57 protein-coding genes (2 of these 57 running past the window's edge) are annotated in these 57,671 nt (G+C 46.5%); 24 read left to right on the top strand and 33 right to left on the bottom strand.

The features are described from left to right. The 8 genes from H3H32_RS32450 to H3H32_RS32415 all read right to left on the bottom strand — a co-directional run. Positions 1-732: the 5' portion of a polyprenyl synthetase family protein gene (locus H3H32_RS32450; protein ID WP_182459870.1), read on the bottom strand. It extends 240 nt beyond the left edge of the window; 732 of the gene's 972 nt are visible here — the first part of the coding sequence; its start codon is at positions 730-732; its stop codon lies off the left edge, out of view. Between the two features lie 63 nt (positions 733-795). After that, positions 796-1,620, bottom strand: coding sequence for a hypothetical protein (locus H3H32_RS32445; protein WP_240543563.1), 825 nt, complete (start codon positions 1,618-1,620; stop codon positions 796-798). Between the two features lie 69 nt (positions 1,621-1,689). Continuing rightward, positions 1,690-2,124 carry a nucleoside deaminase gene (locus tag H3H32_RS32440; RefSeq protein ID WP_182459869.1) on the bottom strand — a complete coding sequence of 145 codons (435 nt, stop codon included), beginning with the start codon at positions 2,122-2,124 and terminating at the stop codon, positions 1,690-1,692. A 105-nt stretch (positions 2,125-2,229) separates the two neighbouring features. Continuing rightward, positions 2,230-2,910 carry an NUDIX hydrolase gene (locus tag H3H32_RS32435; protein WP_182459868.1) on the bottom strand — a complete coding sequence of 227 codons (681 nt, stop codon included), beginning with the start codon at positions 2,908-2,910 and terminating at the stop codon, positions 2,230-2,232. Between the two features lie 117 nt (positions 2,911-3,027). Beyond that, positions 3,028-3,687: a hypothetical protein gene (locus H3H32_RS32430; RefSeq protein WP_182459867.1), complete on the bottom strand. Its 660-nt coding sequence runs from the start codon at positions 3,685-3,687 to the stop codon at positions 3,028-3,030. Between the two features lie 171 nt (positions 3,688-3,858). Further along, positions 3,859-6,060: a S9 family peptidase gene (locus H3H32_RS32425; protein ID WP_182459866.1), complete on the bottom strand. Its 2,202-nt coding sequence runs from the start codon at positions 6,058-6,060 to the stop codon at positions 3,859-3,861. Continuing rightward, positions 6,057-6,584, bottom strand: a complete 528-nt coding sequence (locus H3H32_RS32420) for a DinB family protein (protein WP_182459865.1) — start codon at positions 6,582-6,584, stop codon at positions 6,057-6,059. The genes H3H32_RS32425 and H3H32_RS32420 overlap by 4 nt, the downstream gene beginning before the upstream one ends. A gap of 125 nt (positions 6,585-6,709) precedes the next feature. Then, positions 6,710-8,845 carry a S46 family peptidase gene (locus H3H32_RS32415; RefSeq protein WP_182459864.1) on the bottom strand — a complete coding sequence of 712 codons (2,136 nt, stop codon included), beginning with the start codon at positions 8,843-8,845 and terminating at the stop codon, positions 6,710-6,712. A gap of 509 nt (positions 8,846-9,354) precedes the next feature. Between H3H32_RS32415 and H3H32_RS32410 the strand changes: the two genes are divergently transcribed. Beyond that, positions 9,355-10,182 carry a hypothetical protein gene (locus tag H3H32_RS32410; protein WP_240543562.1) on the top strand — a complete coding sequence of 276 codons (828 nt, stop codon included), beginning with the start codon at positions 9,355-9,357 and terminating at the stop codon, positions 10,180-10,182. Between the two features lie 93 nt (positions 10,183-10,275). Here H3H32_RS32410 and H3H32_RS32405 read toward each other — a convergent pair whose 3' ends face one another. Next, positions 10,276-11,616 carry an NAD(P)/FAD-dependent oxidoreductase gene (locus tag H3H32_RS32405; protein ID WP_182459863.1) on the bottom strand — a complete coding sequence of 447 codons (1,341 nt, stop codon included), beginning with the start codon at positions 11,614-11,616 and terminating at the stop codon, positions 10,276-10,278. Between the two features lie 222 nt (positions 11,617-11,838). Here H3H32_RS32405 and H3H32_RS32400 point away from each other — a divergent pair, with 222 nt between their 5' ends. Together H3H32_RS32400 and H3H32_RS32395 are read left to right on the top strand one after the other, a co-directional pair. After that, positions 11,839-14,259, top strand: a complete 2,421-nt coding sequence (locus H3H32_RS32400) for a TonB-dependent receptor (RefSeq protein ID WP_182459862.1) — start codon at positions 11,839-11,841, stop codon at positions 14,257-14,259. Continuing rightward, entirely contained in the window at positions 14,259-15,209 is a 951-nt protein-coding gene (locus H3H32_RS32395; protein ID WP_182459861.1) for a DUF4249 domain-containing protein, read from the top strand. Before H3H32_RS32400 ends, H3H32_RS32395 begins: the two co-directional genes overlap by 1 nt. Positions 15,210-15,305: 96 nt before the next feature. Here H3H32_RS32395 and H3H32_RS32390 read toward each other — a convergent pair whose 3' ends face one another. Beyond that, a complete protein-coding gene (locus tag H3H32_RS32390) occupies positions 15,306-16,409 on the bottom strand; it encodes a chorismate mutase (protein ID WP_182459860.1) in 1,104 nt (367 codons plus the stop codon). 274 nt (positions 16,410-16,683) lie between these two features. Between H3H32_RS32390 and H3H32_RS32385 the strand changes: the two genes are divergently transcribed. After that, on the top strand, positions 16,684-17,907 hold the full coding sequence (locus H3H32_RS32385) for a proline dehydrogenase family protein (RefSeq protein WP_182464554.1): 1,224 nt from the start codon (positions 16,684-16,686) through the stop codon (positions 17,905-17,907). Between the two features lie 157 nt (positions 17,908-18,064). Further along, positions 18,065-18,853: a lipoprotein signal peptidase gene (locus H3H32_RS32380; RefSeq protein ID WP_182459859.1), complete on the top strand. Its 789-nt coding sequence runs from the start codon at positions 18,065-18,067 to the stop codon at positions 18,851-18,853. A gap of 69 nt (positions 18,854-18,922) precedes the next feature. On the opposite strand, the gene H3H32_RS32375 is transcribed toward H3H32_RS32380, so the two are convergent. After that, positions 18,923-19,807, bottom strand: coding sequence for an OmpA/MotB family protein (locus H3H32_RS32375; protein ID WP_182459858.1), 885 nt, complete (start codon positions 19,805-19,807; stop codon positions 18,923-18,925). 274 nt (positions 19,808-20,081) lie between these two features. Between H3H32_RS32375 and H3H32_RS32370 the strand changes: the two genes are divergently transcribed. From H3H32_RS32370 to H3H32_RS32360, 3 genes are all read left to right on the top strand, one after another. Then, positions 20,082-21,209, top strand: coding sequence for a lactonase family protein (locus H3H32_RS32370; protein ID WP_182459857.1), 1,128 nt, complete (start codon positions 20,082-20,084; stop codon positions 21,207-21,209). 18 nt (positions 21,210-21,227) lie between these two features. Next, complete coding sequence (locus tag H3H32_RS32365; RefSeq protein WP_182459856.1) at positions 21,228-21,824, top strand: 3-keto-disaccharide hydrolase; 597 nt, start codon at positions 21,228-21,230, stop codon at positions 21,822-21,824. Between the two features lie 84 nt (positions 21,825-21,908). Continuing rightward, positions 21,909-22,757: a 3-keto-disaccharide hydrolase gene (locus tag H3H32_RS32360; RefSeq protein WP_182459855.1), complete on the top strand. Its 849-nt coding sequence runs from the start codon at positions 21,909-21,911 to the stop codon at positions 22,755-22,757. A 99-nt stretch (positions 22,758-22,856) separates the two neighbouring features. Here H3H32_RS32360 and H3H32_RS32355 read toward each other — a convergent pair whose 3' ends face one another. Beyond that, positions 22,857-23,360 carry a VOC family protein gene (locus tag H3H32_RS32355; protein ID WP_182459854.1) on the bottom strand — a complete coding sequence of 168 codons (504 nt, stop codon included), beginning with the start codon at positions 23,358-23,360 and terminating at the stop codon, positions 22,857-22,859. Positions 23,361-23,462: 102 nt separating this feature from the next. Between H3H32_RS32355 and H3H32_RS32350 the strand changes: the two genes are divergently transcribed. Further along, positions 23,463-26,747, top strand: a complete 3,285-nt coding sequence (locus H3H32_RS32350) for a S41 family peptidase (protein WP_182459853.1) — start codon at positions 23,463-23,465, stop codon at positions 26,745-26,747. A 187-nt stretch (positions 26,748-26,934) separates the two neighbouring features. Here the strand turns inward: H3H32_RS32350 and H3H32_RS32345 are convergent, their stop codons facing one another. Then, the gene (locus tag H3H32_RS32345; RefSeq protein WP_182459852.1) at positions 26,935-27,438 is read right to left on the bottom strand and encodes a DUF6265 family protein; all 504 of its coding nucleotides are present in this window, start codon (positions 27,436-27,438) and stop codon (positions 26,935-26,937) included. 158 nt (positions 27,439-27,596) lie between these two features. On the opposite strand from H3H32_RS32345, the gene H3H32_RS32340 reads away from it, so the two are divergent. The 4 genes from H3H32_RS32340 to H3H32_RS32325 all read left to right on the top strand — a co-directional run bounded on the left by H3H32_RS32340 (position 27,597) and on the right by H3H32_RS32325 (position 30,516). Continuing rightward, positions 27,597-28,502: a DnaJ C-terminal domain-containing protein gene (locus tag H3H32_RS32340; protein WP_182459851.1), complete on the top strand. Its 906-nt coding sequence runs from the start codon at positions 27,597-27,599 to the stop codon at positions 28,500-28,502. Between the two features lie 12 nt (positions 28,503-28,514). After that, complete coding sequence (locus H3H32_RS32335; RefSeq protein ID WP_182459850.1) at positions 28,515-28,817, top strand: chaperone modulator CbpM; 303 nt, start codon at positions 28,515-28,517, stop codon at positions 28,815-28,817. 5 nt (positions 28,818-28,822) lie between these two features. After that, positions 28,823-29,317: a hypothetical protein gene (locus H3H32_RS32330; protein ID WP_240543561.1), complete on the top strand. Its 495-nt coding sequence runs from the start codon at positions 28,823-28,825 to the stop codon at positions 29,315-29,317. A gap of 134 nt (positions 29,318-29,451) precedes the next feature. After that, positions 29,452-30,516, top strand: coding sequence for a DmpA family aminopeptidase (locus H3H32_RS32325; RefSeq protein WP_374191860.1), 1,065 nt, complete (start codon positions 29,452-29,454; stop codon positions 30,514-30,516). Positions 30,517-30,540: 24 nt separating this feature from the next. On the opposite strand, the gene H3H32_RS32320 is transcribed toward H3H32_RS32325, so the two are convergent. Both H3H32_RS32320 and H3H32_RS32315 read right to left on the bottom strand, forming a co-directional pair. Then, on the bottom strand, positions 30,541-32,601 hold the full coding sequence (locus H3H32_RS32320; protein WP_182459848.1) for an OPT family oligopeptide transporter: 2,061 nt from the start codon (positions 32,599-32,601) through the stop codon (positions 30,541-30,543). A gap of 68 nt (positions 32,602-32,669) precedes the next feature. Further along, complete coding sequence (locus tag H3H32_RS32315) at positions 32,670-33,338, bottom strand: AlbA family DNA-binding domain-containing protein (RefSeq protein ID WP_182459847.1); 669 nt, start codon at positions 33,336-33,338, stop codon at positions 32,670-32,672. Between the two features lie 162 nt (positions 33,339-33,500). Between H3H32_RS32315 and H3H32_RS32310 the strand changes: the two genes are divergently transcribed. After that, complete coding sequence (locus H3H32_RS32310) at positions 33,501-33,965, top strand: sterol desaturase family protein (protein WP_182459846.1); 465 nt, start codon at positions 33,501-33,503, stop codon at positions 33,963-33,965. A gap of 164 nt (positions 33,966-34,129) precedes the next feature. On the opposite strand, the gene H3H32_RS32305 is transcribed toward H3H32_RS32310, so the two are convergent. After that, positions 34,130-34,351, bottom strand: a complete 222-nt coding sequence (locus H3H32_RS32305; protein ID WP_009284883.1) for a DUF2795 domain-containing protein — start codon at positions 34,349-34,351, stop codon at positions 34,130-34,132. A 244-nt stretch (positions 34,352-34,595) separates the two neighbouring features. Between H3H32_RS32305 and H3H32_RS32300 the strand changes: the two genes are divergently transcribed. Next, positions 34,596-35,321 carry a copper homeostasis protein CutC gene (locus tag H3H32_RS32300; RefSeq protein ID WP_182459845.1) on the top strand — a complete coding sequence of 242 codons (726 nt, stop codon included), beginning with the start codon at positions 34,596-34,598 and terminating at the stop codon, positions 35,319-35,321. A gap of 82 nt (positions 35,322-35,403) precedes the next feature. Here H3H32_RS32300 and purU read toward each other — a convergent pair whose 3' ends face one another. Then, positions 35,404-36,258, bottom strand: a complete 855-nt coding sequence (gene purU, locus H3H32_RS32295; RefSeq protein ID WP_182459844.1) for a formyltetrahydrofolate deformylase — start codon at positions 36,256-36,258, stop codon at positions 35,404-35,406. A gap of 80 nt (positions 36,259-36,338) precedes the next feature. On the opposite strand from purU, the gene H3H32_RS32290 reads away from it, so the two are divergent. The 3 genes from H3H32_RS32290 to mog all read left to right on the top strand — a co-directional run bounded on the left by H3H32_RS32290 (position 36,339) and on the right by mog (position 39,854). Next, entirely contained in the window at positions 36,339-37,346 is a 1,008-nt protein-coding gene (locus H3H32_RS32290) for an isoaspartyl peptidase/L-asparaginase family protein (protein ID WP_182459843.1), read from the top strand. 93 nt (positions 37,347-37,439) lie between these two features. Further along, positions 37,440-39,260, top strand: a complete 1,821-nt coding sequence (locus H3H32_RS32285; RefSeq protein ID WP_182459842.1) for a glycosyltransferase — start codon at positions 37,440-37,442, stop codon at positions 39,258-39,260. Between the two features lie 69 nt (positions 39,261-39,329). Beyond that, positions 39,330-39,854, top strand: coding sequence for a molybdopterin adenylyltransferase (gene mog / locus H3H32_RS32280; protein WP_182459841.1), 525 nt, complete (start codon positions 39,330-39,332; stop codon positions 39,852-39,854). A gap of 69 nt (positions 39,855-39,923) precedes the next feature. Here the strand turns inward: mog and H3H32_RS32275 are convergent, their stop codons facing one another. Then, positions 39,924-41,120, bottom strand: coding sequence for an anhydro-N-acetylmuramic acid kinase (locus H3H32_RS32275; RefSeq protein ID WP_182459840.1), 1,197 nt, complete (start codon positions 41,118-41,120; stop codon positions 39,924-39,926). Between the two features lie 124 nt (positions 41,121-41,244). Here H3H32_RS32275 and H3H32_RS32270 point away from each other — a divergent pair, with 124 nt between their 5' ends. From H3H32_RS32270 to H3H32_RS32260, 3 genes are all read left to right on the top strand, one after another. Next, complete coding sequence (locus H3H32_RS32270; RefSeq protein WP_182459839.1) at positions 41,245-42,141, top strand: fructosamine kinase family protein; 897 nt, start codon at positions 41,245-41,247, stop codon at positions 42,139-42,141. Positions 42,142-42,260: 119 nt separating this feature from the next. Next, a complete protein-coding gene (locus H3H32_RS32265; protein WP_182459838.1) occupies positions 42,261-43,664 on the top strand; it encodes a DEAD/DEAH box helicase in 1,404 nt (467 codons plus the stop codon). Positions 43,665-43,738: 74 nt separating this feature from the next. Next, positions 43,739-44,542, top strand: a complete 804-nt coding sequence (locus tag H3H32_RS32260; RefSeq protein WP_182459837.1) for a tetratricopeptide repeat protein — start codon at positions 43,739-43,741, stop codon at positions 44,540-44,542. 54 nt (positions 44,543-44,596) lie between these two features. Here H3H32_RS32260 and H3H32_RS32255 read toward each other — a convergent pair whose 3' ends face one another. Then, complete coding sequence (locus tag H3H32_RS32255) at positions 44,597-45,619, bottom strand: toxin-antitoxin system YwqK family antitoxin (protein ID WP_240543560.1); 1,023 nt, start codon at positions 45,617-45,619, stop codon at positions 44,597-44,599. Between the two features lie 116 nt (positions 45,620-45,735). Between H3H32_RS32255 and fcl the strand changes: the two genes are divergently transcribed. Beyond that, complete coding sequence (gene fcl / locus H3H32_RS32250; RefSeq protein WP_182459836.1) at positions 45,736-46,677, top strand: GDP-L-fucose synthase; 942 nt, start codon at positions 45,736-45,738, stop codon at positions 46,675-46,677. An 86-nt stretch (positions 46,678-46,763) separates the two neighbouring features. On the opposite strand, the gene H3H32_RS32245 is transcribed toward fcl, so the two are convergent. After that, entirely contained in the window at positions 46,764-47,396 is a 633-nt protein-coding gene (locus H3H32_RS32245; RefSeq protein ID WP_182459835.1) for an acetyltransferase, read from the bottom strand. Positions 47,397-47,508: 112 nt separating this feature from the next. Here H3H32_RS32245 and H3H32_RS32240 point away from each other — a divergent pair, with 112 nt between their 5' ends. Then, positions 47,509-48,345 carry a UDP-2,3-diacylglucosamine diphosphatase gene (locus H3H32_RS32240; protein ID WP_182459834.1) on the top strand — a complete coding sequence of 279 codons (837 nt, stop codon included), beginning with the start codon at positions 47,509-47,511 and terminating at the stop codon, positions 48,343-48,345. A 14-nt stretch (positions 48,346-48,359) separates the two neighbouring features. Beyond that, positions 48,360-49,508, top strand: coding sequence for a glycosyltransferase family protein (locus tag H3H32_RS32235; protein WP_182459833.1), 1,149 nt, complete (start codon positions 48,360-48,362; stop codon positions 49,506-49,508). On the opposite strand, the gene H3H32_RS32230 is transcribed toward H3H32_RS32235, so the two are convergent. The 13 genes from H3H32_RS32230 to H3H32_RS32170 all read right to left on the bottom strand — a co-directional run. After that, positions 49,503-50,327, bottom strand: coding sequence for an NAD(P)H-binding protein (locus H3H32_RS32230; protein ID WP_182459832.1), 825 nt, complete (start codon positions 50,325-50,327; stop codon positions 49,503-49,505). The two genes, H3H32_RS32235 and H3H32_RS32230, sit on opposite strands and share 6 nt — an antisense overlap. A gap of 5 nt (positions 50,328-50,332) precedes the next feature. Continuing rightward, positions 50,333-51,358, bottom strand: a complete 1,026-nt coding sequence (locus H3H32_RS32225) for an outer membrane beta-barrel protein (protein ID WP_182459831.1) — start codon at positions 51,356-51,358, stop codon at positions 50,333-50,335. Further along, positions 51,355-52,293: a hypothetical protein gene (locus tag H3H32_RS32220; protein WP_182459830.1), complete on the bottom strand. Its 939-nt coding sequence runs from the start codon at positions 52,291-52,293 to the stop codon at positions 51,355-51,357. The genes H3H32_RS32225 and H3H32_RS32220 overlap by 4 nt, the downstream gene beginning before the upstream one ends. After that, positions 52,262-52,882 (bottom strand): RNA polymerase sigma factor, encoded by a 621-nt coding sequence (locus tag H3H32_RS32215; RefSeq protein WP_182459829.1) that lies wholly within the window; start codon positions 52,880-52,882, stop codon positions 52,262-52,264. The genes H3H32_RS32220 and H3H32_RS32215 overlap by 32 nt, the downstream gene beginning before the upstream one ends. Positions 52,883-52,970: 88 nt before the next feature. After that, positions 52,971-53,348, bottom strand: a complete 378-nt coding sequence (locus tag H3H32_RS32210) for a DUF983 domain-containing protein (protein WP_182459828.1) — start codon at positions 53,346-53,348, stop codon at positions 52,971-52,973. Beyond that, on the bottom strand, positions 53,293-53,574 hold the full coding sequence (locus tag H3H32_RS32205; protein ID WP_182459827.1) for a CAMCR motif-containing small membrane protein: 282 nt from the start codon (positions 53,572-53,574) through the stop codon (positions 53,293-53,295). The genes H3H32_RS32210 and H3H32_RS32205 overlap by 56 nt, the downstream gene beginning before the upstream one ends. 13 nt (positions 53,575-53,587) lie before the next feature. Continuing rightward, positions 53,588-54,130: a DUF420 domain-containing protein gene (locus H3H32_RS32200; RefSeq protein ID WP_182459826.1), complete on the bottom strand. Its 543-nt coding sequence runs from the start codon at positions 54,128-54,130 to the stop codon at positions 53,588-53,590. 12 nt (positions 54,131-54,142) lie between these two features. Next, positions 54,143-54,853 carry an SCO family protein gene (locus H3H32_RS32195; protein ID WP_182459825.1) on the bottom strand — a complete coding sequence of 237 codons (711 nt, stop codon included), beginning with the start codon at positions 54,851-54,853 and terminating at the stop codon, positions 54,143-54,145. A gap of 3 nt (positions 54,854-54,856) precedes the next feature. Then, a complete protein-coding gene (locus tag H3H32_RS32190; RefSeq protein WP_182459824.1) occupies positions 54,857-55,192 on the bottom strand; it encodes a cytochrome C oxidase subunit IV family protein in 336 nt (111 codons plus the stop codon). A gap of 12 nt (positions 55,193-55,204) precedes the next feature. Continuing rightward, positions 55,205-56,002: a cytochrome c oxidase subunit 3 gene (locus tag H3H32_RS32185; RefSeq protein WP_182459823.1), complete on the bottom strand. Its 798-nt coding sequence runs from the start codon at positions 56,000-56,002 to the stop codon at positions 55,205-55,207. A gap of 15 nt (positions 56,003-56,017) precedes the next feature. Further along, positions 56,018-56,608, bottom strand: a complete 591-nt coding sequence (locus tag H3H32_RS32180) for a cytochrome c oxidase subunit 3 (RefSeq protein ID WP_182459822.1) — start codon at positions 56,606-56,608, stop codon at positions 56,018-56,020. A gap of 9 nt (positions 56,609-56,617) precedes the next feature. Continuing rightward, a complete protein-coding gene (gene cyoE, locus H3H32_RS32175) occupies positions 56,618-57,496 on the bottom strand; it encodes a heme o synthase (protein WP_182459821.1) in 879 nt (292 codons plus the stop codon). Position 57,497: 1 nt separating this feature from the next. Next, on the bottom strand, positions 57,498-57,671 hold the 3' portion of the coding sequence (locus H3H32_RS32170) for a COX15/CtaA family protein (RefSeq protein ID WP_182459820.1). 840 nt of this gene lie beyond the right edge of the window; only the last 174 of its 1,014 coding nucleotides appear in the window; its start codon lies beyond the right edge, outside the window; the stop codon is at positions 57,498-57,500.

The raw sequence follows: 57,671 nt of genomic DNA, 5'->3' as shown, positions 1-57,671 counted from the left end.
GGCTTGCTGAAGGGCTTCGATCAGTAGAAAGGTTTTTTTATTTGCAATAATGTCGCCACCAACCTGCTTCCCGAACTTGATAGGGTCGCCATAAACATCCAGCAAATCATCTTTTAACTGGAAACCAACGCCAATGTTCATCCCTCCTTCATACAAATGGCGAGTCGTTTCGGTATCAGCACCCGCAATCAATCCACCCAGTTCAAGTGCATAACCGAGCAACACCGACGTTTTCAGGCGAATCATGTCGACATATTCGGCCTCAGTAACATCCCAGCGAGTCTCGAAATTCATATCCATCTGCTGGCCTTCACACACTTCGGCGGCCGTTCGGCTAAAGCGTTCTAAAGCGGGCTTTAATTTATCCGCTTCTATCGACAACAATAACTGATACGCATTGACCAGCATGACATCTCCCGACAAAATAGCCGTGTTTCCGTCCCACTTTTCGTGCACAGTTGGATGTCCACGACGTAAAGGAGCCTGATCCATGATGTCGTCGTGCATGAGTGTGAAATTGTGAAAAACCTCTACGCCTAAGGCAGGGCGAACCGCTTTCTGCCAGTCGTCGGTAAAGAGGTAAGTCGACATGAGGGTTAGTAGAGGCCGCATGCGCTTACCACCAAGATTCATAATATACCGAATGGGATCGTAGAGTTCGGGAGGATCTTGCCCATACTGAATAGATTGGAGTTCTTGCTGAAGGGCATCGACAAAAATTGCTGGATTCATTCGGTTGAGAAAGGCATCACTGCCGGGTTTAGCCCCAAAAATACAGTAAAAGCCCCCAAAAGCCTAACGACCAATTTGCCGGCGATAACTCCGCTGACCGGGCGTGATAATAACGAAGATCAAACGACCTGATACGACGAAATACCCATCATTTTTACCCGTATTTCCCCGCTGTTCACCCGGTTGATTGAGCGTTGTTCCTAATTCAGCCCGCCTATCTGATAAGGCCGCAGCTAAGGGTTGCATACCACTACGATCCGGATAAACCGAACTGACGTCGTCCAGATAATCGCTTAAAACATGCGTGTAAGTACCCTCCAGATTAAATCTAAAGCGTTCATTAGCCAACAAAGGCACGCCAAATCCATACCGAATAATACCCGTCAACTGACTATACTTAACCCCCTCCGTCTGAAGTACGGACAAACCGTAGGATTGCCCCAGATAAACCGCCTTAGGGCGCATGTACGTCATACCAACACCCGCTATAGCATAAGGAATGGTGGCGCGGTATGGATCATTAATTGGCCAGAAATCCACTTGCACGCCTGCCCAAACATCGGGATTTAGGCTTCTGAACGACAGATTGTTGTAATAATTTCGGGTATATTTTTGATCGGCGTAGATGTAGTAAAATTGGGCCTCAGCTCTATATGACAGCTGTTGTGAAACCCGATAGGTTGCAGCCAGATTAAAAGCTACTCCTACCTGTAAATGGCTTATGTTCCCAAGTTCGCTTAAATCACCGGTATAGCGTGTAGTGCCTAAACCACTATTGAGCAACCAGGTTCCGGGCTTTTCACGCCAGATTTCTGATCGTTGAGCTTGTACGTCAAAAGCAAGAGAATAGCCTATTGCAAGCGCAATAAAAAGCACAGAAAATCGCACAAGTTCAGTTAGTTACGGTGATGCCTTATGTGACGTATCAAGCCTGCATAGGTAACATAAGGCATCCACTTATAACTCGCCGATATCCTCGTTCCAGAGTGTTGGTTTTTCGGCAATGAACTGATTCATCATGTCAACGCATTCGGGCAAATCGAGGTCAATCACTTCTACCCCATGCTGCTCCATGAATTCCCGTGCTCCTGGAAACGTCCGTGATTCTCCGACAATTACTTTCGGGATTTTAAACTGAACAATGGTACCCGCGCACATATAGCATGGCATCAGGGTGGAGTAAATAACGGTATCCCGAAACGAGCCAACACGGCCCGCATTATTCAGGCAGTCCATTTCGCCATGCAGAATTGGGTTGTCTTCCTGAACGCGCTTGTTGTGGCCAGAAGCTACTAGCTTACCATTTTTAATGAGTGTTGATCCAATAGGGATGCCGCCTTCGCTCAAGCTTTTTCGGGCCTGGTTAATGGCCTCCTGCATAAATTCGTCCATAATATTTTGGTTTATGGTATTTAGTTTACGGTATTCGGTTAAAGTTAGCAGGTCTCAAAAACGCGTCAGCCACCGTAAACCAAATACCATAAACCGTAAACCTGATTATAACAACTTCATTGTCTCATAGTCCTTAACATGCTGCAAATACAGGAAGTTAAGCAACAATCCATTCACATTAGTGATGAGTTTGTGCGATTCAGGGATGGTAGCCACTACACTCGTAATACGTTCATGCTCGGCTTCGCTACCCATATTTTTTAGGTGAAAAGCCATAATCTCGTCGCGACTCATTTCTTTCTCGATATAGAAAAAATGCATGCCTTCATCGCTGGTGCCGGTGCTGGGATACCAAACACGGGGGTTGAGTTTCGTCAATTCATCCGCCGTAACGGTCAGCCCGATTTCCTCGCCGATCTCACGCGCTGCCACATCGCCCGGATCATCACTGGCATCGACCATACCGGCCGGGTGTTCGAAGGTTTGAGAGCCATCGGCAATACGTCGTTGCTTCACCAATACTACAAATTTCTCGCGCGTATCTTTATCAATCAGGCAGACCAGCATGGATGCGGCATGGCCTTTCAGAAATAACGCGGGCGGAATTTTATCCCCTTCGGGCGTATCGGCATCCACTTCGAGCATGGCAAATAGCACTTCGCCATTATGCCTGCGCCGAATATAGGCGTCCTTGATAGCATTAATTTTCATACCGTTCGCTTCCATCTGGCTTTTCCAGTAGCGAAACTTATGGGCTTCTTCGAGCGATTCCTGTTGCTTACTCATGTTTGCAAATCACGTAAAAAAAAGTCTTCATATCGGCTTAAAAACCCATATGAAGACAAAATGATCGAATTATCGATGGAATGTATGTCCTGGTTACCTGTATAGGGCAAATCAGGTTTAGTTTAATTTCAGTCTGAATGTGCCATTCGTAATAACGATCTGGTCCACTTTCTCCTGCTTTTTATAGCCGTTTCCTTCGGGATCGATATCCGAATCGTAACCCGACGCTTTGGTAATAGCTTTATCCTGCACTTTATTCATTAGGCGTCCCATACCGCCAAAAACGGTGGCAGACGCTTTTTCTTTCCAGTAGCTACCTTCTAGGGTACTCGCAAAGGTGGCTTCCAGAAAACCATCTGAACCCATTTTAACCTGTATGGTCTCGTCGGCATTCTTTGATTTCCCGACGTGGTACTCCATACGAGGCTCTCTGGTTTCTTCGACGTATTTGATCACGGCAATACCTTTGTATTTGCCCATATCCTCATATTTCTTCTTGTTCTCCTTGGTGTCCGGTTTATCGGCATCGACAACCAGATAAGTACCTGGCTCAAGCACATCATTTTTATCAAAGCGACCTAACCAGATCCGGAGCGATTTGTCGGGCTTTACGGTATTGGCAGTTATCCACCAGAAGGTGCCAATCTTAATCCGACGCGGCTGCGTTGTAAACTCTTTTCCGTCGATCTGCGCTTTCAGCGTATTATCATTTGCGATTTGCGCGAAGCTGGCGGTTGTCAAAAAAAGCAAGCAAAAAAACAGGTAGCGACTAGTCATGGTTTGAGCAGGTTAATGATCGCCATAAACTTATTGAAATAAAGAATTGAGCCTCATTCTCCTTTAGTTTACGGTTCATTTAAAAAGTAGCGCGGGAGGAAACCCGCGCCTGGAGTTCTAATGTGAGACTCATCAGGCGCGGGTTTCCTCCCGCGCTACTTAACACTACATCTATTTCACCAACTGCGAACCGGGACCGATATATCGTTCGAAGAATTCATAAATGCGTAGTATCCGGTCAATTCGCTGACGAACATTACCCGTCCGGCTCAATTCATGTGTAGCACCCGGCATCCGTACATATTCAACGGGGCGACCCAATATTTTGAGGCTCTTATACATCATTTCGCTCTGAATAGGCCCCGTTCGAAGATCATTTTCGCCGTGCTTGATCAACAAGGGAGTTTTGATATTCTGCACGAACGTGTATGGGGAATTAGTCTCCAACACCTTGGCATCCGCCGACCAGGGGTAAGCGAAGTAGTTCGGAATGAGACGCCAGGCATTGCCTTCGCCCAGAAACGTGGTTAGGTCATATACACCCCGTTGCGCAAAAGCAGCCTTAAATCGGTTATCGTGGCCAACAATCCAGGCGGTGAGGTAACCTGCATACGAACCGCCCGTAATCACCTGCCGACTCGTATCAACCCAGGCCTCCTTAGCGGCATCGCTTTCGGCGGCTAGTACATCCTCAGCTGGACCAGTACCCCAATCTTTAATATTGGCTCGCTGGAAATTGATGCCATAGCCTCCCGACCCACGTGGGTTTGCATACACAATGCCATAGCCTTGTGCACACATGTACTGGAACTCGTGCCACATCGACTGCTCACCGGGACCCCACATAGCCGTTGGGCCACCGTGCATATTGAGCAATAGCGGGTATTTTTTATTGGCCTCGAAAACGGTAGGTTTCATGATCCAGTAATCCACCGTTTGGCCGAGCGAATTTTTATAGGTGCGCTTTTGTGGGAAACTTAGCTGCCGTTGCGCCACCCAATCGTTATGATTACTTAGTTTCGTTTGCGCTTTAGCCGTTTCGTCCGTCACATACAATTCCGATGGGTTCGCGACTTCAGTTCTGGCCAGAACAACCCGATTGCCTACGATATCAAATCCTGTAACACCCGTTTCAAAATCGGTTAGTTGGGTTACCTGACGAGTGGCCGGGTCAAGCCTATATAAGGGCGCACCGCCGTTCGAGGAAGCTGTAAAGTAGATAACCTCGCTCGTAGCGGCTTTTTTACCCTTTGCGGAGCCAGAGATAGTCGTCCAAACCAGATTTCCAGCGGCCCGATCGAAGGTGACAAGTTGAATACCCGACGCTGTTGCTCCGTTGAGTGCGGCTAAACCGATCTGCGAAAAATTAACTCCTTCGGACGGGCTAACCAGAAATGCCAATTGCTTACCATCGGCTGAGATTTCTGGTGCGCCATAGCTTTTGCCTTCTTCGCCCAAGACCAGCGTTTTTTTACCAGAACCATCTGCTGCAATAAAGAAGATAGCATTGTCCTGTTCCCGATCCGGATGCTTGAGTGAATCACGATCTGATACCGCTAACAAACCCTGTCCGTTAGGTAACCAGTTAGCCGCAACGTAAGAAGCATAACCCCGCGTTAATGGTTTGGGAGTTGCGCCTTCAACCACATCAATTACGTATAAATGCGAGAACGTAATATCTGGCTCGGTCGTGGCTTCACCCTGAAAATTGAGTCGGGTGATTACTTTGGCCTTTTTATCCTCAACATCTTTGTTCAGGTAAGCGCGAATTTCGGCCAGTGAACCATCTGGATTAGCCTTTACCTTCTTATCGACCTTAATAAAGTTGTTGTTAGTAAAACCCGGTTTTTCCAGCGACCACGACGGCCCGCCTTTTGCTGGATTTAGCAACGAATCGGTCAGCATCTGCGCCATAGTGACGCCACCCGTAAACGCAATTCGTTTCCCATCAGGGGACCAAATCGGGTTAGAAGCACCATAGGTACTGTTCGTCAACTGCCAGGCTTCGCCCCCATCCAGCGACATGATGAAGATCTGACTCTTTGCTTTTACTGTCCGGGCAAATGCGATCCACTTTCCATCCGGCGACCAGGTAGCCTGCCGGGCCGATTCGGGGCCGCGAGTCAAGGCTTTGGTATCACCGGGCTTCAGTCCTGTTAGGTAAATATGCGTTTTGTAGTCGTATTCTTCTTTCTGATCCGGGTTAGGCTCAATAGTTGTCAGCGTGTAAACGGCCCGTTGCCCATCGGGAGCCAATTCAATACCGCCAACCAGTTTAATTCGTGTGAGATCAGTAGCCGTTATTTTTGATTTTGTCTGGGCGCACACAACCTGCGCCGTCATGGCGATAAAGAGGAAAGTTTGTTTGATCATAGTTTGTTTAGAAGTGGTAAATAGCGTTCTCGGATAATATTGGCATGATGGCGGGCATGACCCACAATCACAAAGCCAAGGGCCAGTACCGAAATGGTCTGGTGGAAACAAATGCCGCTGCGTAACAGCATTTCATTGTCAAAGCTTTTGTAGAGTGCAATGGTCGACTGCCTGACGTCAGCATATTCGGCGTATAAATCGGGAATGGTTCGGCGCGTAGCGTAGGCATTTTTGGCAAACAGCTCCTCATCATAACCCGGCAAACTAGTCTGATCATTTCGAGCAAATCGCAAAGCCCGGTACGACATAATCCGCTCGGTATCAATCACGTGCTGCAAAATATCTTTTACCATCCATTTTTCGGGCGCATAGCGTAGATCGCCAAGTGCTTCGAGTTTGTAGACTGGCATCAGCGTTTCAAATGATGCATATTGGGTGAGGGCATCCATGATGAATACATTATCGGCGATATTGATATACCGGTCGAAAAACTGAGGCATCACTGGAATTTCAGATTTAGTCATTGGCTTGGGTGGGTGTATTGGTTGGTAATTAATTGGTTTATAGTATTCGGTTTATGGTGGCTGGTGCATGTATAGCTAGCTGACGCGTCAGCCACCATAAACCGAATACTATAAACTGAAAACCTTTATTTCTTCACCGAAACGGGCTTAGCGGGTGGCCCAACCAGTTCGTTTATCAGGCGATCAGCTTTGTAAATATATCGCATAGCAGCAATGATGCCACCTGTATGGACCGAAATCGTTCGGTTTAAGTCGGGCACGAAGATAAACTCACCAGGCAGGCTCTCCATATTACCGTCGAAAGCTAGCCCTACAGCCTCTCGATTCTTGTTGATCATTGGACTGCCGGAGTTACCGCCAATAATGTCGTTTGTAGAAATAAAGCACATGGGCTGCTTCAGTAATTCCATCGGTGGGTTTTTCCAGCGAGCCGGTAAATCCCAGGGCGCTTTATTGGCGAACGAATAATTACGATCATATAACCCAGCAAACGTGGTCAGAATGGGTGCTTTTGTACCGTTGTAGTTATATGATTGCACAACACCATCATTAATTCGGAGCGAAAATGTGGCATCGGGTGGCACTGCTGTACCATACACATCATAGAGCATACGCCCCAACTGGCCTCGTAAAACCTCCTGTCGCTGTGTAAGTTGGCGGGCTTGCCGAGCCGCAGCCAGATAACGCGGAAAGCCTATTTGAGCCAACTTCAGCATGGGATCATTTGACGAACTGGCCGCATTGGGCCGCGTAGATAATTCTTTTAGAAAAGCCGGATCGGTTAGCTTCGTATTTTTGATAAGATAAGCTGCCGCTTCTTTCGGGCTTCGTCTTTTGCCGTCAGGCCCGGTTAGTGCTGCTTTTACATAAGGGTCGTCGTTACCGAGAGCGGCCTGCGCTTCCGTAAGGTGAGCTACCAGATAAGCCTCCTCCAATCCCATATCGGTTACCTCTGGCGAAACCATCAACGAACGAGCTCGCTCGGCGTCCTGTGGTCGTGAAGCTAACAATTCACTAAACTGCGTGGCCACGTTGGCAAACGTCATCAGTTCACCCATTGTCCGCTCGCTGGGGGCGAGGTAATTCGCGTCTTTAAAAATAGCCCGTAGCTGGGCGGTGCTGGCTGCAATTTCATCCCAGGTACTCAATTGGCTGGCAGGAAGATTCTTGGCTTTGGCAGCCGCCTTGAATTGATTTTCAAAAACGGCTTTACGCGCCATCAAACTGGCGTCCCGCAGCCCCTCCAATTGTCCACCGTACGCTTTCAGACTATTTTCGTAGCTAAAGATTTCGTTCAGGATACTGTCGTTTTTAGCGGTTGCATTATAGGCTTGCAACGCAGCAGATCGATTTTTGAGCAACTGAATCGTCGCAGGAGTCTGTAAATCACGATCAAACTCAAGTTCCGCCACGGTCTTAAGGCGTTCCGTGTGGCCAGGATTGCCAATCACGAAAATGGGTTCTCCATCCCGAACGCCATTCGGATTAAACTTAAAAAAATGGGTCGTTTGTAGCGGTTTCCCGTTATCATATACGCGGAAGAACGAGCAATCAAGCGCATAGCGAGGATAGGTAAAATTGTCGTAATCTCCTCCGAAAAAGCCAAGCTGCAACTCAGGCATAAACACTAGCCGCACATCGGTATACCGTTTGAAGCCATAAATGGAATAGCGCCCACCGTTATAAAACGTAATGGTTTGTAATTCCAGCCCTTTCCAGCCTTCCTTCTGTCCATATTCCTGTTTCACGGCGGTAAATGCCTCCTCACGCGCCTGTAGTTGCGCCTGTTCTGATTGAGATGCCGCACCCGTCATAGCTTCCTGGATACGCTTCGTAATGTCTTCGATCTTAACCAACTGATCGACGAACAGCCCGTTTACTTTTCGCTCTTCAGCTGCTGTTTTGGCAAAAAAGCCTGTAGCGTTCAGATCTTCACCTTTACGAGTCACGCCCGTTCCCGATTCGCGAGCACAGTGATGATTGGTCATCACCAGACCATTCGCCGACACAAACGAAGCGGAGCAGTAATCGGCAAACCGGAGCGAAGCCAGACGGGTTTCATCAAACCATTTTTCGTCGGCAGTGAAGTTATACGTTTTCTGAAAATAGGCCGACGGTGGATTGTCGAACGTCCACATCTTACCCAGGTCGAGTGGGCCGCCTTTAGTGGTATCGGATGTGGTTTGGGCTGGCGATGAACCAGCCAGAACTGTCAGGCAAGCACTCGCCAGCAGGGCAGTGCGAAGGTTGATACAGCGCATGGTGTAATCAGGAAAGTGATACTAATGGAACGCGAATTTGGGCCAAACGTTTCAGACCGACGCATGATCTAAAATTTTAACCGAAGCTTAATTACCCTGGTTAATCCTTTGAGTGTTCCATTTATCTAACCTATGAATTCCATAAAAACAGGTTAATAGTTATGAAAACTTCAAGATTGCTCGGATTCTTAATCGCAGTAATGATGATAACATCTGTTTCTAGCTGCACCTCAACTTACTATAGCAGACCCAATTACGGCCGTCATTATGGATACCGTCGTCCTGCTGGCCCACCACCCCGCCCCCCACGCCCTTACAATGGTAACTACGGGTACGGTCGTCCTGGCTGGTAAGTAGATCGATTTATCCCCCAATGAATACACCAACTAGGTATATACATTGGGGGATATCTGTATACAGTTGGTGCGGAACTCAAATAGGCAAAATACGCTTTATGTATCATTTGTTTCCTGCTTACCATTTCACCACCGTCACTTGCTGTGTATTGTATGAACCGTAAATCTTTACTCCTTACGAGTCTATTATACTGTTTTTTATATCCTGTTTTAGCTCAACAGTCGTTTCCTGAGAATTCAATCAAGCTGGGTAAACAGCGCGGTAGTTTGTATTTCACCTGGGGCTATAATCGTGATTGGTACACCAAAAGCACGATCCACTTTCGCAATACTACCACAGATAATTACGACTTTACGTTCATTGATGCCAAAGCCCACGATCGGCCTGATATGGAGAGTTTTTACAAACTCAACGCGCTGACGATCCCGCAATATGACATGAATCTGGGTTATTTTTTCAACGATAAACGGGATTTAGGCATCGAGATCAGTTGGGACCACCTTAAGTATATCGTTACCGACAACCAGGTCATTCACGTAAAGGGGCAGATTAGAGGCCATCAGATTGACAAAGACACCCTTGTAACGCCCGATTTCGTGCATTTGCAACACACCAACGGCAACAATTACCTGATGCTCAATCTGGTGAAACGACAAAAACTCTGGCATTCCAAAGCCTTCCAATTAAGCGCCATCGGTAAAGTGGGTACTGGTCCGCTGATTTCATACACGATTTCCAGTGTATTAGGCAACAATGATGATGGCTACTTCCACTATCATGGCATGGTAGCCGCCCTGAGCGGAGGCTTTAAACTTGATATCTTCAAGTACTTTTTCATACAAACCGACCTGCAGGGCGCCTGGGTAGATTACACGAATACCAAGCTTGGGGCCGACCATCAGGGGCTTGCCACACACCACTTCTATTCGTTACAGTACAAATATCTGTTCGGCTTCAATTATCCGCTGAGTAAGCTGTAAATAGGTTGTACCCATGTGCTTCAGCCCGTGTATGTATTGACTAGAAACAATACATACACGGGCTGAAGCACATGGGTACATTATAAACTGCCTTTAAGCCTGCTCGTTCTGTTCTACCATTTCCTGTCCTACTTTATCGTCTTTTCGCACGAACGGGCGAATGATAATGCGTGTGCCGCGCTCGTAGGTAAAGAGTCGGTATACCCAGTTGCTAAACACGATTAGCTTACTCCTGAAACCGACCAGGTACCAGATGTGCACGAACAGCCAGGCCATCCAGGCAATAAAACCACCCAAATGAATCTTACCGGGCAAATCAGCAACGGCACGGCTTCGTCCCACAATCGCCAACGAACCTTTATCGAAATATTCGAAGGGAGTCGTGGGCTCATTTTTTAAGATTTTCTGTAGGTTCTTGGCTAAGTGTTTGCCTTGCTGAATGGCTGGTTGAGCCACGCCAGGATGCCCTTTGGGATAATCGTCCAGCTTCATAAAGGCAATGTCGCCAATGGCAAATACATCGGTCAGGCCCTGTACCCGATTAATTGGATCGACCAGAATGCGTCCCTTCTCTGTCGACTCAGCTGGAATGCCATCAATGAGTGCTCCCGTTACACCGGCTCCCCATACCAATGTTTGGGTTTTGATCTGTTCGCCCCCTTTGAACGTTACCGTCTCGCCATCATAGGACTCGACCATTGTATTGAGCTTCACGATAACTCCAAGGTCTTCGAGGTATTGCTGTGCTTTCTTTCCGGCCTCATCCGACATGGGCGGCAATACTTTGCCCAGCCCTTCAACCACATAAATACTCATCTGGCTGAAATCCAGTCCTGGATAATCGCTTGGCAAAACATGCTTTCGCATCTCAGCCAACGAACCAGCCATTTCGACACCCGTAGGACCGGCCCCGGCAATCACGAACGTGAGTAAACTCTCACGTTCGGCGAAATCGGTAGTAACGCTGGCCTGTTCGAAGCATTGCAAAAACTGGCTTCGCACATTGAGCGCTTCGGGAATTGTTTTCAGCGGGAAAGCATATTTCTTTATCTGTTCATTACCGAAATAGTTCGATTTCGAACCGCTGGCAATGACCAAAAAATCGTAATGCAAATCACCAATCAGCGTGGTGACGGTTTTTGTGGCAGGGTCAATTTTATTGACGCGAACCATCCGATAATGAAAATCATCGAAACCGTCGAACATTTTACGAAACGGCTCGGCAATGGCATCTGGCTCCAGACCAGCCGTAGCGACCTGATATAATAATGGCCAGAAACCGTTGTAGTTTTGTTTATCGAACAGCACGACTTGTACATCTGTCTTGCGCAAGGCTTTAGCCAGATTCATTCCTCCGAAACCACCTCCGATAATGATTACACGAGGTTTTCCGGTATCGGGTATATTGAGCGAAAGTTTATCGAATTGAAGCATATCTATTCAGGCCTTAAGCATAATGCACTGCACTCGATATAGTACCTTATAATCAGTCGTTTTGTTTTGATATGGCTCAGAAACTGAGCAATGAATACGCTGCTTGTTCGTTTCCTGATATAATTCTTTTCGTATAAACTATTGACTTAAAAAGATGACCGTTTATTAGGGTGGCGTCTTTATATATATTCCCAACCCAGAATAGTACGACCATCCCCCTTTATGCAGAAATATGTTTACTGGAGTGCTCTATTTTTCTTCTTATTAATCAGGCCATTAATTGCCCAAACAATATCAGGAAAATTTACTATAAGTGGTTATGTGCGCGAAACAGGAAGCCAGGAAGCACTGATTGGTGTAAATGTCTATCTACCCGGCACTACCATTGGGACAACTACCAACACATACGGTTTTTACTCGTTAACCCTACCCGCTCGGGATAGTGTTCGACTCGCCTACTCCTTTGTTGGCTACGAAACAGTAGGGTATTCGCTTAGTCTGCGGGCCAATCAGACACAGAATGTCTCACTAACACCCGGTCGGGCCTTGTCGGAGGTGGAAGTAAAAGCTGAGACATCGGGCGAGAAAGTGAGCGAAAGTGTCCGGATGAGTACCATTGATATTCCGGTAGCGCAGATCAAAAAAATACCTGCTTTTCTGGGCGAAAAAGATGTATTGAAGGTTTTGCAACTAATGCCTGGGGTTCAAAAAGGCTCAGAAGGCCAAACGGGTATTTACGTTCGAGGGGGCGGACCAGATCAGAATCTTATTATTCTGGATGACGCTGTCGTGTATAACGCCAGCCATTTATTTGGCTTCTTTTCGGTGTTCAATGGCGATGCCATTAAAAGCGTTGAGTTAATAAAAGGAGGTTTTCCAGCCCGATATGGTGGTCGTCTCTCATCGGTTATTGATCTGAATATGAAAGATGGAAACCGAGAGAAACTTCACGGCGAAGGAGGCATTGGGCTGATTGCGTCTCGGTTAACCCTCGAAGGCCCACTCACTAAAAATAAAAAGGGGTCATTTCTGGTATCAGGTCGACGAACGTATCTTGATATTATAGCGGCTCCGCTTATTAATGCCCAGACCAAAGGCCAAACCCAAGCGGGCTATTATTTCTACGATCTGAATGCCAAAGCCAACTATGATTTCAGCCCAACGAATAAGATTTATCTAAGCGGCTACTTTGGGCGGGATAAATTTTATGCCCACGACAACACGCAAAACAATGATACTGGGTTAGGCTGGGGCAATGCAACCGCCACCTTACGCTGGAACCACCTTTTCAACCAGAAACTGTTCGCCAATCTGTCATTAATTTTTAGCAACTATAAATTCCAGATTTCGGCGGTAGAGAAAAGCACATTATCTACAGACACCTATTCGCTTCTGTATAATTCCGGCATTCGGGATTTTACGCTGAAATACGATGTTGACTACTACCCAACTCCGCAGCACTCCGTAAAAGTGGGTTTGCAGAATACCTATCATCGGTTTACGCCAAGTGCCATCGTATTGCAAAATGCAGGCATAAGCCAGGCGGTTGACAATGTCAATACTATTGATGTCCTCGAATCAGGGATTTACGCCGAAGATACCTGGCGCCCCTCCAATCGACTACGCCTGAACGCTGGTCTGCGTCTGAGCTACTTTCATCAGGCCGACGTAAACTATTTTAAACCTGAACCTCGACTCTCGGCAGCCTATACGCTCAAACCCGACCTATCCCTTAAGGCATCTTATGCCATTATGAACCAATATGTGCATCTGCTATCCAATACAGGCATCGGTCTCCCTACCGATTTGTGGGTACCGAGTACCGACCGGGTTAAACCACAACAATCGCAGCAGGTTGCGATAGGAATTGCCAAAGACTTTACGACCGGGGGGGCGTTCGCCAAAGGGCTGGCTCTAACTGTTGAAGGATACTATAAGTCGATGAACAACATCATTAATTATAAAGAGGGAGCTAGTTTTCTATTGTTAAACGATCCCTCTTCGGCTAATAACGTACGCTGGGAAGACAATGTAACCGCAGGCCGAGGCTGGTCGTATGGGGCCGAAGTTCTCTTACAAAAGAAGATAGGCCAGTTCTCTGGCTGGGCGGGTTATACACTCTCCTGGACCCAATGGCAATTTGCAGAACTCAATGGTGGGCAACCCTACTACCCTCGTTACGATCGGCGACACGACGTTTCGCTCGTGGGCGTTTACGAACTGAACAAGAAAATCACGCTGTCGGCTGTTTGGGTTTACGGCACGGGTAATGCGCTAACGGTTCCTGTTGGTCGTTTTGATACCTATCGAGCAGGGAATACACTGGTGTATGGCGGCTCGCCTGGTATTGTACAAACGTATTTCAATAACCCACGCACCGCCGATGATTATGGCACCCAGAAAAACAGCTTCTGTGCCGAACCCTATCATCGTTTTGATGTCGGGGTTCAGTTTCATAAGCAGAAGAAACACCACGAGCGAACCTGGGAATTCAGCGTTTATAACCTCTACGATCGGCGAAACCCGTTTTTCTATCGGCTTGAATCCGTAGAAGCAACGGCTACCCAGCCCGCCCGAACAGCTTTGTTTCGGTACTCTGTTTTTCCCGTTGTACCAGCGGTTAGCTATAACTTTAAGTTCTGATGCAACTCGTACAAAAAACTCATCTGCGCTTCGCCCTACTTGTTTTTGTGGCTAAGCTTATGTTGCTTACTGGCTGCACTGGTTTACGGAATGAAGTTGATCCAGGTCAATTAGGAGCAGAATCAGCGAAGCTGGTAGTCAGTGGTTTTTTATGCCCACAGGATACGCTGCTGGCAATTAGAGTAAGCCGCTCGAATACCGTAGTGGGCGATAGTATCAGCTTGCTACAACCCGGTATTATTGTTCCGAATGCCACCGTTACGCTTTCAGAAGGTGATCGCTCGGTTGTATTACCTTATTATAAGGTCCGTCCTTCAGCTGATTCTGCCTATAGTATAAGCGCTAAGCTATTACCAATTATAGCAGGGCGGACGTATAAACTTATGGTCGTAACGGCGAATGGCCAGAAAGCCACAAGCACCTGTACCATTCCGGAAGCTGTTGCTCCGTCGGTTGTTAAATTTGATTCATTGATCGAGCAATCGCGTACACAACCCAAGCGGTATTATATCCGCGTGCTCTGGAAAGATCCTGTCGGACAAACAAATGCCTATCAGGTTGCCGGTATTTTCCGATACACAACAGCGACCAACATTCGCGAGAGCAAATACACTAGTCTTTCGTTCGACGATGACAACCGGGGCTTATTTACGGATGTAGGAATAGACGGTGATACGATCTATTCTGGAAGAGCTTTCCTAACACCTAGCTCTTCTTCCATAATTAATCAGCAGGCAACCTTTTACAATCAATATAATACCGCTTCAGTCACGGTTAATCTCTTGAGTGTCGATCAGTCCTATTACCGTTACCAGGAAGCTGTGATTCGTCAGCGACGTTCACGTGGTAATCCGTTTGCCGAGCCAGTAATTATTCCAAGCAACATCGAGGGTGGCCTAGGGTGTTTTGCCGGTTACAACAACGCCACCTTAATACGTAGGTTCAAATGATGAACCCAGAGATTACGCAAAAAGGGTAAAATTGGTATGACAAGGCGAACCCTGTCATACCAATTTTACCCTTTTTATCTAGTAGGCTAACCGAAACTAAGCGCTTTGTGCTGCGCTGTGGATAATTTCCGTTTGCTTCCGAATCGACTCCATGTGGATAATCTTGTAGATTTCTTCCACTAACTCAGGGTATAAGCCCAGTTTTTGGCCTAATTCGGTACGTGTTTTCAGAATCTCTTTCCAACGCTCAGGCTGGAACAAGGTTACGTTGTTATCGCGCTTGTACTCAGCCAGACGCTCAACAAGAGCCATCCGGGCTGCCAGCATCTCAACAATCTGCCGGTCTACGTTATCGATGCTACGACGCGATTGCTCCGTGAAACTCTGGAATTCCAGATTTTGCGACTCCACCTGACGAATTTGCAGATGATCGAGCATTTCACCGAAAGCCGTAGGAGTTAACTGTTGTGCAGCATCACTCCATGCTTTATCTGGATCGATATGCGATTCAACAATCAAACCATCGTAGTTCAAATCCATAGCCATCTGCGCTAATTCGTTCAGATAAGCCCGTTTGCCTGCCATGTGGCTCGGATCGCCGATGATTGGCAACTGAGGGAAGATCGACTTCAGCTCAATAGCCATTTGCCACATTGGTACGTTACGATACTTGCTCGCTTCACCCGTTGCAAACCCACGGTGAATAGCGCCCAATTTCGAGATACCCGCTCCAGCAAGGCGCTCAAATGCACCTACCCAAAGGGCTAGATCTGGATTTACAGGGTTTTTCACCAGAACAGGTACGTCAACACCACGTAGCGCATCCGCAATTTCCTGTACGTTGAATGGGTTAACAGTGGTACGAGCACCAACCCATAGGATATCAACACCATATTTCAGAGCCAGTTCGATGTGCTCAGGAGTAGCTACTTCAACGGCAAATGGCAAGCCTGTTTCGGCTTTAGCGCGTTGAATCCAGGGAAGAGCGGCTTCGCCCATACCCTCAAAGCTACCCGGACGAGTGCGGGGCTTCCACACACCCGCGCGAATAACGTGAACCGCGTCCAGTGCTTTCAGCTGGCGAGCAGTTTCCACTAACTGATCTTCGGTCTCGGCACTGCATGGGCCAGCGATGATCAGAGGTTTGCCGTTGGTATCAATCCACGATCCCAGCGGCTCTACGGCTAATTCGACTTTCATACTTAACGCTTAATCTACGAGTAATATCGACTACTCTATGGGGAACTTTCAATTTAATTTTGTAGTATATTTGCAATGGAATTGACTGTATTTCAAGCCGGTTCCTTATTTTGTCTAAAACGTTTTTTAGTTTGTCCTAATAAGCCGCGCCGGTGAGTTAACTGATTGACCGAAATTTCGTTATATATTTCGGTCGTGTTAGCCGACACGCATTTTAGTTATGCAAGTAGCACCGCTCAAACGGAGCACTGATATGTCGAACCGAAGTAATCTAATGCCGGAGACAGTCCAGGGCCTTACTGATGTAAAGCCGAACCTCCGCCCCGTTTCATTTGAGGACACTTCGATTGCTTTTTCCTCCCAGTCGGATTTCAAACTCCGAAAGACCTACTGGTTATTTGCGTTGATGAATAAGGGATGGCTGGTAAATTTAGGTACTTTTTTTATAAAGATCGCCTTACGCCTTCATCTTCCCATCAAATTCCTCATTAAAAATACCATTTTTGAGCAATTCTGCGGGGGCGAAAGCATTCATGATTGTGAAAAAACCATTGCCAATCTCCACGACGTTCATGTTGGCACTATCCTCGACTATTCTGTTGAAGGAGAAGAGACTGAAAAAAGTTTCGATGAGACAACATTAGAAATTCTCCGCACGATCGAGCGAGCCAGCGAATCCAAAGACATCCCTTTCTCAGTATTTAAAGTGACAGGCGTTGCCTCTACGGCACTGCTGGAAGCCGTACAGATTGGGGACTCGCTCAATAAATCGCAGAAAGCTGAATTTGATCGGGTTATGCAACGCGTGGATTCGCTTTGCCGGCGAGCCTACGAGCGGAATGTTCGCATTTTTATCGACGCCGAAGAAAGCTGGATTCAGGATACGATCGATACCCTGGCCTACGAAATGATGGATCGCTACAATCATGAGCGGCCCGTTGTTTATAACACCTATCAAATGTACCGCTGGGAGAGTTTTGACCACCTCCGGCGTGACACGGCCGAAGCCCAGGCTAAAGGCTATTATTTGGGTGTGAAGCTTGTTCGTGGCGCTTATCTTGAAAAAGAACGACTGCGTGCCCATGAGGAAGAATATCAGGACCCTATTCAGGCAACTAAAAAGGATACCGATCTGGCCTTTAACGGAGCAATCGATTTCTGTTTAGAGCATCGCGATACCATCTCGGTTTGTCTGGGCACCCACAATGAAGATAGCTGTCAGTATTGTATACAGCACATGAAGCAAATGGGAATCGAGCCTAACGACTCGCACATCTATTTTGCGCAGTTGCTGGGCATGAGTGATAACATCTCCTATAACCTGGCCAATGCAGGCTATAATGTAGCGAAATATGTCCCTTATGGGCCTGTTGATACGGTTATGCCTTATTTGTTCCGACGGGCCGATGAGAACAAATCCATCGCTGGCCAAAGTAGCCGGGAGTTTAATTTGATTAGTGATGAATTGAAACGCCGGAAAAACTGCCGGTCGCTATAAACGGTCAAGTGTGATCAGAAATAGTCAAGTAATCAAGGAGCAACTCCTGACTATACTTGACCATTTCTGACTATGCCTGACAAGCATTGACAAGTATTTTAATAACTGGCACAGCAAGCCGGGCAATCCGAGCCATGCTGTGCCACCTTTTTTTATTATGATCCGTAAAAGCCCGTTTAAATTCTTTCTATTGACGTTTATCCTGATCGCGATTGATCAGGCAGTAAAACTGGCGGTACACCACTATATGGCTCCTGGCTTTGCGGGTCAGATTAAGCTCGTTGGCGATTGGTTCAAACTGCATTATGTACTCAATCCGGGCATGGCATTCGGCATGCAGTTAGGCCATGAGTACGGCAAATTATTACTTAGCGTATTTCGTTTATTTGCCATGGTTGGTATTGGCTATTATCTGGTCAATTTAGCCCAACGGGGAGCACCAAACGGCCTTTTATGGGCTATGGCGATGATTTTAGCCGGAGCCGTAGGGAATGTTATTGACAGCACATTTTATGGCGTTTTTCTGAATAATGCGCCTTATGGATCACCAACGCCCTGGTTCCACGGGCAGGTGATTGATATGATTTTTGTGGATGTTTGGGAAGGCTTTATTCCAGACTGGGTACCTGTTTGGGGAGGTCAGTACTATTCGACACCTATTTTTAACATTGCTGATTCCTGTATTTTCGTTGGTGTCTGCCTGATTTTGTTCTTTCAGCGCCGATTCTTCGGCGATCAACACGTAGAAGATCATATGCTTCCTGTTTCTGGGCCCGATCCTGTTGAAGCGTCGGTACTACCCGCCGAGGAGTTTGTTGACAACGATTCGATTGCTCAGGAAGAACCACAAATGACTGAAGAGGAAAGCGATAAAACACCTGCCGCTGAAATTCAGCAAGACTCCACAGAATCGGTTCTACCAGACGAAGAAAAACATCCAGAATAGCACTTATTACTGCATAAAAAATGCCCCGCTTATTCAGGCGGGGCATTTTTTATGTAATGCAGGTGAAGCTTATTTGCTACCACCAACTTGGCCACTCGATAGCAGATTGAAGAACTGATCAAGTTTTGGCGTGATGATGATTTCCGTGCGACGGTTTTGTTGACGACCAGCATCGGTTGTGTTGTCATCCTTCGGTGCGAATTCCGAACGACCACCAGCTGTCATGCGCTCAGGAGCCACAGCAAATTTCTTTTGCAGCGTCCGAACAACCGACGTAGCCCGCAGAGCGCTCAAATCCCAGTTGTCTTTGATGGCTGATGTAGCGATGGGGACAACGTCCGTGTGACCTTCAACCAGAATGTCAAGCTCTTTGTGGTCGTTCACAACCTTAGCTACTTTACCTAATACGGTCTCAGCAGCTGGCAGAACTTCAAAACTACCCGATTTGAACAGGAGCTTATCCGACAGAGAAACGTAAACAACACCTTTTTTCACTTCTACCTGTACGTCCTGATCATTGATATCGTCCAGTGACCGTTTCAGGCTCATTACTAACGCCAGATTCATCGAATCTTTCCGTTGGATAGATGAGTTGAGGTTGTTGGTGTATTTCGTTTGCTCGTTCAGCGTTTCGAGCGATTTTTTGATACTCTCAGCACCAGCCTTACTTACAATCGACAAATCAGACATACGATCGAGAAGATTCGTGTTTGTCTTTTTCAGATAATCGATTTGTGCTTGCAGATCGCCTACTTGTTTGTCCTTGCCTTGCAGGTCGGTGTCTTTGGCTGCTAATTGTGATTTCAGATCAGCCGTGCGTTGGTCACAATCGTTCAGCGAAGCAACAGCTTTATCGCGAGCGTCTTGTAGGGATTTAATTTCAGCTAGTCGCTTCTTACTATTGCAAGAGGCTAACATAGTTACAGCGGCAACAATAATCAAAACTCGTTTCATACTGATAGAGAAGAATAGTAACGGGTAACGAAAAGTTAGGTTATGAACAATATATACTCAGAATGTACTGAATCGTTTTACAAAAGTACTAGTTTCTGCTTATTCGTTTCAACTACATTTTTTATGTAGGGCAATTATGACTGCATTATTTGCTTAGAATTCCATTAGAAATTGCTTAGATCTTAATAAAATCGCGGATTCTATCGAATGCACGAAATGATATCGGTAGTTTAAAGCGGCTTCTCACTTATTAATTTGACTCATCATTATTTTTATGAATAAACTATTAACCACTGTTTTACTTGGTACAAGCCTGGTCGCACAGGCTCAGTCGGGTAAAGAAATTATGTATGTCGGCACCTATTCTCTCCGGGGTAGCGAAGGCATCTATGTATTTGAGTTTGACCGAAAAGCCGGTACAATGCAGCCGCTTCAATCGGTATCCAATGCAAAAAGCCCATCCTTTCTGGCTATTCATCCATCGGGTAAGTATCTCTACTCCGTTAATGAAGGAGCGGCTAAAACAGAGGGCGGGGTGAGTTCTTACGCGGTTGATCGGGCAACGGGTAAGTTAACCTATATGAATGGTCAATCTTCGCTCGGTTCCGGTCCTTGCCATGTTAGTGTTGACCAGACGGGCAAAACAGCCTTTGTCTCCAATTATGGTGGAGGCAGTTTAGCCGTATTGCCTATCAAAGCCGACGGGACATTAGGAGAAGCAACCGATAGCGTTCAGGATACCGGAACCGGCCCCAATACCCAGCGTCAGGACAAAGCCCACGTTCACTCGGCAACCCTGGCCCCCGATAACCGCTTTGTGTACGTAGCCGACCTTACTACCGACAAGCTTAATATCTTTGATGTTGACGTTAAAGCCAGCAAAGTAAAACCAGCATCTATGCCCTACGCAACCGTAAAACCGGGTTCAGGGCCGCGCCATTTTACGTTTCACCCCAACGGGAAATATGCGTATTTGGTTGAAGAGTTGACCTCATCGGTAGCCGTATTTTCCCGTAATTCTAAGACGGGGGCTTTAACAATGCTGGAGGATAATGTTAAAACGTTACCGAGCGATTTCACTGGCTCAAATACCAGCGCCGACATCCATATTGATCCATCAGGCAAGTTCTTGTACCAATCAAACCGAGGCTATAATTCACTGGCCATTTTTGCCATTGGTGCCGATGGCAAACTGACCAAAGTGGGCGATCAGCCAACGGAAGGGAAAACGCCCCGTAATTTCCTGATTGACCCAAAAGGCGAATTTGTATTCGTTGCCCATCAGGATTCCGATAATATTACCATCTTTAAACGCGATCAGAAAACGGGGAAACTGACCTATACTGGACAATCGGTAAGCGTACCAGCTCCTGTTTGCGTACTTATGGCAAAATCTAACTAAAACGTATCACTACCCTTTATGACTAAATTACTTTCTCTCGGCCTGGTTCTCACGCTATTTATCATGGCCGCTCCAACTAAAACCATTAAGCTCTTTAATGGTAAAGACTTAACCGGCTGGAAAATTTACGGTACTGAAAAATGGTACGTCGAAAATGGCGAACTCATCTGCGAAAGTGGTCCCGATAAAAAGTACGGCTATTTGGCAACCGAAAAATTCTACAAAAACTTCGACCTAACGCTGGAATTCAAACAGGAAGCCAATGGTAATAGTGGTGTCTTTTTCCGGTCGACGGTAGAAGGTACTAAAGTGAGTGGCTGGCAGGTAGAAGTAGCGCCCCCCAATCACGACACAGGTGGCATCTATGAATCGTATGGCCGCAACTGGCTGGTTCAAATTCCCGACGAAAAGGAAAACATCCTGAAGCCAGGCGAGTGGAATAAGCTTCGGATTCGGGTGGAAGGCGACCACGTACAGACATTCCTGAATGGTACACAGATGGTTGATTTAACCGACGAAAAAATTGGGAAAGGCGAAGGCTCTATCGCCTTACAAATCCATGATGGCGGTGGTATTAAAGTCCGCTGGCGGAATATGAAATTGCAGGAATTGTAAACACTAAAAATGCCATAGCTCAACAGTTATGGCATTTTTAGTTTAAAAGCCTTTTGCCCTATTGCCCCTAAATTCTCTCTCCTTATGAAATTCTTTTTCTTGCCGATCTGCCTTTATCTGGTTTCCCTTAGTTCGCTTCAGGCGCAATCCGCCCAGAATGGTAAATGGCAATCCCTCTTCAATGGTAAAAATCTAACTGGCTGGGAAACCTACCTTGACAAGCCTTATGCGAAAGATAATCAGGCCGACAAAACATCACCAATTGGCCTGAATAAGGACCCCAATCATGTTTTCTCCGTAACAACGGTGGATGGCCAACCCGCCTTACGGATTTCGGGTGAAACCTTTGGCGGAATTAATACATTGGCAGATTTCGAGAATTATCACCTCCGAATGGAGTTTAAGTGGGGAACACAAAAGTGGCCACCTAAGCTTGACAAGCCTCGCGATAGTGGTCTCCTTTATCATAGCGTTGGTCCGCACGGAACGCCCATGCTTTGGATGGAATCGTTCGAGCTACAGGTACAGGAAGGCGATTGTGGCGATTATTGGGGGGTAATGAACGTTCTAGCCGATATATCAGCCCGAAAAACGGATAAAGGCTATGTATATGAGCCGGGGGCTACCCCTATAGCGTTTCAGGACAAAACGCCCGTTGGTCGGTCGTGCCTCAAATATCCAGATGCAGAAAAGCCCTCTGGCCAATGGAATGTATTGGAACTATATTGTTTCGGCGACACCTGCTTACACGTCATGAATGGCAAGGTCAATCTGGTGCTGACTCATACCCGTCATTTGGTCAATGGGCAAGTAGTCCCACTGACCAAAGGCAAAATTCAATTGCAATCAGAAGGAGCCGAGGTGTTTTATCGAAACATCCAGCTACAGAACATTAAGCAGTTACCCGCTGAACTGCTCCGTTCAAACCTTTAGCCCTTGTGAGGGCAGATTCTCAAATCTGCCTTTAGTGAGGTTTCTTAAAACCGAACGGTTCATATAATTCGGTTTTAAGAAACCTCACTAAAGGCAGGTTTAAGAACCTGCCTCCACGAGTTCCAACAATCCTTTCAAATCCAATGGCTTAGTATACATCTCAATAGAATCATCTGGTTTAAGAGGCCATTGCTCACGAGGGCGATCCCAGTATAATTCAACCCCATTCTGGTCAGGGTCATTGAGATAGATGGCTTCTGAAACGCCATGATCCGACGCGCCTGTAATGGGATACTTTGCATCGACAAGCCGTTGTAACGCCACCGCCAGATCTCGACGAGTGGGATACAGAATAGCAGTATGAAACAGACCGGCCGATCGTTTGGGTGCTGGTGGTGCATCTTTGCTGTACCACGTATTTAATCCAATGTGATGGTGGTAGCCACCTGCCGAAATAAAGGCAGCTTCCTTGCCGTACATTGTTATTAATGAAAAGCCAAGGAGATCTCGGTAAAACGCCAGCGCACGATCAAGATCGGCAACTTTCAAATGAACGTGCCCAATACGAGTTTGGTCGGGAATGGTATAGGGAGAATCGGGCATAATGTCTAAATTTAGATGCCGTTTGCGTTAGCCATCAGCACTGTTAGCTGCACGGATTTCAACGAAAACGTGAATAATCTGAAAATAAATCCTCTTCCCCCAATGCACGCTTCGTCAAGACGTATACTACTTCGTTGTTTGCTGCTAACAGCCATTTCCCTGCCTTCTTTAGGCCAAACTCCAACAGGTACCCCATCACCCAAATTTGCCTTCGCTGAGCCCAGCCTTTCGCCCGATGGCGCAGAGATCGCGTTTGTATCCGGTGGTGATATCTGGACTGTACCGACCAGTGGTGGAGAAGCCCGGTTGCTCGTATCGCATCCCGATAACGAATCTCGGCCGTTGTATTCGCCCGATGGGAAATACCTGGCTTTTGCTTCCTCACGCACGGGCAATGGAGACATTTACCTGCTCACACTGGAAACCGGCGCGATTAAACGGTTGACCTACGACGACGGCAGCGAGGTATTGAACGCCTGGTCGCGCGATAGCAAGATGGTCTACTTCCAATCGACCAGCCGGGATATTTCTGGTATGAACGACATCTACCGGGTAGCCATCACAGGAGGAACGCCACTGCCTGTTACAGCGGATCGCTACGCCAATGAATTCTACGGCACTCCTTCTCCCGACGGCAAAACGGTAGCTTTTTCGGCACGGGGTATTGCCTCGAATCAGTGGTGGCGGAAAGGTCGTAGTCACCTCGACGAAGCTGAAATCTGGCTCTATCATCTGGACGCAAAAAAAGCCGAAACGGCCTATGAACAAGTCACGGAAAGCGGAGCTAAAGAGCTTTGGCCGATGTGGAGTCAGGATGGGAAAACGCTTTACTATGTATCCGACCGCAACAAAGCCCAAAACCTGTGGTCAAAAGACCTTTCGGGCAAGCCAACGATGTTGACTACGTTTACAGCAGGACGGGTGGTTTGGCCGTCGATTGGTTATGACGGGAAGACAATTGTGTTCGAACGGGATTTTGGCCTTTGGAAATACGACGTCGCCAGTCGTCAGGCTACGCCCATTGCCATTAAACTTCGGGGTGTTGCCGCTAGCCCTGCCGTTGAGCATCTAAAGCAATCGAGTCAATTTCGGGAGTTAGCCTTATCGCCCGATGGCAAGAAAGTAGCTTTTACGATACATGGTGAAGTATTTGCGGCCTCGGCTAAAGATGGTGGCGATGCAACCCGAATTAGTCATACGGCGGCCAATGAGTCGCAACCCGTTTGGACGCCTAACAGCCGGGGGCTAGTCTACCTATCCAGTCGTGATGGTGCGGCTCATTTATACCGTTACGACTTTGCTACACGCGACGAAACCCGTTTGACCAACGAAAATACCGACGATAGTTCGCCCGTATTCTCGCCCGATGGCAAGTCGTTGGCATTCATTCGGAATGGTCAGGAATTGCGTGTGCTGGATTTAGCCACGAAAAAAGAGCGACTTCTTAAAAAGGGTTTCCTGGGACGTCCGCCTTTTGCTTCTTCGGGTTCAGTTGTCTGGTCGCCAGATGGAAAATGGATTGCGTTTGCGTCGTTTGGGGCTAAAACGTTTCGGAATATTTCAGTTGTTCCGGCAGCCGGTGGAGAAAGTAAACCCGTTAGTTTCCTGGCCAATACGTTTGGCGGTAATCTAAGCTGGAGTCCCGATGGGAAATATATTCTGTTCAGTACAACCCAGCGTACCGAAACGGCTCAAATTGCCCGAATCGATCTGGTGCCCCGTTCGCCAAAATTCCGGGAAGATCAATTCCGGGATCTGTTTAACGAAGAAATTCCAAAAACGCTGAAACCAGCTACACCACCTTCGACCTCAAAAACCGCAGCTCGGGACACAACGGCCCGAGTAGACACAACGGATAAATCAGGAAAAGGCGGTGCAACGAAAATTGTTTTCGACGACATTCGGCAACGACTGAGTTTGTTGCCTGTGGGGGTCGATGTCGATGCGCAATCGATTAGCAAGGATGGCAAAACGCTGCTATTAACTGCTACGGCTGCTGGCCAGCAGAATTTATATACGTATTCCCTGGATGAATTAGGGCGCGAACAAAGTGTAGCCCGGCAGTTGACGTCAACACCCGGCAATAAAAGCAATGCCCAATTTTCGGCTGATGGGAAAGAGGTTTTTTACCTGGAACAAGGTCGTATTCAATCCATTGCACTGGACCGACGCGAACCCCGGCCTTTAAGTGTTTCGGCAGAGATGGACGTTGATTTCAGCGAAGAGAAAGTGCAGGTCTTCCGCCAGGCGTGGGATATTCAGAGCAAAGGATTTTATGATTCTACCTTTCACGGTGCCGACTGGAAAGCTATTCGATCTGAATACGAACCACTAGCGGCTGGTGCCCGTACGCCAGATGAACTGCGTCGGCTTATTAGCCTAATGTTGGGCGAGTTGAACGCTTCCCACTCTGGCATTTCAGCTCCTCCCGGCTCTGCCCAAACAACGACGGGACGAATTGGTCTTCGCTTTGATCGTACAGAATACGAAAACTCAGGTCGGCTACGAATCACCGAAATCATTGCACTGAGCCCAGCCGATATAGCGGGCAACATCAAAGTTGGCGATTATCTGTTGGGGGTCGATGATACCAAAATCAACGCATCCACAAATCTTGATCAATTGCTGGAGAACCAAATCAATCACCGGATTTCATTAATGATTGGTGCTTCACCCACGGCCCCACCGCGAGAAGTTGTTATTCGGCCTGTAAACCTGGCTACAGAAAAAGGCCTGCTCTACAAACAATGGGTGCAACAGCAACGGGAGTATGTGAATAAAGCCAGCGAAGGACGGCTAGGTTATGTGCATTTATTCGACATGTCGGCGGAGTCGCTCGCGCAGTTGAATATTGATCTAGATGCCGACAATCACGCTCGAGAAGGCGTTGTGGTCGATGTTCGGAATAACAACGGGGGCTTTGTAAATGCTTATGCTTTGGACGTGTTTACCCGAAAAGGCTATATGACCATGACGCCACGCGGACTGCCATCGGCTCCGGCACGGACGCAATTGGGTCAACGGGCGCTAGAAAGACCTACCATTCTGGTCACGAATCAGCATTCGTTGTCAGATGCCGAAGATTTTACGGAAGGTTACCGGGCGCTCAAACTGGGTAAAGTTGTTGGTGAGCCCACTGGCGGTTGGATTATTTACACCTCAGCTGCTCAACTTATCGACGGCTCGAACCTGCGGTTGCCCTTCATCAAAATTACCGACAATATGGGCAAAAATATGGAGCTAGCTCCCCGTCCGGTCGATATTCCAGTGGCACGTCCTATTGGCGAGAGCTATACGGATAAAAATGTTCAGTTAGACAAGGCTGTAGCCGAACTGTTGAAAGAACTGAACGAAGCGAAAGCCTCTAAGCTCAGCACGGGAAAGTAAAGTGATCTTTCCGACTGGCGCGAGTATTCACTCGTGCCGATTTATATCGTCAGTATTTACTGACGCTCAATGGATGGGCCAGCGAATGCTGGCAATATGAATAGGCACGAGTGAATACTCGCGCCAGTAGTAAACGTCGGGAAGTGATCACCAAAATCACTTCCCGACGTTTCTTTAGATAACCTGTTTATTTACCGACACGGTCAAAAACAAAAAGATCTGTGAAGGCCCATTTGCCGTCTTTCAGTTGCCCGCGTTGGATAACCAGTTGATTCGCTGATCGTTTTTCGTAGATGATACGAATCGAGCCGTCTTCTTTTTCGAAGGTCGCTTTGTCTTTTCCGGCGTCGATAAACCGATAGCGGTCCGATTTATCTTTTTCTTCCTGCCCAATCAGACCCGATTTGAAATGTTTCACCAGCACAATTGGCCCCTGTTCGGTTTGCTCAAAAATCAGCATTTCATACATGGTAACCTTGTTGTCGCGCATCATGCGCATAAAGCCGGTCAGGTTATCGCCAACAGGGGCGATCCAGGCGGCTTCAATGGGCCCGCCATTGAACGTTCCCAGCCAACGTCCTTCCATAAAAGCGACATCAGACAGCGAGCCAGTTTTGGACGATTGGGCCTGAAGATTTGTACTGACGAGGAGACTAAACAGGGCAATGGAGAGTAAACGGGTAATTCGCATAAAGATTTAGGAGTAGTATATAAGCGTTGCAAATTACAGGAATATGGGCTGATAAAGATCAACTATCACGGCAACTTGTCTTCGATTATTTTTACAACTATCCCTATATCTTCCGTGTTTAGTAGGTGTATTAATTACTAAAAACACTCCCACCCCATATGGATTTTATCGATTATTACAGCGTTCTGGGCGTACCGAAAACGGCGTCGGACGACGACATCAAGAAAGCCTACCGAAAACTGGCTCGGAAACACCATCCCGACTTGAATCCCAACGACGCGGAGGCCAACAAAAAATTTCAGCAGATTAACGAAGCCAACGAAGTATTGAGCGATCCCGAAAAGCGCAAAAAATACGATCAGTATGGCAAAGACTGGCAACATGCCGAGCAGTTTGAACAGGCCAAACAGCAACAACGGTCACGCCCGCAATATGCCCAAAGCGACGCCGGAGATTACGATTTCTCGGGTGGTTTCGGCGGGTCAGATTTCTCAGATTTCTTCTCATCCATGTTTGGCCAGGATGCGGGAACTGGTGGAGGCCGACGTCAGGCGAAGTTTAAAGGACAGGATTACCAGGCTGAACTCCATCTTAGCCTACACGATGCCTACACAACGCACAAACAAACCCTAACCGTTGATGGAAAGAACATTCGGATTACGGTTCAGGCAGGAGTTGAAAATGGGCAGAAAATCAAGCTGTCGGGTTATGGCTCGCCGGGCGTCAATGGCGGCCCCAATGGCGATTTGTACATAACCTTTGTCATTGCCGATGATAGCCGATACAAACGCAAAGGCAACGATCTATACGTGGATGAGGAGATAGACCTCTATACGGCCATCCTCGGTGGCGAACGCATTGTGGAAACGATGGACGGAAAAGTCAAACTAACCGTGAAGCCGGAAACGCAGGCAGGCACTAAAGTTCGACTGAAGGGTAAAGGCTTCCCCATCTACAAGCAGGAAGGCGCATTTGGCGACTTATATATTACCTGGCAGGTAAAGCTTCCTACTAATCTGACCGACGAGCAAAAAGAGCTATTTCGCCAATTATCAACCCTATAACCCCTTAAGATTATGCAACCTACGCACTTGATATCTATCCGTGACTTTTGCGTACATCACCATGTTGAGATCACGTTCGTTGAAACGCTTGCTGACAATGGATTGATCGAGACGACCCTTGTTGAACAAACTACCTACGTCCAGCCAGAGCAAGTAGGGCGTCTGGAAAAATTCGTGCGCCTACACCAGGAGCTGGCCATTCACACCGAAGACTTAGATGTGGTTAGTGATTTGCTCGATCGGGTTGAGGATTTACAAAAACAACTTGCCCGACTAAAAAATAGACTGGTTTTCTACGAATCTTTAGAACACTGATTTTTATGAGTTATAAGGTCAAGTATGATTTTATCGACTATCGGCGTCTATTTATGCCGTTTGCTTTCCTGATTTTCCTGTCCGGTTGTGGCCAGAGTTCTACAAAAAAAGAAGCCGCAGCTGATTCAACAGCAAACGGCTCAGCATCGACTACCGGGCTACCCGATACACTCTGTTTTCGGCAGGTAGTTGGACGGGATTCCACGATCCTACATTTAGTAATCAAAGGTTCAACGGTAACGGGCGAGTTGAGTGTGCTGCCTTTTGAAAAAGATCGGGCACGTGGTTCTGTAGAAGGCACATTAACCAACCATCAGATTCAGGCCGTTTGGCAACGGTCAGGAGAAGGCGTTACCCAGCCTTACGAAGTTGTCTTTACGATGAAAGGCGACGCAGTAACCTGGCGTGAAGGCGAACGGATTGAAAAGAACGGCAAGTGGGTATTGAAGAATCCAGAGCAAGGGTATGAGTACGTCTTAATGAAGGCTGATTGCCAATAAAGTTGCTATTAACAGCGATAAAATGGCATAATCCAGTAACTTGAGCAGTCAGTAAACCGATCTGTCGAATGGCCTTTGTTTCTCGTTACCATCTCTTCTCAACAACGCTTATCCTCCTCACCACTGGCTTTACAATGGCTCAAACGCCTAAACGTCCTCGCGAATACGGCATCCAATTGGGTGTATTACCCACTGGAACTCATAACGCCATTACCGATGTACCGGGTGTTCGAGTTGGGCAGGTTACGCTCAAACAAGGCCAGAACATACGCACTGGCGTTACGGCGATTTTACCTCACCAAGGCAATCAGTTTCAGCAGAAAAGCCCGGCAGCCATTTATATTGGCAATGGTTTCGGCAAGCTCATGGGCTATAGTCAGGTCGAAGAACTCGGCACCCTCGAAACCCCTATTGTGCTGACCAATACATTAAGCGTGCCCACTGCCGCCGACGCCCTGATCGATTATACGTTAACTCAATCCGGTAATGAACAGGTACGCTCGGTCAATTCGGTTGTGGGCGAAACCAACGATGGTTTTTTGAACGATATCCGTGGGCGGCATGTCACAAAGCAACACGTGCTTGATGCGTTAAAACAGGCTAGTACCGGCCCCGTTGAAGAAGGTAATGTCGGTGCTGGTACAGGAACCGTTTGCTTTGGATTCAAGGGTGGAATTGGCACATCCTCCCGCAAATTACCCGCGTCACTGGGTGGTTATACTGTTGGGGCATTAGTACAAACAAACTTTGGCGGTGTTTTACAAATTGCGGGAGTACCCGTTGGTGTTGCCTTAGGTAAGTATTCGTTCAAAGAGAATCTGGATGGTTCCTGTATGATTGTCGTAATGACCGATGCTCCTTTAGACGCCCGCAATCTGAAGCGGCTGGCCAAACGGGCTTTCATGGGCCTGGCCCGTACCGGCGGCATTGCGTCGAACGGCAGTGGCGATTATGTCATTGCCGTATCGACTGCGTATCAAATTCCGCACGACACCAAGAGTTCATTCGATGAAATGAAAGTACTCCGCAATGACAACGCATCCCCACTCTTCCTGGCAGCTATCGAAGCTACCGAAGAAGCGATCATCAACTCGCTCTTTGCCGCCCAAACACTCACCGGTGATCAGGGACATACGGTAGAACAACTACCTGTAAACAAAGTAGTGGACTTATTGAAAAAGGCAGGACAGGTAAAATAAAGCCCACTTTTAAACGCTGGCTACTTAATGCCTGCTCTCCGCTACACGCCAGAGTATAGTTGCCAATCCCGCAAAAGCTATTGCCCCCAGCAGTTCATACCCGCTTTCACCTAATGCTCCTGCTAATACAGGCTCCAGGGTCAGTGACGCCAATCCGTTATAAATCGATTCATTGACTGATAGCAAAGCCACCATAACGCCAGCCAGTGCGCCACCTGCCACTAAACCGGTTGCAAAGAGGTTTCCTTTGCCCAGATCGGCGTCCTCTTCTACGGTGCCTTTACGCTTGGCATTCCAATCCACAATCGACTTCACTAAACCACCCGCAAAAATGGGTAGCGTTGTCGAGAGCGGTAAATAAAGGCCTACAGCGAAAGCCAGTGCACTCACGCCAACCAGCTCAAACACGAAGGCAATGAATGCTCCAACCAACACAAACTGCCAGTCGAGGTTGAAGGATAGCAAGCCTTTAATAAGCGTGGCCATGAGCGTTCCCTGAGGAGCCGGAAATTTATCGGAGCCAATGGCGTGCGTAATGCCCTGCGCCAGCAAATCGGGTGTAGGTGTGTCCAGAATTTTCACCGTAGCCCCAACTACTAACGACGATACAATAACACCAATGAACAACGCCATCTGCTGGTATTTAGGAGTCGCTCCAACCAGATAACCGGTTTTAAGATCCTGAGATGTTCCACCTGCGTTGGCAGCCGCTACGCAAATCATACTCCCAACCACAAGTACGGCGGGTTCATACACTTTACCGGTCAAACCAAAACCGATAAATACGAGCGACGTTCCCATAATTGTAGCAATGGTCATCCCCGATACGGGCGAAGAGCTGGAACCAATAAGGCCTACAATTCGACTGGCAACCGTCACGAAGAAGAATCCGAAGACAATAACCAGTATGGCAATCAGCAATTTAGTTATAATCGAATCGCCGGGAATTTGGGGTAGAACAACCATCAAGGCCGTCAGCACAATACTACCGATAACCACAATTCGAACGCTTAAATCCTGTTCGGTTCGGGGTATCCGGCTGTTGCCGCTTAACTCATCTTCTTTCTCAATGGCGCTAAGCGAGGAACGGCTGAAACTTTGTTTGAACGAAGAGACAATTGTTGGGATCGTTTTGATCAATGTCATAAAACCACCCGCTGTAACCGCTCCTGCACCAATCTGCCGAATATAGGCCCGATAAACCGCTGCGGCTGTATCCGTAAACGTATGCGTGGCCGGATTCCAGCCGCCGGGTCCACCCGCTGTTTGCAGATTGGTTAAATAACCCAATTTTTGAAGTTGCAGAGCAATTGTATCGCCTGGCACCAGCGATGCCAACAGCGGAATCAGGCCCAACCAGGCTAATATGCCACCACCAACTAAAACCGCTGAGATTCGGAAACCAATGATATAACCTACGCCCAAATACTCTGGTGTAATTTCTCCCGCAACCTGCGCCGATGGAAAATATCGATTCGCCTGTTTTGTAGCCCAGACGGGCACTTCGGCAATAACGTGAAGCACTTTTTGGAGTAGAGCATAGAGCAGAGCTGCTCCTAAACCCTGGTAAGCTGTTTTGGCGAAATCGCCCCCTTTCTCGCCCGCAATCAACACCGACGCACAGGCTGTCCCTTCAGGATAGGGCAATGTGCCATGCTCCTGCACAATCAACGATCGACGTAACGGAATCATCATCAATGTACCGATGAGTCCCCCCAAAATAGCCAGCGTCAGGATTGTCCAATAGTTGAAGAAGTCAGCGCCACTACCATTCGTCAGGAAAAGAAAACCTGGCATGGTAAATACCACACCGGATGCAATGCTTTCGCCTGCCGAACCCGTAGTTTGAATGATGTTGTTTTCGAGGATGGTCGTATTCAGAAAGCGACGACCCAACGAAATAGCCAGTACCGCAATAGGTATGGAAGCCGATACAGATAAACCGGCTTTGAGCGATAAATAAACCGTGGCGGCTCCAAACAATACACCAAATACAGCTCCGGTAATGATCGCTTTAAGGGTAAACTCTGCGGGCGATTCAGTAGCCGGTACAAACGGTTTATGATTGGCTAAGGGTTGAGACATAGTCGTTGATTTTGTGATGCACTATTACGAGCATCACAAAGTAAGACTTTCCCAACATATACCCAATTCTACTGCACAGCTCGCGTGGTGTATTGATCCATTACATCACCTGGATGAATCTCCAGCACATTGGCCAGTACCAGCAGTACTAGCGTTCGAGAGGCAATCCGACGCGAAATCCCGGCAATATTCGCAAACAGATCGACCGTAATGCTGTCGTGTTCGCCAAGGTGCTGCATGAGCTTATGCTCTTTCTCGCCATAGCTGAACCGAATGTCGCGTTCGGCCTGTTCGCCCTTCAAAATTTCCCGCACTTCGCGGCTGGCCTGCACCGATTTGTCGGCCACGCGCACGTACGCTTTCTTGTTGTCGGGTTCGGCAGGGTCCGGAATAATGTAGTGTGGTCGAGTAGGGCTACGAGGCACCCGAATCACGAGAACTTCGCGTTCATCGTAAAGCTGTACTCGTTCGATCGTGTAGGAAATTCGCGGAAAACAGAATTTGTTAATAGCCCGGACGAGCAGGTATTCGTCCTCATCGGCATATTTCAATCCCACAATCTTTTTGTCGTCGCCGACGCCGATGAGCATGATTCCGCCATTTGTATTAGCGAAGGCTACCACGCCCCGGATGATTTTCTCGGGATGGTTTGTTTTCAGCTTGAACTCTAAACTGCTACCCTCTCCCCGTTTGACCAGGTTTTTGAGTGCTTGATAGTCCATAACCGATGGGGTCATCTGGTTGAACACTGACTTGTGCTAAAGATACGGCTTTTCTGCAAACATGCAAATATTAGACTCGTATCTCTATCTTTTGTTAAAAACTCGGTTTATCTCCGTCAACTTTTCGACGTCTTTAACCGTTACTAAAGTACACTTTACTTTATAGAAAACGTAAAAATGCTGGTAAACGTTGCGCTGGTTTTAGGGACTTTTGGCTTTATGGAAGGGGTTGCCTGGTTTACGCACAAGTATGTCATGCACGGTTTTTTGTGGAGTTGGCACCGCGATCATCACAATCATCACAATGGCTTCTTTGAGATCAACGACTTATTCGCCGTTGTGTTCAGCCTGACAGCCATTGGCTTAATTCTGATTGGTGTAGAAATTCCGGAATGGGGCTTTTTGGCCTGGATTGGCGCAGGCATTACCCTCTACGGCTTCTTTTATTTTGTCTTCCACGATATTATCGTTCATCGCCGGGTAAAAGTGAAAGTGGACACCAGTGGGCGTTACATGCAACGCATTATGCGGGCGCACTACATTCACCACAAAGTACATACGAAGGAAGGGGCCGAAGCATTTGGCTTCCTGTATGCTCCGAAAAAATACGATCGTCCCGTGAAAAGCAAGAAGGCAGAGTAGCCTGGTAGCGCGGGTGGAAACCCGCGTAGCCGTAGGCTAATAATATTTATGTCAATAGTTAGCCTAGGGCTACGCGGGTTTCCACCCGCGCTACTTACAACTAAAAAAGGCGTAATCCAGTTGTGTTGGATTACGCCTTTTTTATGTAAAAAAACCTGAACGACTCAATATTCGTCTTCGTTGAAGAAGAAGTCATCTTTGGTTGGATAATCTGGCCAAATCTCTTCGATACTTTCGTATGGCTGACCATCATCTTCGAGTTCTTGTAAGTTTTCTACTACTTCAAGAGGAGCGCCTGAGCGAATTGAATAGTCAATCAATTCGTCTTTAGTGGCAGGCCAGGGGGCATCTTCTAGATAGGATGCTAATTCAAGAGTCCAGTACATAGTGTTCGTATTTTGATGTCTATTTTCAATGAGGGTGCAAAAGTAAAAAAATCGGTAATATCCAAGCTATTTTAAGCAAAAATGTTCGTAATCGCTATTATGCCGGGTTTTAGGCGATTAACGAGCAGCAACAGCATTTGTTTTTGCCGAAGTAAATAAATTTAAAAGACAAACTAGTAAATGGTGATTCTATTTATTTCGCATCCCATCTTATTTATTTTACGAACCACCTCTATTACCAGTTATGATTACTGAAGTATGTGCCTTTTCGCTTGATTCCTGTTTAACAGCCCAACAAGCCGGTGCCGGACGAATTGAACTCTGTGGTGGCTTTGCCGAAGGGGGCACAACTCCCAGCGCTGGCCTGATCCAACAGGTACGTCAACACATCACCATTCCATTCTATGTGATGATTCGACCACGGGGAGGTGATTTTCTGTACTCCGAGACTGAATTGGCAGTCATGAAAACTGACATCCAACTAGCCAAAACCTTAGGAGCTGATGGTGTAGTGCTTGGCATTTTAGAAGCCGACGGTCGCGTAAATGAAGCCCAGACAAGAGAATTGGTCGAGTTAGCCAAACCCTTGCCCGTTACGTTCCATCGGGCATTCGATATGACCCGTGATCCAATCGAAGCTCTGGAGGCCGTTATCCGTACAGGTGCTGTTCGAATTCTGACTTCTGGCCAGCATCAGAACGTCGACCTTGGTTTATCGGTACTTCAGAAATTAGCCGAAAAAGCCGCCGGACGAATCGAGATTATGGCTGGAGCTGGTGTAAACGCTAAAAATGCCCAGCAACTGATAGAAGCCGGGGTGCATGCGCTCCATCTGAGCGGTGGTCAGAAAGAAGATAGTGGCATGATTTTCCGCCAACCGGCAGTATCGATGGCGTCAACTCTACCGAATGAATACGAATACGTAGAAGCCAATGAAGCGAAAATACGGGCGGTTGTTGAACAGATGTAACGTTTCGTAGCGCGGACATCCTGTCCGCATAGCCAATATAACTACGCAAAAGTTTTTCTGCTATGCGGACAGGATGTCCACGCTACAAAACAATCGCCCGGTTACCCGAAATAAAGACCCGATCGTTGAAGACCAGTTTCAAGGCCTGCGATAGTACGATTTTTTCTACGTCTTTACCTTCCGTAGCCATGTCGGCAGCAGTATGCCGATGATCGACTTCTTTTACATTTTGCGCTATTATTGGCCCTTCATCTAAGTCGTTATTCACGAAATGAGCCGTAGCACCAATAATTTTCACCCCTCGTTCATACGCCTGTCGGTAGGGATTCGCGCCGATAAAAGCGGGTAAGAATGAATGGTGAATATTGACAATTCGGTTTGGGAAATGATTCACAAAATTAGCCGTGAGTACGCGCATGTACTTGGCTAACACCACGTATTCAGGTTCATAAATTGCCATCGTTCGCAGAATGGCTTCTTCGTGCTCTTCGCGAGTTTTGCCCTCATGCGAAACATAATGAAATGGAATTCCAAACTTGCTTACTAAAGGCTGTAACAGATTGTAATTGCTCACAACAGCCAGAATATCAGCATCTAACTCATCAAACGCGTACCGAATCAGCAATTCACCTAAACAGTGATGCTCTTTGGTAACCATCACCACAATATTCTTTTTGCGCTTTGGGTTCAGGCGAAATGTAATCTCAGATTGACTGGTAGAATCAGGCAACGTAGTCTGCAATTCGTGCAGTAGAGCGGCATTATCAAAGGTACCTTCAAACTCTGTACGCATGAAAAAACGCCCTGACGGACTCACGTATTCATCATTGTGGATAATGTTCAGATTATGCCTGAATAGTACACCTGTTACGTGATAAATAAGGCCCTTACTATCGGGGCCATCCATGAGCAATATATGTTTGTCTGTAACCGCCATGCGTGGTTTTGAATAAATTGGCTAAAAGTAGCAAATGCCAGCCGTTTATTCCTTTATTTTGGGTCATAACCTGCCTACTTATGGTAAATAGACGCCGTTTTTTAACGCTCAGCTCGCTGGCCGGGCTACTTCCTTCACTGTCATTTGGCGCAGCCAAAACAGTTACTACTTCTGATACGCTAGACAACCAAACAGCTACTTCTGAAAACCTAAGGCCTTTACTCAGTGGCCCCGTTGTTATTTCAACCTGGAAACAGCCCAAAGCGAATGCGGCCGCTCAGGCCGTACTGGATCGCCATGGCCGGGCCTTGGATGCCGTTGAAGCCGGAGTCCGTATTCCAGAAGCTGATCCAGCAGATATGAGCGTGGGGTACGGAGGGCGTCCTGACCGAGATGGTCATGTAACACTCGATGCCTGCATCATGGACGAGAAAGGCAATGCGGGCTCTGTAACCTTTCTGGAGCACATTATGCACCCTATTTCGGTTGCTCGGGCTGTTATGGAAAAAACACCCCACGTTATGCTCAGTGGCGAAGGTGCCCTAACATTTGCCTTATCGCAAGGTTTCAAGAAGCAGAATCTGCTTACCCCAAAAGCAGAAAAAGAATGGCGTGAGTGGCTAAAAACAGCCAAATACAAACCCATTGCCAACATCGAACGACATGATACGATTGGAATGCTCGCCATGGATAGCAAGGGCGACATTTCGGGGGCCTGTACTACCAGCGGACTTGCCTACAAAATGCGCGGGCGCGTTGGCGACTCACCGATTATTGGCGCTGGTTTGTTTGTTGATAATGAGATTGGTGGCGCTTGCGCTACGGGCTTGGGCGAACTCGTTATGCGCACCTGTGGCGCTTTTCTGGTTGTCGAATTAATGCGTCAGGGCCATACACCGCAGCAGGCTTGCGAAGAAGCCGCTATGCGAATTATCAAAAAGCAAGATTATAAAGATATACAGGTTGGCTTTCTAGCTTTAAACAAAAAGGGTGAATATGGCGCTTATAGTATTCAGCCCGGTTTCAATTACACATTATCACAACAAAATAAGATGGAAGTGACCGACGCAAAGTCGTATTTGAAATAAACAAGTTTTTCTTTTATTGTTTATAGTACTTAATTGCCGTCTAAAAAGCGGCTGATTACGCGACTAAACAACTATTTAAAATCACGAACTACATTGGAATCGGTATTTTCAACATCGAAGCGGAAGCTCCTACTCGAAATCGCCTGGGAGGTGTGTAATCAGGTAGGTGGAATTTATACGGTTATTCGGTCGAAAGTGCCAGCGATGGTCGAAAAGTGGGATGATAACTATGTGGCCCTGGGGCCATATTTCCCCCAACGATCTGCCGCCGAATTTGAGCCCATCACTGAACCCGACGAGACCGAAATTGGCCAAACGGTTCGTAAAATGCGGCAATTAGGGTATAATGTTGAATATGGTTATTGGTTGGTTACAGGGCGCCCTCGGGTTGTATTGTTCGACCTGAATAGCATCAATATTGACCAGCTTAATCAAATCAAAACGCAGCTCTGGCTAAACCATCAACTATCCACCCTCAACATTGAAGATCTGGTTAATCAGACAATCATATTTGGTGAGATGGTCAGAATTTTCATCACGTTGCTGGCTGAAGATCACGCCCGACGTGTTGATTTTGTCGCTCATTTCCACGAATGGATGGCCAGTACCGGTTTGCCCGATCTGCGCCGTGATAATGTTAAAGTAGCCACCGTTTTCACAACCCACGCTACAATGCTTGGCCGCTATCTGGCCCAAAACGAGCCGGGTTTTTATGGCAAACTTCCCTTTTTCGACTGGAAACGGGAAGCTCAGCACTACGGCATTGAAACACAAGCCACTATCGAGCGGCTGGCGGCTCTGCAATCACACGTTTTCACTACGGTTAGCGATGTGACCGCCCGCGAATGTGAGGTTTTCCTGGGCCGTAATCCAGACCTGGTATTACCTAATGGATTGAATGTCACCCGATTTGCAGCGGTTCACGAGTTCCAGAATCTGCACGTTCGGTATAAGCAAAAGATCCATGAATTTATCATGGGTCATTTTTTCCAGAGCTATTCATTTGACCTGGAAAAAACACTGTATTTCTTTACTTCAGGTCGGTTCGAGTTTACCAACAAGGGGTATGATCTAACGCTCGAAGCCCTTGCCCGACTGAATTATCGGATGCGCGAGGCCAACATGGATACAACGGTTGTGATGTTTATGGTAACGAAACAACCTTACACATCCATCAATCCTGATGTTCTTCACTCACGTGCGTTACTGGACGAAATTCAGGAAACTTGCGAAAGCATCGAAAAACAAGTCGGGGAACGTCTGTTTCAGGCAGCAGCTTCTAATACACAGAGTACGTCGTTGCCCGATTTGAACAATTTTGTCGATGAATACTGGCGACTTCGGTTGCGCCGTACTGTTCAGAGCTGGAAAACGAAACACCTTCCTCCTTTTGTGACACACAATCTGGTACAGGAGGATGATATGACTCGGTTTATCCAACAAGCGAACTTAGTCAACAACGAATACGATCGGGTCAAAATCGTTTATCACCCCGATTTCATTGCCTCTACGAATCCATTGTTTGGCTTAGATTATAGCCAGTTTGTCCGTGGTTGTCATCTCGGCGTATTCCCCAGCTATTACGAGCCTTGGGGCTATACACCCCTGGAGTGCGTCGTTCGGGGAATTCCAACCGTTACAAGCGATCAATCGGGTTTTGGTGATTTCATCATGCAAATCATGCGTGATTACGAAAACCGAGGCATTTACGTGATCAATCGTCGAACGCAATCGTTCAACGAAGCTGCCGACCAACTCGCCGATGTCCTTTACCGATTTGTTCGAATGGCTCAGCGCGACCGGATCAAACAACGCAACCGGGTTGAAAGCATTGCCGATGTATTTGACTGGAGCAGCCTTCGCTCCTATTACGATACAGCACATGATTTAGCCCTGAAGCGGAAGAAACCTTAAGCTGATGTATGATGTATGATATAGGACGTATGCCTGTTCAATAACTACATCATACATCCTATATCATACATGATTAAAATTGGTATTATCAACGTTTCGGATCGGGCGAGTGCAGGCGTTTATGAAGACATTCCAGGAAAGGCTGTTGTTAGTCTGCTGACCGAATGGCTCACCTGTTCCTGGGAACCTGTTTATCGGGTTATTCCTGATGAACAGGATCAACTGGAAGCTACGATGATTGAGCTGGCCGATGCAGAAGGCTGCTGTTTAGTTGTAACAACGGGAGGTACTGGCCCGGCACTACGCGACGTGACCCCTGAAGCTACCAAAGCCGTTTGTCAGAAAATGATGCCTGGTTTTGGAGAACTCATGCGGCAGGAAAGTTTGAAGTATGTCCCTACGGCTATCCTATCACGCCAAACAGCCGGTATTCGAAATCAGACATTAATCTTGAATTTACCGGGCAAACCTACGGCTATCGGTCAATGCCTGTCAGTCGTCTTCCCAGCTATTCCTTATTGTATCGATCTCATTGGTGGTCCTTTTTTAACCACAGATGTCGAAAAAATGAAGGTTTTCAGGCCAAAAAGTTGAGTCATATAGCCTGGACGTCCACGTAAGGGTATAAATAAGTTTGATTTCACCCGGACGTGGACATCCAGGCTACATAGGAAAACTGACTTTCCCCATTGTTACATTGGGAACGCCTTGTCTATCGCCAAATGAGGTCTTTCCTCCTGCCAGACTCTCATTAGCTAAAACTGCAAATAAAACAGCTTCTTTCGCATCGCCACTGATGCCCAGATCGTCTGTACGCCCAAATACACAATTAGGCAGCATTTTTTGGAGAGCCTCGGTCAGCACGGGGTTATGCATCCCTCCCCCACTCATATAAACCTGATAGATTTCTCCTTCCTGCATCACGCGTTTAATAGCATCGACAATGGTGTCGGCACTAAATTGAACCAGCGTAGCCATTAAATCGGCGCCCGATAAATCGGTGGTTTGGCTACGGCTTTGTGCCTCTTCTACGTAAGCCGTATTGAAAACCTCAGGCCCTGTTGTTTTTGGAAATGGAGCCTCGAAAAAAGGGTTTGTTTTTAAAGCGCTTAGTAATTCAGCGTTTATCTGCCCCTGAGCAGCGAGTTTCCCATCTTCGTCATACGGCTTGTTCAGTAATTTCCGGGCATAAGCGTCTAAAATCGTGTTCCCAGGCCCTGTATCAGTTGTGAAAACACGGTTAGCGTCTTCGTCGGCGGGTAAATAGGTGAAATTGGCAATACCGCCCATATTGAGCAAAAGACGGTTTTCGCCTTTTTTAGAAAACATAAAATAATCCCCATAAACCGCTAAAGGAGCCCCCTCGCCACCGTGTGCCACATGTTTCTGCCGAAAATCACTGAGGGTAATAATACCCGTTACTGCCGCTACGTGATCGCCGTCGCCAATCTGAAGGGTCGCATTTGGGAACTTATCCCGTCGGTGCTGGCTTTTTGGTGCATGATATACTGTCTGGCCATGACTGGCAACAATATCGACCTCCTGAGGCTCGATGCTCCAGCTACGTAGACAGTTAAGTATCATTTGTCCGTGTAGCCGTCCGATGTATGGATTCAGCAAACACAGCTGTTCAAATTCAATTTCTGTTTTGGCAAAGATGGTACGAATGTCGGCCTTTAACTCATCACCATACGGCACCGTAGAAAATCGCTCAAGTGTGACAAAAGTATCGGGACCAGAGTCAGAAATACGACACAGAGCAACATCAAGGCCATCGAGTGAGGTACCCGACATCAGACCAATAATTCGACGCTTGGGTTTCTGAGCAATATGATATAACTGTTGAATTTGTGAGTTCATTTTAAATTAACGGTTCCTGATTTATCGTTTACAGATTATCTCAATCGAGTAGTTGGCCAATTTGGCTCAGCAAACTACCGAAAATCCTGACGAGGAACCGCCTAAACCACACACTAAATAACACATGGATTTCTGGGGCGACGAGCAATTTTCCTTCTTTGAAAACATTCTGTTTTCAGTATTAGGTCAATCCGTTGATGTCATTGAAGCCCAGTTTCTATCGGGGGGAGATATCAATACGGCGGCTCAGGTATTTTCGTCGGCAGGGGTATTTTTCATTAAATGGAATCATGTCGACAATTCTGCAGTGGGAAGCCCCAGCATGTTTGAATCCGAAGCCTGGGGGCTCGATCTACTCCGCCCGACTGGCGCTTTTCAAATTCCGCAAGTGATTGGGCATGGCCATTATCAGGGAAAATGTTATTTAATTCTGGAATACATTGATTTCGGAAAACCGGCCAAAACGTATTGGGAAACACTTGGTCAGAAGCTAACCATCTTACATTCTCATACACAGCCCCAGTTTGGTTTACATTTTGACAACTATATTGGATCACTGCATCAGAACAACAAGCTTACGGATAATGGCTTCGATTTCTTTTTCGACCACCGACTGTTGCCTCAGGCAGGCTTAGCGTTCTATAAAGGTTTATTGTCTAAGCAAGCCTACGATGCCTTGTTTCGTTTACGAGAGCGCTTACCCGATCTTATTCCTGACGAACGGCCAGCACTGCTTCACGGTGATTTATGGTCTGGCAATGTATTGATAAACGAAGAAGGGTCTCCTGCTCTCATTGATCCTGCTGTTTATTACGGATTCAGAGAAGCAGAACTCGCTTTTACCAAATTATTCGCTGGATTTGATGAGCGCTTTTACGATGCTTACGATGAAGCATTCCCCCTACAAAGCGGTTTCAACGAACGCGTATCCATCTACAATCTCTACCCACTACTCGTTCATTTGAATCTCTTTGGCTCTGGTTATGTTAGTGCCGTGGAACGAATACTGAAACAGTTCTAAGTTTATGGTATTTGGTTTACGGTGGCACGGTGCTATCTGATAAGAATAAACAGAGATGACAGGCCGCACCGCGCCACCGTAAACCGAATACCATAAAGCGAATACCATAAACCATTTCTATGGAAATTACCTCTTTTGAGCAATTCGAGTTGAACCGCCAGCTCCTTAATGCTGTAGCAGAACTCGGCTATACCGAACCAACGCCTATTCAGCAACAAACGATTCCGTTGAGTTTAGGCAATCATGACGTACTGGGCATTGCTCAAACGGGTACGGGAAAAACAGCGGCTTATTTATTGCCGTTGCTCATGAAAATAAAGTATCCGCAAGGAGAGGCTCCTCGTGCTCTAATCCTTGCGCCAACACGCGAATTAGTCATGCAGATTAATGAAGCGGTGAGCGAATTAGGAAAATATACTGGCTTGCGTCATTTAGCACTTTATGGCGGTTTAGGCCCCAAAACACAGATTGAGACGCTCCAAAAAGGCGTTGACCTGTTAGTGGCTACCCCCGGCCGCTTTATGGACTTATACAGACTAGGCGAGATTGTAACAAAAAATATTCGGACGCTGGTACTGGACGAAGCCGATAAAATGATGGATATGGGCTTTATGCCTCAAATCCGTTCAATTCTGGAGATTATACCTACCAAGCGGCAAAATTTACTCTTCTCAGCAACATTTGGCGGACGAGTCGAACGACTGTCTGCTGAGTTTCTGGAATCACCCGTCAAAGTAGAAGTGACCCCCCAGGCTTCGACTGCCGAGATGGTTAGTCAAGTGATTTATGAGGTGCCCAATTTTCGCACCAAAATCAATTTACTCGATTACCTGATCAGTAAAGATGCCTTTCAGCGAGTTATCATTTTTGCCCGAACGAAAACCACCGCCGAGAACATTTATAAATTTCTGGCACGTAAAGTGGTAGAGACCGATAAGATCAGGGTGATTCATGCCAACAAAGGTCAGAATACGCGTATCAACGCCATGGATGCCTTTAAAGAAGGCAATGTTCAGGTATTGGTAGCTACAGACGTGGCTGCCAGGGGTATTGATGTCGCCGAGGTGAGTCATGTTATTAATTTCGACTTACCACTGATCTATGAAGATTATGTACACCGGATTGGCCGTACGGGCCGTGCCAATCATGCAGGTGCAGCGATTACGTTTCTGACCATGGCTGAAGAATACCATGTGCAGAAAATTGAACGGATTATCCGCATGACTATTCCCCGGGAGCCGTTACCTGCGAATGTTGAGGTTGCAGAAACCCCTTTCGATGAACAACAGGCGATGCTCCGTGAAGTTGATGAGCAGCGCCGAAAAGAAAATCCAGAGTTTCAGGGTGCATTTCACGAGAAAAAAGCAAAAAATCTGCCCCCTGGCAAAGCCAGATCAATCGCTAAAGCCAAAGAAACGGGTGCTAAAAAGCCTGTTTCAAGCACCACATGGTCACGTTCCGGTGGAGTTAGCCATAAAGCTGGTGGAGCAAAGCGATCTGGGCCACGAGGAGGACGGCGCTAATTTGCAGATAATGCACTAATTTGGATACTCCTTTCGTTTTACCAAAGCATGTACCCCAGGTATATTGATTTACTATGAGCGTTCGGTTTAGTCTGATACAGTGTACTTTAGTTGTGTTACCGTTTTTTGCGGCTGCCCAAACTAAGCAGTTCATTACATCGGTACGATCGGGCGATGCAGTACAACACGCCAAATCGGTACACGAAAACCTGGAAGAGTCGATTCAGTCAACGGAAGCGGCTAATTCAGGCGGATCAGTTGATACAGGAGAGGCTGTCAATACATTACCTCTTTTTGGCGAACGCCCTAAAACAACCGCTCAGATTGATGAAGAAATTCATTTCCTGAACGACTGCGACCGTAATTTTGCCACACGGACCGAAGCCAGCACTTTCTTTGCCGCCCGCGGGTGGGACTATATTGGTGATGGTCAATTAGACACAGCAGCCCATCGCTTCAACCTCTCCTGGTTACTCAATGACCGAAATGCCGATGCCTATTGGGGATTGGGTGTGGTCTGTTACCAGAAAAATCGACTACCCGAAGCGATTCGGATGATGAAAAAAGGCATCGCCGTGGACGATAGCAACACGGTTCTGATGACCGATCTGGCAACGGTACAGATTAAACAATACCAGGAAAAACCGGATGAGAATATGCTGACCGAAGCCGAAGGGCATCTTCAGCGGGCCGTTTCGCTGAATCCTAATGCCCTATCTTATCAGAAGATTTCGATGATTTATTATTTGAAAGCAAGCTATCAGCAAGCGTGGGAGTATTTCCACCAGGCTCGAAATCTTGACTTTGCTTCGCTTGATTTAGGCTATCTCAATGAATTACTAGCCAAAGCCCCAGACCCAAAAGGGGTGTTTAAATAAATAGTCGTTAATCAATAGTCGCCATGACGACCACTGATTAACGACAACCAGTAACTAGTTTTCCGTTTCGTTGTCTTCTACAACCTTTTTCTTCGATTGCTCAAACGTGACTTTCCCTTTTTCGTCCCATTCTGTAATGGTATACGGTTCGAATTCGGTATCCCACTGATCACTGGCATATTGAATGAGCTTCCGACGCATTCGCCGACCACTTGGATTGATAGGATAATATTCTGTCCAACGGCCAACTTTCACACCGTTCTCATACTTTCCCTCTTCCGCTAACAGGCCATTTTCGTGAAACGCCATGTAGGTTCCCTTTACTTTCCCATACTCTTTGGGGATAATCTCCTTGATCCTATGGTGAGTCGAGTCATAGTATACTAACTGAGATTCGGCGGGCATTCCCCAGTGCCACCGGGTTTTATCGACCAGCATAAAATTACCGTCGTATTTCTCCCAGCGCCCATCTTTCATGCCCGCATAATAATAGCCCTCCTCCACTAAATCGCCGTTCTGATAACGCTTATAGGGTCCATGCAATAGTAACCCGGCTCCCTCGTCTTTAACAATCGAGCTTGTCACACGAGCTGATTTCTGGTAATACCGAAATATCTCCCGGACATAAGCTAATGGTTTAGCCGCATCATTATCGCGCAGAATATGAAACTCCTCAACAATAGTCCGGTCGCCACTACCAAATTTCGTATAGGCCTTAACCATCGATAGGCCTTCATACTCCGTTTTTGACAGTTTATTTTTGGATTTCCGGTCGGCCTTTAGTTTCTTTAATTGTTTAACCTTTAGCCCTAGATCGGGCATAATCCCAGCTACATAAGCGTCTTTCTGCTCTTTTAACGACGACATGGTTGGTAAACCAAGGGTCGTGAGCGATGAAGGCACCGATGAGAAAGGGGCAAATGGAGACGGGGCAGCCCCAGAAGGTGCCAACACGGGTTTCGACGCCGTTGTCAGCGAAGAGGGCGCGGTATTTACAGTTTGTGCCTGAACACTATATACCGTAAGACTAACAACGCCGAATAATAAAGTCGGTAACTTTAAGTCAAATGCAAACATAATATGGGGAAATGATTGATCCCTAAAGTTTGTTAGTTTTGCAACGCATTATAAAGACGTATTATTTTATCAACTCGTCCGCCTAGTAGTTGGCGGTTTACTTATAATCAATTCTTGTGGAAAAACAGGCTCGTATTTATGTTGCCGGACATCGAGGTATGGTCGGGTCGGCTATTATTCGTAAACTTCAAGAAGAAGGCTACACAACTATTATTACACGGACATCATCTGAACTAGATTTACGCAATCAGGAGGCAGTTGCTGACTTTTTCGAACAGGAACGTCCTGAATATGTGTTTCTGGCTGCTGCTAAAGTTGGTGGCATTATGGCTAATAACACCTATCGTGCCGAATTTCTGTACGATAACCTGATGATTGAATCAAATATCATTCATCAGGCTTATAAAACAGGTGTTAAGAAATTGTTGTTCCTGGGTTCGTCTTGTATTTACCCAAAATTAGCACCGCAACCGCTTAAAGAAGAATACCTGCTTAGTGGTTTTCTCGAGTCGACGAACGAGCCCTACGCCATCGCTAAAATTACAGGAATAAAACTTTGTGAAGCCTACCGAAGTCAATATGGCTGCGATTTCATTTCAGCGATGCCTACTAACCTGTATGGCCCCAATGACAACTACGACTTGAACGGTTCGCACGTATTACCCGCTTTGATTCGTAAGTTTCACGAAGCGAAAATCAATAACCAGCCAACGGTTGAAGTTTGGGGTACGGGTTCGCCCATGCGTGAATTCCTTCATGCCGACGACTTAGCTGATGCCTGCTTCTTTTTGATGGAGCATTATAACGGTGAGCTGTTTGTCAATATTGGCACGGGTGAAGATGTGACAATCAAACAGGTTGCCGAACTCATCAAAGAAATTGTGGGCTTCGAAGGCGAGCTACGCTGGAACACGGATAAACCCGACGGTACGCCACGCAAACTGATGGACGTGTCCCGGCTTCACGACATGGGCTGGAAACACACGACTGAGCTCAAAGAGGGACTCGAACGTACCTATCAGGACTTCTTAGCAAACGAGGTATTGTACGTAGAATAATCTTGATGCATAATCAAATCGGGTGTCGTAAGTGAAATGTGGTTAATTCCTGTTTCACTTACGACACCCGATTTAATTTATGACTTTTAAAGTTTCTTAGCCGGATTGCCAAACACAGTCGCGCCAGCCTCAACATTCTCGACTACAACTGAGCCTGCTCCTACGCGAGCCCCTTTTCCAATAGTGACTCCGGCAATTAACGTGGCACCGGTTCCGATAAAAACACCCTCTTCAATCGTTACCCCACTGTTTACAATACATCCTGTTCCTATCTGAACGTAATCGCCAAGTTTGGCCTGGCTTTCAATAATAGCACCAGACTGGATAATGCAGTGCTGCCCTATTTCAGCGTAAGGATTGACTACTACACGAGCTGCAATCAAATTACCGTGACCAATAGTGGCCATGATCGAAACGGTGGCCGTATCATGAATAGCATTTACAGGTTGCACCTTCCGCCGTTCGTTCAGCATCTTTACGAGCCGTTTCCGTACACGAGTATCGCTAATCGCAACAAAGGCTTCGCACTTTTGACCAATTAGCTTTAAGAAGCCATCGTCGTCCGTTTCACCCAATACCGATATATCTCCGAATTCCTTTCCATGCAATTCTTTATTATCATCAAGTAGTCCATACACTACCACATTATTGCGCTGAAACAGGTCTAAAGCGGTCAGACCCAGACTTCCTGCTCCGAAAATAAGCACCGGATTTTCCATTAGTTGTCGTTTGTTAAGTCAATATGAACCATCGCCCAATTAGAGCTATAATCTTGTCAATTTGGTAACACTTCGATAAATCTTACGTCACATGTGATGTCTAGTTTCGTTCATGCAAGTAAGCACTCAATTCCGCACAATTGTGCTCTCCGATATTCACCTCGGCACTGCTGGGTCGAAAGCAAAGGAGGCTACCGAGTTTTTGCGAAATTACTCCTGTCAAAAGCTTATTCTCAATGGCGATATCATTGATGGATGGCAATTGAAACAGTACGGTACCTGGAAGAAAAAACACACTGCTTTTTTTAAAACGGTTTTACGACAAATCGTTCACTATAACACGAAAGTTGTTTACCTCAGGGGTAATCACGATGACTTTCTGGATCAGATCATGCCGCTCAAAGTGGGCAAGAATTTTTCGATTCGGAAAGATTACACCCTTACTTCCGGCGATAAAAAATTTTATGTCACGCACGGCGACGTCTTCGATTCGATCACATCCCAAATGAAATGGCTGGCCTATCTGGGCGATATGGGGTATACCTTTCTGCTTTGGGTCAACAAGTTTTATAATCACTACCGTACCTGGCGGGGATTACCTTACTATTCGCTCTCCCAGCAGATTAAATCGCGTATCAAAAAAGCGGTAAGCTACATCTCCGATTATGAACAGAAGCTTACCGAACTAGCTCGCGCCCGTTATTGCGATGGCGTTATCTGCGGTCATATTCATCAACCCGCCATTCGCGAGATCGATGGAATCATTTACATGAATTCCGGCGACTGGGTTGAATCATTGAGTGCACTTGTTGAAGATCACGATGGCAACTGGAGTCTGCTTTATTATACCATGACTTCAGCTGAGGACGATGAGATCAACTCGCCGGTTCCAGCAATGCAATCCCCAGGTTCTCTTATAAACCGCTCCATTCCTGTACCAACAATTTAATTTCTCATTGCATTATGCGCGTATTATTCTTAGTACAAGGTGAGGGTCGAGGCCATTTGACACAAGCATTATCACTGGCTCAGATTTTACAAATGGCTGGGCATGACGTTATTGGGGCAATTGTTGGCGTAACTGCCGATCGGGATGTACCCAAATTTTTTAGTGAGAAATTTTCAGCGCCTATTACGCCTATTTTTAGTCCGGGGTTAGTTTACAACGCAGGTACCAATGCACTGGAGCCCGTTAAAACTACTTTACAGGCTATTCGTTACGCAAAACCCTTCTGGCGCAGCTTGGTACAGGTGCGCGACATAATTGAAACGGAACGGCCGGATGTAGTTGTTAATTTTTTTGAGATGCTTGGCGGCATGACTTACGCCCTATTACGTCCCTCTGTTCCAATGGTGTGTATTGCTCATCAGTACATGGCTTTCCACCCGAATTTTCAGCGCCCCAAAGGGCAGTGGTTATATCGTCAGGCCTTTAAAATAAACACCCTACTAACTTGTTTTGGAGCCAAGGAGTTGTTGGCTTTATCCTTCGACAAACAAGCTGATGAACCCCGTCAACGGCTACGTATTGTACCGCCTTTGCTACGACAGGAGGTTACCGAATTGAAGCCCACCGTTGGCGATTTTCTGTTGGCTTATGTTACACAGCCTGGCTTGAAAGTTGAACTTCTTAAAGCCCACGAGCAACATCCAGAAATTCGTATGGATGGCTTTCATTCAGGGACAACACTGCCTGATCAACCTGTTGACGATACGCTAACCTTTCATGCCATCGACGGTAAGCGTTTTGTTGAGTTTATGGCTCGTTGCAAAGCCATCGTTACCACAGCGGGGTTTGAATCGGTTTGCGAAGCTGCTTATTTGGGCAAACCGGCACTGATGATTCCACAGGCAAACCATTATGAACAAGCTTGCAATGCTATCGATGGGCAACGGGCAGGGGTTGGCGTTGCGTCAGATCGCTTCGATTTAGATAAACTGATCAATTACCTACCTCAGCACGATAAACAGCTCAGCGAGCGTTTTCGGGCGTGGCATGCTCAGGGATACTTCCTGTTTCTGGCAGCTTTAAACCGAGCAGTTACTCCAACTAGTAAACCCTCATCAGGCGGATTCTTCCTGACACGTATGCGTCATTTGCTCCGCTCATAGTTCATAGAAAAACGTAAGTGGGTCAGGGTATTTAAACTGGTAGTTCGTTGCTGCTATTAATTTTTCGGGACTCACAACTTTATATGGAACTGGCTCGGCAGACGTAACGAACGTAGGTAATTCATACCCAAAATCGGTACAGCTTTTTCGGTAGATCGCTTCCCGCGTGGGGTGTATTGGCGAAATGGCATTGAACGTACCGCCAATAGGCTGTCGAATTAGTGCTATCAAAAGCGCCACGGCATCGTCGCGGTGGAGGTAATTTACGGGTACTAAGCCGCTCTCTACTGTTCGTCCGGCCACATACTTTCCCGGAATACGGTTGTAGCCCACCAGGCCTCCGCTACGAACTATTGTAACGGATTTCTCTGGAGCAAGATTCTGCATCAATTGCTCAGCTTTGATGAACCCAGGAGCTGCCGATTGATGTAGTTCGACAACATCATCTTCAACCACTGTTCGGTTAAGTTCTGGATAGACCGATGTCGAGCTAACATAGATTATGTGCTTTACGGGCGATTGCCGGATTGCCTGAGTTAAGTGCTCAATTTGAATCGGATGAAAATCATCCCCCAATTTTCCGGCTTTAGGTGGAATATTGACAACAAGCGTATCTGCCTGAAGCAAGTTAGCCAGATCGCCAATAGGCTCGGGATTCATTTGAAGCAGATAAGTGTCAATAGCTTCCTGCTTCAATAAATCTACTTTTTCAACTGAGGTAACACTGCCTTTTACCTGAAACCCCTCAACCGTTAATTGCTTTGCCAAGGGTAAGCCTAACCAGCCTAGCCCAATAATCGATATCGTTTTATCCTGCATATAGTTTAGAACCCAACCCCAAACGTAAGCGTTCGGAGATCTGGTCCTTTACCTACTTCGAATAAAGGGTTTAGGTCATACTTCACAAAAAAATCAAAGCTTCGAATACCCAGATGCGCCACTAAACCGTATCGGATGTTGTTCAAGTAATAATCTGAATGCAGACGGTTTTTGCTCCCATCCGCTTCTTTGATTTTCCGATAACTATCGAGTCGATAATTCACATAGCCTCCCAAACCAATATGGCATACTTTGCGACCGTCGCTATTGTAGAACGTTACGCGAGGGACAACGGGCACTCCGATAGTACAAACCGTCAATTTACTTTTTTGTAAATCCCGACCAGCATCGGGGAAGGCCACTCCTGTTGCCGTTTTTTCGACTATGTTGTTGCCTTCGAACATAAAATTGTTCCAGGCTAGCTCAACACCATAATACAGTTTTAACGACGCATATTTACCCCGGATAATCGTCGGCATTGCCCCTACAGATAACGCAAAATAACGTGACCCTAAGGGTTGAAGATCATAGCCATCTTCAGGATATGCAGGTAATGCACTTTGTTGAATGAAGTTGTTAAGCCCAAAACTTACCCCATAATCAAAGTTCCCTCCCTCTCTCCGACGTTTCGCTCGTTCAGACGCTTGCCTATCCTGTTGATCATTCTTGTCTTTCTGCGACTCGTATGGTTTAGCGGAATCTGTGTTTCCATTAATAATAACCGTCATTCCGTCTTTCTTTTGGGTCACAACGAGCACAGTATCTTTCAGGAAGCGGCCACCATCCTGCGAAATGGCCGTTGGCCCACCCGACACGGAGTCGAGTTTCATACCCATTTCACGCACGATTTTATTCAAATCGTAATTCGACAAAGCCTGGATACTCGCCTTGTCAGGTCCATAGATAACCAGACGTGTACGATTAGCAAACCGAATAACCAATGAGTCGGTGGGACTTAATGGCTTGGCCTGAACTACCAATACCATTAATAATGCTTTTAAAACAACGACAAAAAACAATCCCCTTTTCATTGTTTAGCTGATTTATCCTTATCAAGACTATGTTTTAGGCCAGTATAAGCCCGGCCAAGTAAGCCCCGCTCATCATCATTTGTATTATCCCCACGAGCGAATACTTCCCCTTGTTTGATGCGCTTTACCTGCTGCCACAGCCCACCTGATTTTGTTTCTTTTTCAGGCTTATCAGCAGCGGCAACCGATTTCTCTTCCACCGCCGTTCTAGCCGCTTCACGAGCCGCTACTAATGCTTCTGGCTCCGCAATGGTGACAACCAGCACCCGTTCCGCAGCTGGCGCAGGCTTTATAATTGGTTTACTTTCAGCGATTTGCTCTATCACTGGTTGAACAGTGGGCTGAGCAACTTCCTGTTTAATGACTTCTGGATTTGCTTTATTATTGGCAGGACTTGTCTGTGCCAATACAGGTCGATCGGTTGCAATCGTTACGGGCTTATGGCTTGCTTTATGCGTACTAGCTGGCACATTAGTCAACTCATGGCTCTGCTTATCGACTTCCGACGATTTATTTACCTGTGCGACTTGTTCAGTAGATCCACGCTGCTCCAGATTTAAGCGATCATTGTCCTGATCGGTCGATTTATTGTCAACAGACGGTTCCTGATCAATCTGTTTTTGGGCGGGTTTTTTCGCTATCGAAGTTGATTTTTCAGACTGGGTTGTTGCCACTTGTACGCCATTCAACGGCGATGTGCCACTCGATGGCCAGTATAACCACCCGAATAAGCAGACAAGCAATAAACAAGCCGCAGCTGCCATATAGCGCTGCATAGCAGGATTGCGCCAGAAGACTACTTTTGCCTCCTGTTTACCCTGCCCCATACGCGCCTGTAAACGTGCAAAACCATCGTCGCTAGGTGGCAGAGACATGTTACCCAGCTTCCGGGCAAACAGATCATCAATGGGCTGCTTTTCTGGCTGTTTTTTCATAATATCCATGTTGGCCAACCTGTTGTTTTACTTTTGGCTCCTGTTCTAATTTCTTCAAATTTGCCTGTAACAGCATTCTCGCCCGACTCAATTGGGATTTCGACGTACCTTCAGAAATACCCAACATTTCGGCAATTTCTGCATGCGAGTACCCTTCAATTGCATAGAGGTTAAATACGGTACGATAACCGTCAGGTAATTGATTCACCATGCGCAGTAAATCGTTTTCATTAACTGCCGTATCTGCCCAGGCATAGTCTGGCTCAACCGTTACCTCTTCAATTGGTATCTCTTGACGCCATTGTTTGTTCTTTCGCAAAAACATAAGTGACTCCGTCACCATCACACGCCGTATCCACCCCTCAAAACTCCCATCCTCCCGAAACTGCTCAATCTTTTCAAATACGCGCATAAACCCATCGATCATCACCTCCTCAGCATCATCGCGATTGGCACAATAGCGTGTGCAAACGGCAAGCATTTTACCTGCAAACCGCTCATATACGACCTTATGAGCGCGGCTTTCGCCCCGCTTCAAGGCAGCAATCAACTGCGCTTCAGTCGTAAAAAACGGTATTAGTCGGAGCATATTCGTTTAGGTTCACTAGCAAGATGCAAGATAACAGGGTGCAGGTTGCATGGCCACCAATTTTTTTTTGAACACAAAAAAAGGGCTCTTAAAGCCCTTTTACATACTGGATACCGGCTACATAATGCAGCCAGATAACACGCGATATTCGAAAATTAACGGGCGCGATGACAATCATAACTGGTATGATAACACCCGCATATATCCATCCTGCCGGATCATGCCCCAGGTAGAATAATAAGAAGCCCAGAACTAAAGCTACTCCACCTGAAATGGCGTAACTAACATACATTGACCCTATAAAATAACCTGGTTCGACTTCGTATCGTAATCCACAATGCGGGCAATGTTCATACATTTCATCGAAACCCTTCAGCGCGTAGAATGGCTTTTTGAAAATCTTACCCTGCCTACATCTGGGACATAGCCCGTTTAACGCGGCCTGCAATTTCGATACGTCTTCCATGCTCTAGCTTACTGTTCCTATACCATAGATAGCCAATGGAGGCAACAATAAGGTAAGGGGCCAACAACAAATATAAAATACCCAAATTCAGATCAGAGGCCACCACACTTCGGCCATTGCTAACTGTGCTTTCAACCGTACCCCGACACATGGCGCACTGGGCCATTAAATCAGGGGCAACCACCACTAAGGCTATGATCAACAAAACTAGTTTCCAACTTCTCATATCTTTCTCCAGATTAATGCAAGTAATATGGCTTGATCATTAAATAAACTATGACTCCTGTGATGCTAACATATAGCCAAATTGGAAAAGCATATTTTACTGTTTGCTTATGCCGAGCTATTTGTCCGCTCAACGCATAGTAAACAGCTCGTAAGACAAACCAAACAACCACAACTGACAGTACGATGTGTGATATCAGCAGAAAATAATAAACCGGACGAATCCAGCCCTGTCCACCAAATGGAGTTGATTCATTTGTCAGATGATAGAGCACATAACTTATCAAAAACAGCGACCCAAGCGTAAAGGCGGCCAACATTGTACGTTTGTGGGCCTCTATGTTCTTTTGCTTGATAAAATAGAATCCCATTAACAGTAAGACCGTTGTCAGGGAATTGATAATGCCATTAATGTGCGGCAAATAAGTTGTCCAGTCTCCTAAATCAACCTTTTGTCGAATACCAAGCAAAACAGCTACGGCAAGCGGTATGGCCAGCGCTAACGCGTTGATTACCCGATTTGCTTTTTGCTCCTGAACTGGTTGTACTGTTTGCATTTTTTCACAAATTTATTCTTTACTATAAATATCCAACAACACACGGATTTCCAGCACCAACCGGTCTACATCTTCCTTGTCAGTCCCGTCGTAAAACCCTCTAACAATCCCTTCTTTATCTACTAACACCAACTTTTCGCTATGAATAAAAGTTTCGTCGGGTTTGCCTGCTTTAAGACCTGCATCGACCGTTGGAAGATAATAGCCGTGCATCGCCAGATTGTAAATGTCTGTTTTACTACCTGTCAGAAAATACCACCTTCCAGGGATTGCATTGTACTTCTGTGCGTATGCCTTTAATTGCTCAGGGCGGTCATGTTCGGGATCAACCGTGTGCGATAGAAAAATGATATCAGGATTATTGACAAAAATATCCTGCACCCGTGTAAGCTGAGAGGAGATTCGGGGACAAATTGTCCCACAACGCGTAAAGAAAAAGCTAGCTACATAAATCTTATTCTTTACGATAGATTGGTCAATTACTTTCCCATCCTGATCGATTAGTTTGAATGGGGGGATGTGGTTGTAAATCGTATCGACTATTTCGCTGCCATCGGGCAACTTGACTTTCCCCATTAAGGGCTCTCCTCGGGTCGAGTCAATTTTGGGTAAATAACGGCCCAGCACATAATGATTCTGCGTACCAAACCGGAGGAAAAGATACAGCAAAGCCGGGACCAGCAGCGTAGCGAGCAGGATCCCGGCTTTTTGAATGGTTGTCATACGTTAATGAACCCCAAAAACTGCGTTGCCTATTGCTCCACCTTCAGTTAATAAAGCAACCAGTAACCAAATGACAAAAACTACTGGAATGACAATTGCCCAGATCAGGCTTTTTACCTCGTGCTTAAGGTGCATAAACTCACCAACGATATAAAAAGCTTTAACCAATGTCATCAATACGAAAATTGTTGTTCTTAATGTACCCGCTTTCATTAAGTAAGCCAGCGTAAACTCAAACGCTGTAATGACAGACAGGATTATGAACGTGCGCCAGATAAGGCCGGTATTAGCGGGTGGTATTTCGCCAACCTCGTGGGTTCCGTGTGAATGATCAGACATGATAGACAGTTATTATACCAGATAAAAGAACGTAAATACAAATACCCAAACCAGATCGACAAAGTGCCAGTAGAGACCAACTTTCTCAACCATTTCATAGTGGCCACGACGATCATATAATCCTGTTGCCGTCCGATAGAAAATCAGAATGTTCAATACCACACCACTCAATACGTGTGTTCCGTGGAAGCCCGTGATAAAGAAAAACAGGTCAGCGAAAGCAGGAGGGCCGTACTGGTTTTCGACAAGGTTAGCACCGAAAATGGTCCGTTGAATTGTTTGGCCATTTATAAGTTCGCTAATGGTTGTACCCGTTTCTGTTCCATGAATAAAGTGAGACCACTCCCAAGCCTGGCTTCCCAGGAAAGTGAATCCGCCAAGAATCGTCCAAAGCATGTACTTTTCTACATCGGCACGATCCATTCGGTGTCCAGCTTCAACAGCAAGTACCATCGTAACGCTACTGAAGATAAGGATGAAGGTCATGATACCAACGAAAATCAGCGGAGCGTGTACGCCATGCAAGAAGGGTACTGACGCATAAACCATTTCGGGTGTTGGCCAGTATAAGTTCGAAAACTTAAATACTTCGCCGTAAATAGCCGGGTCCCAGGAGGGGTAGCTATAGCGAATTAAGCCATACGTGACCAGCAAAGCCGAAAACGTGAATGTATCGGAGATCAGGAAGAACCACATCATCAGCTTGCCGTAGCTCACTTTCATTGGTTCAACCCCACCCATCCAGGTTTTCTTGTCGAATATTTGATCCGATTCGTGCGTCAGGGTATCGTGTGTTACAGTAGCCGCCATGCGTCTAAGAGATTATCAATGGAAATAGACTAAAAAGAAAAACAAATACAACCACAAAATATCTAAAAAATGCCAGTAAACGGCCGCAATCTCAATCTGGTTCATGCTTTTGGCATGAATGCGAAGCCGAAAAGACGCTATCAATGCTACGACTAATACGACAAGGCCAGAGATTAGATGGAACCCATGCAAGCCCGTAAAAATATACATGAACGACCCAGCCGGGTTACCAACGAAGAAAACGTTTTCGTTAACCAAGGCAACCCAACCCTGAAACTGCATGTACAGGAAAATCACACCAAGCACAAAAGTAATAGTTATCGCAATTTTCAGACTGCCAAAATTGTCTTTTTTTGCAGACAGATAAGCCCAGTGCATTGTCAGACTACTCGCAATCAGTACAATTGAACTGTACTTAAATATTGCAGGTATATCATACTCCAGCCAATTGCCTTCCGCCCTTCGAACCAGATAAGCACTGGTCATAGCGGCAAAAAGCATAATAATACTAACAATGAACAACCACAGTATAAACTTGCGGGGATTCATCGAGAGCGTTTCCTGCGGCTCTTCAACTAATGTAATGTCGTTTACTAATTCACTCATGATTTGTTGTTATACTTTATCTAATAGGTAAACAATCTGTACCACAGGCAAATACAACAATGATCCAAACATCATTTGTAGAGCTGCCTTATCAGTACACGTTCTCATCAAGTGAAACGTTTGCGCTAAGAACAAGATTCCGCCTATTGTCGCAACTAAAGCTGAATATATTCCTGTCACCCCCAGAAGGAAAGGAAGCCATCCTATAGGCAACAGGAATAGCGTATAAATCATGATTCTAAAAGCCGTATCGGTCGTTTTCCCATTTCCGGGCATCATTTGAATACCTGCTTTTTTATATTCATCAAAAGCCAGCCAGCCAATAGACCAGAAATGAGGGAACTGCCAGAAAAACTGTACCGCAAACAAAATACCTGGTATCCAACCAAAATGGTTTGTTGCGGCTACCCAGCCTATCATTGGCGGAAAAGCGCCAGGCAAAGCACCTACAAACACCGCGACTTGCCCTTTTCGTTTGAGCGGTGTATAAACAAATCCATACAGCAATAAAGAGAGTACAGCTAAAGCAGCGGCTCTAATATTAAAGAACTGAACGTATAAGTAACACGCTGCCCCAAAGAGAATAAAGGCAAAGGTTGCCGCTTCGCGAACGGTAAGTCGCCCCGTTGGTAATGGCCGAACTGCGGTTCGTTTCATTACCTTATCTGAATCTTTTTCTATTATTTGATTGATGATATTAGCCGCTCCTGTCATGCAAATAGAAGCCACAATTAATATAGCTATCATCCACCAGTTAATCTGATCTACTGCCAAACAATAACCAAACACACCGGAGAATACGACTGCCAGCGTAAGCTTTAGTTTCAATAACTCAATGTAAGCTTTAGCTTTTACGTTAATAACTGCTATTGCCAATGTCTTTTCCATATTATGCCTCTACTAATCGCGACCTCTCAGATTTATGACCAGACACTATCAATGCTGGCGTTACCAGCAACCACATCGAAAATTGTAACCCAATTAGTATTGTGGCAAGCTCCAAATGGACAGGTTGCGCGAATGCTGGCACTCCCCAATAAGCCATTATAATACCAGATACAAT

Origin of the sequence: Spirosoma foliorum (assembly GCF_014117325.1) — a bacterium.
GTDB classification, from domain to species: Bacteria; Bacteroidota; Bacteroidia; order Cytophagales; family Spirosomataceae; genus Spirosoma; species Spirosoma foliorum.
Note: the sequence above shows the minus strand (reverse complement) of the source record. Positions and strands in the feature narration are given on the sequence as shown.

Coding starts and splice junctions, on each gene's coding strand:
- H3H32_RS32370 (WP_182459857.1), top strand. CDS start 20,082: ATGAATAAACTATTAACCACTGTTTTACTTGGTACAAGCCTGGTCGCA.
- H3H32_RS32260 (WP_182459837.1), top strand. CDS start 43,739: ATGAGCGTTCGGTTTAGTCTGATACAGTGTACTTTAGTTGTGTTACCG.
- H3H32_RS32210 (WP_182459828.1), bottom strand. CDS start 53,348: ATGGAAGACGTATCGAAATTGCAGGCCGCGTTAAACGGGCTATGTCCC.
- H3H32_RS32230 (WP_182459832.1), bottom strand. CDS start 50,327: ATGCAGGATAAAACGATATCGATTATTGGGCTAGGCTGGTTAGGCTTA.
- H3H32_RS32440 (WP_182459869.1), bottom strand. CDS start 2,124: ATGGACGAATTTATGCAGGAGGCCATTAACCAGGCCCGAAAAAGCTTG.
- cyoE (WP_182459821.1), bottom strand. CDS start 57,496: ATGGAAAAGACATTGGCAATAGCAGTTATTAACGTAAAAGCTAAAGCT.
- H3H32_RS32330 (WP_240543561.1), top strand. CDS start 28,823: ATGAGTTATAAGGTCAAGTATGATTTTATCGACTATCGGCGTCTATTT.
- H3H32_RS32200 (WP_182459826.1), bottom strand. CDS start 54,130: ATGCAAACAGTACAACCAGTTCAGGAGCAAAAAGCAAATCGGGTAATC.
- H3H32_RS32350 (WP_182459853.1), top strand. CDS start 23,463: ATGCACGCTTCGTCAAGACGTATACTACTTCGTTGTTTGCTGCTAACA.
- H3H32_RS32255 (WP_240543560.1), bottom strand. CDS start 45,619: ATGTTTGCATTTGACTTAAAGTTACCGACTTTATTATTCGGCGTTGTT.
- H3H32_RS32400 (WP_182459862.1), top strand. CDS start 11,839: ATGCAGAAATATGTTTACTGGAGTGCTCTATTTTTCTTCTTATTAATC.
- H3H32_RS32305 (WP_009284883.1), bottom strand. CDS start 34,351: ATGTACTGGACTCTTGAATTAGCATCCTATCTAGAAGATGCCCCCTGG.
- H3H32_RS32205 (WP_182459827.1), bottom strand. CDS start 53,574: ATGAGAAGTTGGAAACTAGTTTTGTTGATCATAGCCTTAGTGGTGGTT.
- H3H32_RS32315 (WP_182459847.1), bottom strand. CDS start 33,338: ATGACCCCATCGGTTATGGACTATCAAGCACTCAAAAACCTGGTCAAA.
- H3H32_RS32335 (WP_182459850.1), top strand. CDS start 28,515: ATGCAACCTACGCACTTGATATCTATCCGTGACTTTTGCGTACATCAC.
- H3H32_RS32310 (WP_182459846.1), top strand. CDS start 33,501: ATGCTGGTAAACGTTGCGCTGGTTTTAGGGACTTTTGGCTTTATGGAA.
- H3H32_RS32195 (WP_182459825.1), bottom strand. CDS start 54,853: ATGACAACCATTCAAAAAGCCGGGATCCTGCTCGCTACGCTGCTGGTC.
- H3H32_RS32215 (WP_182459829.1), bottom strand. CDS start 52,882: ATGCTCCGACTAATACCGTTTTTTACGACTGAAGCGCAGTTGATTGCT.
- H3H32_RS32380 (WP_182459859.1), top strand. CDS start 18,065: ATGATCCGTAAAAGCCCGTTTAAATTCTTTCTATTGACGTTTATCCTG.
- H3H32_RS32240 (WP_182459834.1), top strand. CDS start 47,509: ATGCAAGTAAGCACTCAATTCCGCACAATTGTGCTCTCCGATATTCAC.
- H3H32_RS32185 (WP_182459823.1), bottom strand. CDS start 56,002: ATGGCGGCTACTGTAACACACGATACCCTGACGCACGAATCGGATCAA.
- H3H32_RS32415 (WP_182459864.1), bottom strand. CDS start 8,845: ATGCGCTGTATCAACCTTCGCACTGCCCTGCTGGCGAGTGCTTGCCTG.
- H3H32_RS32340 (WP_182459851.1), top strand. CDS start 27,597: ATGGATTTTATCGATTATTACAGCGTTCTGGGCGTACCGAAAACGGCG.
- H3H32_RS32180 (WP_182459822.1), bottom strand. CDS start 56,608: ATGAGTGAATTAGTAAACGACATTACATTAGTTGAAGAGCCGCAGGAA.
- H3H32_RS32290 (WP_182459843.1), top strand. CDS start 36,339: ATGGTAAATAGACGCCGTTTTTTAACGCTCAGCTCGCTGGCCGGGCTA.
- H3H32_RS32225 (WP_182459831.1), bottom strand. CDS start 51,358: ATGAAAAGGGGATTGTTTTTTGTCGTTGTTTTAAAAGCATTATTAATG.
- H3H32_RS32435 (WP_182459868.1), bottom strand. CDS start 2,910: ATGAGTAAGCAACAGGAATCGCTCGAAGAAGCCCATAAGTTTCGCTAC.
- H3H32_RS32265 (WP_182459838.1), top strand. CDS start 42,261: ATGGAAATTACCTCTTTTGAGCAATTCGAGTTGAACCGCCAGCTCCTT.
- H3H32_RS32395 (WP_182459861.1), top strand. CDS start 14,259: ATGCAACTCGTACAAAAAACTCATCTGCGCTTCGCCCTACTTGTTTTT.
- H3H32_RS32405 (WP_182459863.1), bottom strand. CDS start 11,616: ATGCTTCAATTCGATAAACTTTCGCTCAATATACCCGATACCGGAAAA.
- H3H32_RS32190 (WP_182459824.1), bottom strand. CDS start 55,192: ATGTCTGATCATTCACACGGAACCCACGAGGTTGGCGAAATACCACCC.
- H3H32_RS32390 (WP_182459860.1), bottom strand. CDS start 16,409: ATGAAAGTCGAATTAGCCGTAGAGCCGCTGGGATCGTGGATTGATACC.
- H3H32_RS32430 (WP_182459867.1), bottom strand. CDS start 3,687: ATGACTAGTCGCTACCTGTTTTTTTGCTTGCTTTTTTTGACAACCGCC.
- H3H32_RS32320 (WP_182459848.1), bottom strand. CDS start 32,601: ATGTCTCAACCCTTAGCCAATCATAAACCGTTTGTACCGGCTACTGAA.
- H3H32_RS32410 (WP_240543562.1), top strand. CDS start 9,355: ATGAACCGTAAATCTTTACTCCTTACGAGTCTATTATACTGTTTTTTA.
- H3H32_RS32325 (WP_374191860.1), top strand. CDS start 29,452: ATGGCTCAAACGCCTAAACGTCCTCGCGAATACGGCATCCAATTGGGT.
- H3H32_RS32275 (WP_182459840.1), bottom strand. CDS start 41,120: ATGAACTCACAAATTCAACAGTTATATCATATTGCTCAGAAACCCAAG.
- H3H32_RS32385 (WP_182464554.1), top strand. CDS start 16,684: ATGCCGGAGACAGTCCAGGGCCTTACTGATGTAAAGCCGAACCTCCGC.
- H3H32_RS32245 (WP_182459835.1), bottom strand. CDS start 47,396: ATGGAAAATCCGGTGCTTATTTTCGGAGCAGGAAGTCTGGGTCTGACC.
- H3H32_RS32425 (WP_182459866.1), bottom strand. CDS start 6,060: ATGATCAAACAAACTTTCCTCTTTATCGCCATGACGGCGCAGGTTGTG.
- H3H32_RS32220 (WP_182459830.1), bottom strand. CDS start 52,293: ATGAAAAAACAGCCAGAAAAGCAGCCCATTGATGATCTGTTTGCCCGG.
- H3H32_RS32300 (WP_182459845.1), top strand. CDS start 34,596: ATGATTACTGAAGTATGTGCCTTTTCGCTTGATTCCTGTTTAACAGCC.
- H3H32_RS32270 (WP_182459839.1), top strand. CDS start 41,245: ATGGATTTCTGGGGCGACGAGCAATTTTCCTTCTTTGAAAACATTCTG.
- H3H32_RS32375 (WP_182459858.1), bottom strand. CDS start 19,807: ATGAAACGAGTTTTGATTATTGTTGCCGCTGTAACTATGTTAGCCTCT.
- H3H32_RS32355 (WP_182459854.1), bottom strand. CDS start 23,360: ATGCCCGATTCTCCCTATACCATTCCCGACCAAACTCGTATTGGGCAC.
- H3H32_RS32360 (WP_182459855.1), top strand. CDS start 21,909: ATGAAATTCTTTTTCTTGCCGATCTGCCTTTATCTGGTTTCCCTTAGT.
- H3H32_RS32235 (WP_182459833.1), top strand. CDS start 48,360: ATGCGCGTATTATTCTTAGTACAAGGTGAGGGTCGAGGCCATTTGACA.
- purU (WP_182459844.1), bottom strand. CDS start 36,258: ATGGCGGTTACAGACAAACATATATTGCTCATGGATGGCCCCGATAGT.
- H3H32_RS32365 (WP_182459856.1), top strand. CDS start 21,228: ATGACTAAATTACTTTCTCTCGGCCTGGTTCTCACGCTATTTATCATG.
- H3H32_RS32420 (WP_182459865.1), bottom strand. CDS start 6,584: ATGACTAAATCTGAAATTCCAGTGATGCCTCAGTTTTTCGACCGGTAT.
- H3H32_RS32345 (WP_182459852.1), bottom strand. CDS start 27,438: ATGCGAATTACCCGTTTACTCTCCATTGCCCTGTTTAGTCTCCTCGTC.
- mog (WP_182459841.1), top strand. CDS start 39,330: ATGATTAAAATTGGTATTATCAACGTTTCGGATCGGGCGAGTGCAGGC.